Source organism: Ectopseudomonas oleovorans, assembly GCF_029845265.1.
In the GTDB taxonomy this organism is placed as follows: domain Bacteria; phylum Pseudomonadota; class Gammaproteobacteria; order Pseudomonadales; family Pseudomonadaceae; genus Aquipseudomonas; species Aquipseudomonas oleovorans.
Genome location: NZ_JAOCLK010000001.1, coordinates 165,987 through 218,926 on the forward strand (window position 1 = coordinate 165,987; position 52,940 = coordinate 218,926).

General features: G+C 63.3%; 62 protein-coding genes and 2 pseudogenes (2 of these 64 cut by a window edge). 32 read left to right on the top strand and 32 right to left on the bottom strand.

Annotated features, from left to right (window positions below; genetic code table 11):
* The 16 genes and pseudogenes from N5J71_RS00865 to N5J71_RS22390 all read right to left on the bottom strand — a co-directional run.
* A protein-coding gene (locus tag N5J71_RS00865; protein WP_279916111.1) for a phage protease crosses the window boundary here: on the bottom strand, nucleotides 1-230 show its beginning. It extends 874 nt beyond the left edge of the window; 230 of the gene's 1,104 nt are visible here — the first part of the coding sequence; its start codon is at nucleotides 228-230; its stop codon lies off the left edge, out of view.
* A gap of 119 nt (nucleotides 231-349) precedes the next feature.
* Nucleotides 350-667, bottom strand: a complete 318-nt coding sequence (locus tag N5J71_RS00870; protein ID WP_092376243.1) for a hypothetical protein — start codon at nucleotides 665-667, stop codon at nucleotides 350-352.
* Nucleotides 664-1,401 carry a BRO-N domain-containing protein gene (locus tag N5J71_RS00875; protein WP_279916112.1) on the bottom strand — a complete coding sequence of 246 codons (738 nt, stop codon included), beginning with the start codon at nucleotides 1,399-1,401 and terminating at the stop codon, nucleotides 664-666. Before N5J71_RS00875 ends, N5J71_RS00870 begins: the two co-directional genes overlap by 4 nt.
* Nucleotides 1,402-1,840: 439 nt before the next feature.
* Nucleotides 1,841-2,329, bottom strand: coding sequence for a phage virion morphogenesis protein (locus N5J71_RS00880; protein WP_279916113.1), 489 nt, complete (start codon nucleotides 2,327-2,329; stop codon nucleotides 1,841-1,843).
* Nucleotides 2,326-3,537, bottom strand: coding sequence for a phage head morphogenesis protein (locus tag N5J71_RS00885; protein WP_279916114.1), 1,212 nt, complete (start codon nucleotides 3,535-3,537; stop codon nucleotides 2,326-2,328). Before N5J71_RS00885 ends, N5J71_RS00880 begins: the two co-directional genes overlap by 4 nt.
* Complete coding sequence (locus N5J71_RS00890; protein ID WP_279916115.1) at nucleotides 3,537-5,117, bottom strand: DUF935 domain-containing protein; 1,581 nt, start codon at nucleotides 5,115-5,117, stop codon at nucleotides 3,537-3,539. The genes N5J71_RS00885 and N5J71_RS00890 overlap by 1 nt, the downstream gene beginning before the upstream one ends.
* Entirely contained in the window at nucleotides 5,111-6,787 is a 1,677-nt protein-coding gene (locus tag N5J71_RS00895; RefSeq protein ID WP_279916116.1) for a hypothetical protein, read from the bottom strand. Before N5J71_RS00895 ends, N5J71_RS00890 begins: the two co-directional genes overlap by 7 nt.
* A 154-nt stretch (nucleotides 6,788-6,941) precedes the next feature.
* Nucleotides 6,942-7,490: a phage protein Gp27 family protein gene (locus tag N5J71_RS00900; protein ID WP_279916117.1), complete on the bottom strand. Its 549-nt coding sequence runs from the start codon at nucleotides 7,488-7,490 to the stop codon at nucleotides 6,942-6,944.
* Nucleotides 7,491-7,492: 2 nt separating this feature from the next.
* A complete protein-coding gene (locus tag N5J71_RS00905; protein ID WP_279916118.1) occupies nucleotides 7,493-7,789 on the bottom strand; it encodes a VpaChn25_0724 family phage protein in 297 nt (98 codons plus the stop codon).
* The gene (locus N5J71_RS00910; RefSeq protein ID WP_279916120.1) at nucleotides 7,786-8,106 is read right to left on the bottom strand and encodes a DUF2730 family protein; all 321 of its coding nucleotides are present in this window, start codon (nucleotides 8,104-8,106) and stop codon (nucleotides 7,786-7,788) included. Before N5J71_RS00910 ends, N5J71_RS00905 begins: the two co-directional genes overlap by 4 nt.
* The gene (lysC, locus tag N5J71_RS22440; RefSeq protein WP_424960552.1) at nucleotides 8,107-8,319 is read right to left on the bottom strand and encodes an Rz1-like lysis system protein LysC; all 213 of its coding nucleotides are present in this window, start codon (nucleotides 8,317-8,319) and stop codon (nucleotides 8,107-8,109) included.
* A complete protein-coding gene (locus N5J71_RS00915) occupies nucleotides 8,225-8,647 on the bottom strand; it encodes a hypothetical protein (protein WP_279916122.1) in 423 nt (140 codons plus the stop codon). Before N5J71_RS00915 ends, lysC begins: the two co-directional genes overlap by 95 nt.
* A gap of 168 nt (nucleotides 8,648-8,815) precedes the next feature.
* A pseudogene (locus N5J71_RS00920) lies at nucleotides 8,816-9,439 on the bottom strand (transglycosylase SLT domain-containing protein); the annotation flags it as partial.
* A gap of 80 nt (nucleotides 9,440-9,519) precedes the next feature.
* Nucleotides 9,520-9,819 carry a putative holin gene (locus N5J71_RS00925; RefSeq protein ID WP_279916124.1) on the bottom strand — a complete coding sequence of 100 codons (300 nt, stop codon included), beginning with the start codon at nucleotides 9,817-9,819 and terminating at the stop codon, nucleotides 9,520-9,522.
* Nucleotides 9,820-10,397: 578 nt separating this feature from the next.
* A complete protein-coding gene (locus N5J71_RS00930; RefSeq protein ID WP_279916125.1) occupies nucleotides 10,398-10,895 on the bottom strand; it encodes a hypothetical protein in 498 nt (165 codons plus the stop codon).
* 24 nt (nucleotides 10,896-10,919) lie between these two features.
* Complete coding sequence (locus N5J71_RS22390) at nucleotides 10,920-11,393, bottom strand: helix-turn-helix domain-containing protein (protein WP_341793694.1); 474 nt, start codon at nucleotides 11,391-11,393, stop codon at nucleotides 10,920-10,922.
* A 97-nt stretch (nucleotides 11,394-11,490) separates the two neighbouring features.
* On the opposite strand from N5J71_RS22390, the gene N5J71_RS00940 reads away from it, so the two are divergent.
* The 19 genes from N5J71_RS00940 (at nucleotide 11,491) to N5J71_RS01030 (ending at nucleotide 21,603) form a co-directional block, all read left to right on the top strand.
* Nucleotides 11,491-11,700 carry a DNA-binding protein gene (locus N5J71_RS00940; protein ID WP_237856907.1) on the top strand — a complete coding sequence of 70 codons (210 nt, stop codon included), beginning with the start codon at nucleotides 11,491-11,493 and terminating at the stop codon, nucleotides 11,698-11,700.
* Between the two features lie 35 nt (nucleotides 11,701-11,735).
* Entirely contained in the window at nucleotides 11,736-12,518 is a 783-nt protein-coding gene (locus N5J71_RS00945) for a hypothetical protein (protein ID WP_279916126.1), read from the top strand.
* 118 nt (nucleotides 12,519-12,636) lie between these two features.
* Complete coding sequence (locus tag N5J71_RS00950) at nucleotides 12,637-13,125, top strand: hypothetical protein (RefSeq protein WP_279534337.1); 489 nt, start codon at nucleotides 12,637-12,639, stop codon at nucleotides 13,123-13,125.
* Nucleotides 13,118-13,378 carry a hypothetical protein gene (locus N5J71_RS00955; RefSeq protein WP_279534336.1) on the top strand — a complete coding sequence of 87 codons (261 nt, stop codon included), beginning with the start codon at nucleotides 13,118-13,120 and terminating at the stop codon, nucleotides 13,376-13,378. Before N5J71_RS00950 ends, N5J71_RS00955 begins: the two co-directional genes overlap by 8 nt.
* A complete protein-coding gene (locus N5J71_RS00960) occupies nucleotides 13,375-13,674 on the top strand; it encodes a helix-turn-helix domain-containing protein (protein ID WP_279534335.1) in 300 nt (99 codons plus the stop codon). The genes N5J71_RS00955 and N5J71_RS00960 overlap by 4 nt, the downstream gene beginning before the upstream one ends.
* Nucleotides 13,675-13,690: 16 nt before the next feature.
* Nucleotides 13,691-13,972 carry a hypothetical protein gene (locus tag N5J71_RS00965; RefSeq protein ID WP_279916127.1) on the top strand — a complete coding sequence of 94 codons (282 nt, stop codon included), beginning with the start codon at nucleotides 13,691-13,693 and terminating at the stop codon, nucleotides 13,970-13,972.
* Entirely contained in the window at nucleotides 13,972-14,886 is a 915-nt protein-coding gene (locus N5J71_RS00970) for a DUF3102 domain-containing protein (protein WP_279916128.1), read from the top strand. Before N5J71_RS00965 ends, N5J71_RS00970 begins: the two co-directional genes overlap by 1 nt.
* Nucleotides 14,887-14,889: 3 nt before the next feature.
* Nucleotides 14,890-16,662, top strand: coding sequence for a TnsB C-terminal domain-containing protein (locus N5J71_RS00975; protein ID WP_279916129.1), 1,773 nt, complete (start codon nucleotides 14,890-14,892; stop codon nucleotides 16,660-16,662).
* On the top strand, nucleotides 16,662-17,831 hold the full coding sequence (locus N5J71_RS00980) for an ExeA family protein (protein ID WP_279916130.1): 1,170 nt from the start codon (nucleotides 16,662-16,664) through the stop codon (nucleotides 17,829-17,831). Before N5J71_RS00975 ends, N5J71_RS00980 begins: the two co-directional genes overlap by 1 nt.
* 3 nt (nucleotides 17,832-17,834) lie before the next feature.
* Nucleotides 17,835-18,260, top strand: a complete 426-nt coding sequence (locus N5J71_RS00985) for a host nuclease inhibitor protein (RefSeq protein WP_279916132.1) — start codon at nucleotides 17,835-17,837, stop codon at nucleotides 18,258-18,260.
* Between the two features lie 2 nt (nucleotides 18,261-18,262).
* The gene (locus N5J71_RS00990) at nucleotides 18,263-18,613 is read left to right on the top strand and encodes a hypothetical protein (RefSeq protein WP_279916133.1); all 351 of its coding nucleotides are present in this window, start codon (nucleotides 18,263-18,265) and stop codon (nucleotides 18,611-18,613) included.
* Nucleotides 18,610-18,864, top strand: coding sequence for a hypothetical protein (locus N5J71_RS00995; protein ID WP_078458503.1), 255 nt, complete (start codon nucleotides 18,610-18,612; stop codon nucleotides 18,862-18,864). Before N5J71_RS00990 ends, N5J71_RS00995 begins: the two co-directional genes overlap by 4 nt.
* On the top strand, nucleotides 18,864-19,046 hold the full coding sequence (locus tag N5J71_RS01000; protein ID WP_024308347.1) for a hypothetical protein: 183 nt from the start codon (nucleotides 18,864-18,866) through the stop codon (nucleotides 19,044-19,046). The genes N5J71_RS00995 and N5J71_RS01000 overlap by 1 nt, the downstream gene beginning before the upstream one ends.
* On the top strand, nucleotides 19,039-19,659 hold the full coding sequence (locus N5J71_RS01005) for a DUF3164 family protein (RefSeq protein WP_279916134.1): 621 nt from the start codon (nucleotides 19,039-19,041) through the stop codon (nucleotides 19,657-19,659). The genes N5J71_RS01000 and N5J71_RS01005 overlap by 8 nt, the downstream gene beginning before the upstream one ends.
* Nucleotide 19,660: 1 nt before the next feature.
* Nucleotides 19,661-19,906 (top strand): hypothetical protein, encoded by a 246-nt coding sequence (locus N5J71_RS01010; protein WP_279916135.1) that lies wholly within the window; start codon nucleotides 19,661-19,663, stop codon nucleotides 19,904-19,906.
* Nucleotides 19,903-20,124 (top strand): hypothetical protein, encoded by a 222-nt coding sequence (locus N5J71_RS01015; RefSeq protein WP_279916136.1) that lies wholly within the window; start codon nucleotides 19,903-19,905, stop codon nucleotides 20,122-20,124. The genes N5J71_RS01010 and N5J71_RS01015 overlap by 4 nt, the downstream gene beginning before the upstream one ends.
* The gene (locus tag N5J71_RS01020; RefSeq protein WP_078458500.1) at nucleotides 20,124-20,690 is read left to right on the top strand and encodes a gp16 family protein; all 567 of its coding nucleotides are present in this window, start codon (nucleotides 20,124-20,126) and stop codon (nucleotides 20,688-20,690) included. The genes N5J71_RS01015 and N5J71_RS01020 overlap by 1 nt, the downstream gene beginning before the upstream one ends.
* Nucleotides 20,690-21,238 carry an HI_1489 N-terminal domain-containing protein gene (locus N5J71_RS01025; RefSeq protein ID WP_279916137.1) on the top strand — a complete coding sequence of 183 codons (549 nt, stop codon included), beginning with the start codon at nucleotides 20,690-20,692 and terminating at the stop codon, nucleotides 21,236-21,238. The genes N5J71_RS01020 and N5J71_RS01025 overlap by 1 nt, the downstream gene beginning before the upstream one ends.
* Nucleotides 21,235-21,603 carry a Mor transcription activator family protein gene (locus tag N5J71_RS01030; protein ID WP_237856894.1) on the top strand — a complete coding sequence of 123 codons (369 nt, stop codon included), beginning with the start codon at nucleotides 21,235-21,237 and terminating at the stop codon, nucleotides 21,601-21,603. Before N5J71_RS01025 ends, N5J71_RS01030 begins: the two co-directional genes overlap by 4 nt.
* Nucleotides 21,604-22,026: 423 nt before the next feature.
* Here N5J71_RS01030 and grxD read toward each other — a convergent pair whose 3' ends face one another.
* Nucleotides 22,027-22,353 carry a Grx4 family monothiol glutaredoxin gene (gene grxD / locus N5J71_RS01035; RefSeq protein ID WP_003246056.1) on the bottom strand — a complete coding sequence of 109 codons (327 nt, stop codon included), beginning with the start codon at nucleotides 22,351-22,353 and terminating at the stop codon, nucleotides 22,027-22,029.
* Between the two features lie 221 nt (nucleotides 22,354-22,574).
* A complete protein-coding gene (locus N5J71_RS01040) occupies nucleotides 22,575-24,683 on the bottom strand; it encodes a molybdopterin oxidoreductase family protein (RefSeq protein ID WP_279916138.1) in 2,109 nt (702 codons plus the stop codon).
* A 23-nt stretch (nucleotides 24,684-24,706) separates the two neighbouring features.
* Here N5J71_RS01040 and N5J71_RS01045 point away from each other — a divergent pair, with 23 nt between their 5' ends.
* The 3 genes from N5J71_RS01045 (at nucleotide 24,707) to N5J71_RS01055 (ending at nucleotide 27,065) form a co-directional block, all read left to right on the top strand.
* On the top strand, nucleotides 24,707-24,871 hold the full coding sequence (locus N5J71_RS01045; protein WP_279533711.1) for a hypothetical protein: 165 nt from the start codon (nucleotides 24,707-24,709) through the stop codon (nucleotides 24,869-24,871).
* Between the two features lie 170 nt (nucleotides 24,872-25,041).
* Nucleotides 25,042-25,962, top strand: a complete 921-nt coding sequence (gene argF / locus N5J71_RS01050; protein ID WP_279916139.1) for an ornithine carbamoyltransferase — start codon at nucleotides 25,042-25,044, stop codon at nucleotides 25,960-25,962.
* Nucleotides 25,959-27,065, top strand: a complete 1,107-nt coding sequence (locus tag N5J71_RS01055) for an ABC transporter ATP-binding protein (RefSeq protein ID WP_279916140.1) — start codon at nucleotides 25,959-25,961, stop codon at nucleotides 27,063-27,065. The genes argF and N5J71_RS01055 overlap by 4 nt, the downstream gene beginning before the upstream one ends.
* A 57-nt stretch (nucleotides 27,066-27,122) precedes the next feature.
* On the opposite strand, the gene N5J71_RS01060 is transcribed toward N5J71_RS01055, so the two are convergent.
* Nucleotides 27,123-27,590 (bottom strand): winged helix-turn-helix transcriptional regulator, encoded by a 468-nt coding sequence (locus N5J71_RS01060; RefSeq protein ID WP_279916161.1) that lies wholly within the window; start codon nucleotides 27,588-27,590, stop codon nucleotides 27,123-27,125.
* 502 nt (nucleotides 27,591-28,092) lie between these two features.
* Here N5J71_RS01060 and N5J71_RS01065 point away from each other — a divergent pair.
* The 4 genes from N5J71_RS01065 (at nucleotide 28,093) to N5J71_RS01080 (ending at nucleotide 31,524) form a co-directional block, all read left to right on the top strand.
* Entirely contained in the window at nucleotides 28,093-28,344 is a 252-nt protein-coding gene (locus tag N5J71_RS01065; RefSeq protein ID WP_279916141.1) for a 2Fe-2S iron-sulfur cluster-binding protein, read from the top strand.
* A gap of 20 nt (nucleotides 28,345-28,364) precedes the next feature.
* Nucleotides 28,365-29,261: an EamA family transporter gene (locus N5J71_RS01070; RefSeq protein WP_279916142.1), complete on the top strand. Its 897-nt coding sequence runs from the start codon at nucleotides 28,365-28,367 to the stop codon at nucleotides 29,259-29,261.
* A 322-nt stretch (nucleotides 29,262-29,583) separates the two neighbouring features.
* The gene (locus N5J71_RS01075; RefSeq protein ID WP_279916143.1) at nucleotides 29,584-30,147 is read left to right on the top strand and encodes a disulfide bond formation protein B; all 564 of its coding nucleotides are present in this window, start codon (nucleotides 29,584-29,586) and stop codon (nucleotides 30,145-30,147) included.
* A gap of 150 nt (nucleotides 30,148-30,297) precedes the next feature.
* Entirely contained in the window at nucleotides 30,298-31,524 is a 1,227-nt protein-coding gene (locus N5J71_RS01080) for an MFS transporter (protein WP_279916145.1), read from the top strand.
* 214 nt (nucleotides 31,525-31,738) lie between these two features.
* Here N5J71_RS01080 and glpK read toward each other — a convergent pair whose 3' ends face one another.
* Entirely contained in the window at nucleotides 31,739-33,226 is a 1,488-nt protein-coding gene (gene glpK, locus N5J71_RS01085; protein ID WP_279916146.1) for a glycerol kinase GlpK, read from the bottom strand.
* Between the two features lie 73 nt (nucleotides 33,227-33,299).
* Complete coding sequence (ybaK, locus tag N5J71_RS01090; RefSeq protein WP_003462604.1) at nucleotides 33,300-33,770, bottom strand: Cys-tRNA(Pro) deacylase; 471 nt, start codon at nucleotides 33,768-33,770, stop codon at nucleotides 33,300-33,302.
* A gap of 98 nt (nucleotides 33,771-33,868) precedes the next feature.
* Between ybaK and N5J71_RS01095 the strand changes: the two genes are divergently transcribed.
* The 3 genes from N5J71_RS01095 to bfr all read left to right on the top strand — a co-directional run bounded on the left by N5J71_RS01095 (nucleotide 33,869) and on the right by bfr (nucleotide 37,102).
* Complete coding sequence (locus N5J71_RS01095) at nucleotides 33,869-34,627, top strand: DeoR/GlpR family DNA-binding transcription regulator (RefSeq protein ID WP_003462605.1); 759 nt, start codon at nucleotides 33,869-33,871, stop codon at nucleotides 34,625-34,627.
* A gap of 205 nt (nucleotides 34,628-34,832) precedes the next feature.
* On the top strand, nucleotides 34,833-36,362 hold the full coding sequence (gene glpD, locus N5J71_RS01100) for a glycerol-3-phosphate dehydrogenase (RefSeq protein ID WP_279916148.1): 1,530 nt from the start codon (nucleotides 34,833-34,835) through the stop codon (nucleotides 36,360-36,362).
* A gap of 269 nt (nucleotides 36,363-36,631) precedes the next feature.
* Entirely contained in the window at nucleotides 36,632-37,102 is a 471-nt protein-coding gene (gene bfr, locus N5J71_RS01105) for a bacterioferritin (RefSeq protein WP_003462607.1), read from the top strand.
* 287 nt (nucleotides 37,103-37,389) lie between these two features.
* Here the strand turns inward: bfr and N5J71_RS01110 are convergent, their stop codons facing one another.
* A complete protein-coding gene (locus tag N5J71_RS01110; RefSeq protein ID WP_003462614.1) occupies nucleotides 37,390-40,464 on the bottom strand; it encodes an efflux RND transporter permease subunit in 3,075 nt (1,024 codons plus the stop codon).
* Between the two features lie 6 nt (nucleotides 40,465-40,470).
* Complete coding sequence (locus N5J71_RS01115; RefSeq protein ID WP_003462616.1) at nucleotides 40,471-41,574, bottom strand: efflux RND transporter periplasmic adaptor subunit; 1,104 nt, start codon at nucleotides 41,572-41,574, stop codon at nucleotides 40,471-40,473.
* A gap of 91 nt (nucleotides 41,575-41,665) precedes the next feature.
* On the opposite strand from N5J71_RS01115, the gene N5J71_RS01120 reads away from it, so the two are divergent.
* A complete protein-coding gene (locus N5J71_RS01120) occupies nucleotides 41,666-42,301 on the top strand; it encodes a TetR/AcrR family transcriptional regulator (RefSeq protein ID WP_003462619.1) in 636 nt (211 codons plus the stop codon).
* A gap of 4 nt (nucleotides 42,302-42,305) precedes the next feature.
* Here the strand turns inward: N5J71_RS01120 and N5J71_RS01125 are convergent, their stop codons facing one another.
* A complete protein-coding gene (locus N5J71_RS01125) occupies nucleotides 42,306-43,097 on the bottom strand; it encodes a class I SAM-dependent methyltransferase (protein ID WP_003462628.1) in 792 nt (263 codons plus the stop codon).
* Nucleotides 43,098-43,203: 106 nt separating this feature from the next.
* Here N5J71_RS01125 and N5J71_RS01130 point away from each other — a divergent pair, with 106 nt between their 5' ends.
* Nucleotides 43,204-43,971: an SPM autocatalytic domain-containing protein gene (locus N5J71_RS01130; RefSeq protein ID WP_242408909.1), complete on the top strand. Its 768-nt coding sequence runs from the start codon at nucleotides 43,204-43,206 to the stop codon at nucleotides 43,969-43,971.
* Nucleotides 43,972-44,206: 235 nt separating this feature from the next.
* Here N5J71_RS01130 and N5J71_RS01135 read toward each other — a convergent pair whose 3' ends face one another.
* From N5J71_RS01135 to ppc, 7 genes are all read right to left on the bottom strand, one after another.
* Nucleotides 44,207-44,908: an extensin-like domain-containing protein gene (locus N5J71_RS01135; protein WP_003462630.1), complete on the bottom strand. Its 702-nt coding sequence runs from the start codon at nucleotides 44,906-44,908 to the stop codon at nucleotides 44,207-44,209.
* A 12-nt stretch (nucleotides 44,909-44,920) separates the two neighbouring features.
* On the bottom strand, nucleotides 44,921-45,790 hold the full coding sequence (locus tag N5J71_RS01140; protein ID WP_003462631.1) for a DUF72 domain-containing protein: 870 nt from the start codon (nucleotides 45,788-45,790) through the stop codon (nucleotides 44,921-44,923).
* A 53-nt stretch (nucleotides 45,791-45,843) separates the two neighbouring features.
* On the bottom strand, nucleotides 45,844-46,188 hold the full coding sequence (locus tag N5J71_RS01145) for a hypothetical protein (protein WP_279916149.1): 345 nt from the start codon (nucleotides 46,186-46,188) through the stop codon (nucleotides 45,844-45,846).
* A gap of 113 nt (nucleotides 46,189-46,301) precedes the next feature.
* Nucleotides 46,302-46,985, bottom strand: coding sequence for a tRNA (adenosine(37)-N6)-threonylcarbamoyltransferase complex dimerization subunit type 1 TsaB (tsaB, locus tag N5J71_RS01150; RefSeq protein WP_279916150.1), 684 nt, complete (start codon nucleotides 46,983-46,985; stop codon nucleotides 46,302-46,304).
* A gap of 377 nt (nucleotides 46,986-47,362) precedes the next feature.
* The gene (locus N5J71_RS01155; RefSeq protein ID WP_003462634.1) at nucleotides 47,363-48,124 is read right to left on the bottom strand and encodes an HAD family acid phosphatase; all 762 of its coding nucleotides are present in this window, start codon (nucleotides 48,122-48,124) and stop codon (nucleotides 47,363-47,365) included.
* Nucleotides 48,125-48,304: 180 nt separating this feature from the next.
* Nucleotides 48,305-48,952 (bottom strand): adenylate kinase, encoded by a 648-nt coding sequence (gene adk, locus N5J71_RS01160; RefSeq protein ID WP_003462636.1) that lies wholly within the window; start codon nucleotides 48,950-48,952, stop codon nucleotides 48,305-48,307.
* A 222-nt stretch (nucleotides 48,953-49,174) separates the two neighbouring features.
* Complete coding sequence (gene ppc / locus N5J71_RS01165) at nucleotides 49,175-51,811, bottom strand: phosphoenolpyruvate carboxylase (protein WP_128578236.1); 2,637 nt, start codon at nucleotides 51,809-51,811, stop codon at nucleotides 49,175-49,177.
* 82 nt (nucleotides 51,812-51,893) lie between these two features.
* On the opposite strand from ppc, the pseudogene N5J71_RS01170 reads away from it, so the two are divergent.
* Nucleotides 51,894-52,037: pseudogene (locus tag N5J71_RS01170) on the top strand (pilin assembly protein); the annotation flags it as partial.
* A gap of 770 nt (nucleotides 52,038-52,807) precedes the next feature.
* Here the strand turns inward: N5J71_RS01170 and N5J71_RS01175 are convergent.
* Nucleotides 52,808-52,940 carry the 3' portion of a PA3694 family proteiin gene (locus tag N5J71_RS01175; RefSeq protein WP_003462641.1) on the bottom strand. The gene runs 191 nt beyond the window's last position, so the window shows 133 of its 324 coding nt (coding positions 192-324); its start codon lies off the right edge, out of view; its stop codon occupies nucleotides 52,808-52,810.

Here is a 52,940-nt window from a genome sequence, read left to right on the forward strand (position 1 = left end):
TCGTAGTCGACTACTCGCTTGTTCTTGCGAGCGTGGAAGCGCTCGATGACCTTGGTGGCCACCGCCTGGTTGATGTGCCAGGACGGCACCTTGATCTCGCGGCCATCAGCCGGCAGGAAATGGCCAGCCGGGGTCACCTGAACCCAGATGGTGTTGTCGGCAGCCGGCGCCCCCAGTACGAAACTGCAGGCGGCAAGTGCAACGGCGAGAGGGAGGCGTTTTGTCTTCATGCCGGCAGCTTGGCGTTGCAGGCCTGCCAAGTAATTTTGACGGGGCAAAAATCTCGCCAGGGCTGGCGAGGGTGCTACGGGTAGGGAAAACAGCCCGGCGCGGGGCCGGGCTGGGAGGTTCAGCGCACGCGCAGGGCGTGGTCGGCAGGGTAGTCCAGCAGGGCCAGGGTGTTGTGCAGCGCCTGGTCGGCCAGCTCCTGCACCTTGTAGGCCTGCTGCTCCAGGTCGCCGGCCAGCACGTCCACCAGTTGGCACAGGTCGCTGCGCGACACGTGGTCGAGCATAGCCGGGGTTTCGTCGCCTTCGGCATCCACCGGCAGCGGCACGGCCAGCAGTTGTTTCAGCGCGCTCAGGGCGCCCATGCGCTCGGCCAGGCGCCGCGCGGCAAAGGCATTGATGGCGGCCACTTGGTCGGGGCGCAGCTCATGCAGGCTCATTGCTCACCATCCTTGCTGCTCAGCGGCAGCAGGGCGACGGCGGCGGCCTGTTGCAGGTGCCGGCCAATGCGGTCGAGCTGGTCGGCCAGCGGCTGGTTGTGCGCCGAGTTGCAGAAGCGCTGGGCCAACCGCTGTTGCTGCTCGATCAGCCGCGCCTGCTCGTTCTGCAGGTGCTTAACCGCCACAGCGGCGAGCAGCTCGGGGCTGCACTGTGGTTCGCCAGCCGCCGGGGAAAACTGATACTTGGCATGCAGCAGCAGGTTGATGGCGGCAGCGGATAGCCCCACCTCAGCGGCAATGGCCCGCTGCCGCCAGCCGGCGACGAACAGCTCCAGCACCTGGCGTTCCATGGCACGGGTGATCAGCACCCGGCCGTTCGCGCCGCGCACCGGCGCGGCCGGCGTAGGTGCCGGCTGGGCGGCCAGCACCTGCTTGGCCCATACGCGGAACTCCTTGGCGCGGGCGGTATTGGCGAAAAAGCCGAGCAGGATGCAGCCGCTGGAGGAGAAAAGACGGGTGTTTGGATTGCCTCGGGAATTCGTCGCCAAAACGGCGACGAATGTATCCGCCTCGGTGAACTCGTCGCTATGCGTATTGAAGAGCTTGATGACGCCCTTGCGGGCGTTGTCTGGCGCGTAGCCAAGGGCCAGGCCGATCTGCTCAGCAGTCAGCCAGCGCTGGCCGTTGCGGTCGATCACGTCGAGGCGGGTGTCGCGGAAGGTAAGAGCGGTCATGGTGGGACTCCGTAAGGTTCAGTCAATGCCTGATGGATTAGTAGCCCATCAGGTGGTCGGGACTCAACTAGGGCCTTACGGACCCCTGGCGCTTCTTCCCCCGAAGGGTGTTGTATCCGCGCTCTCATCCCGACCGTAAAAATGCAAACGCCAGCCCGAGGGCTGGCGGCAGGCGGCGTGGTCAGTGCCGTGGCTGCCGTAAGGTTTAGTGCTTTTACCCTAGCCCAGCGTTGCCGCCTTGGCAACAGCTTTACCATTTTCGCTGTTTTGCCGGTTTTCCCAGGCTGTAGCCCAAAACTCACTCCAGGCCTGATGCAGAGCCGTGTTTATAAACGCCCAAACAGCCCCGGAAAGGGCCAGAGGCAGCCCGACGCGTACAACGGCAGCCCCCTGGGGGGCTTAAAACGCTTCTACGGGCCTTTGCGGCGGTTTGCGGTTTTCAGCCCTGCAAACGGGCCTGCAGGTGATCGCGGGCGATGGCGATGATCTCCGCTGCGTCATCATCGGAGATACCGAGGAACGGCCGCGCCGGAATGTCGCCCCAGGGGATGGGCGCGCCGCGACGGGTTTTGCCGAAGGCGCCCTTGAGCGCGCCGAACTGATGCACCGCACCGTATACCCGATCGGTGCCCACCAGCAGGGTGGCGCCTTCGACCTGCGGGAAGATCTGCCGCACAAGATCGCCACGCCGCTGCAGGATCTTGCCAGGGTTCGGCGACTTGGTTTCCAGGTAGCGCGGGCTGAGCGTCTTCCAGGTCTGGCCATCCGGCCCGCGTTGCGCGCTGAAGCGGTCGCGGGTGCTGTTGACCAGCGCCTCGCCGATGTCCAGCAGCATCGGCCTTGGGTCCGTCAGCTCGGCCAGGGCGCCTCGAATCGCCGACAGTACGGCAGCGTTGTCGAACTCCAGCTCTACCCGCGCGCCGCTCACAGCTCGCCCTCCAGCAGCACCAGTTGCCCGGCCTGCAGGCGACGACGCACCGCAGCGATATCCAGCGCCTGTTGCACGCTGTTGGCCACGGCATCGCCGCTCACCTGGTAGCGCACGGCCAGGGCCAGGTCATCACCATACACATACACCAGGCTGTTACTGCCGGCATCGAGCAGCACCGCATTCGGCCGGGCCAGGGCGGTGGGGACGTTACCGAAGCGCTCGGCGGCGACGGCACGCGCATCGCGCGCCTTGCCGGCCAGCATGCGCAGCATGGCCACGTCGCTGATGCCGATCACCGCCGTCACCGGCGTTACCCCGGCGCCGGCCAGGCCGGTGACCAGGTTCGGGCTGATGCTGCCCACCAGCATGCTGCGGCCGCGATCGGCGCCGTCCATCACCACGTCATCAAGCATGCGGCGCCAGTCGTTGTCGATGGCACGGCTTACTGCACCGTGCTCGAGCAGCTGCTGCGCCATGCTCGCGGCCGGCGCCGCCGGCAGGCGTTCGGTCTTGCTCATGCTGAGTTGCACCTGGCGCTCCAGGGCGCTGCGACCTGGTGCATAGCCCCAGCCGGGGTCGATGCCCTCGGGCACCTCGACCACTTCGCCCTTGTACTCGATGCGCCGCGGCTTGCTGGCCGGTGCCTCGTCCGGGCCAGCCTTGCCCAGGCGCTTGAGGTCGCGCTCGTTCAGGGCGCGCACGCGGCACTGGCAGCCCCAGCCGTTCGGCGGGTAATGGGTTTGCCACCAGGGATCGTCCGCCGGGATCACCAGGCCGTGCCAAGCCTCATGCTCGGGGCGCGGGGTGATCACCGCATCGCTGTGCTCGTACATCCAGTAGGGCCGCGTGGCCTTCACCTCCTGCAGCTGCTGGTAGCGGCCGGCGGCGTAGCTGGTGCGCAGGTTGGTCTCGTAGATCACCCGCGAGCGCCAGGCGCGGCCGCCATCGGGCTGCCAGCCGTAGTTATCGAGCACCGCGAAAAAGTCCTCGCGGAAGGCCTCCAGGGTGTCGCCGTTGTCCAGGGCGCTCTGCAGCACCTGCTGAATATCCGCCACCATGTCGGCGCGGTGAGCCCCGGCCACCACGAAGGCGTGGTCATGCGCGGCGCCGCGCACGGCGAAGTAGTCCACGCTCGGCATCTTGCGGCGCAGGAACTCGTTCTGCTCACGGAACGGCAGGCTGCCGTAGCTGGCGGGAGTGGCCATCAGCGCACCTCGTCCTCGATGTCGTTACGCCCGGCCAGGTCGGCGGCAGTGAGCGCCTCGGCCATCAGCTCGGCGTACTGGTCCAGGCTCAACTGCGGGGCCAGCTCCAGCAGCCCGGCCTGGATGGCCTGCAGCGAGCCGGCCTCGGCCACCAGCGCCTGCAGCTGTTCGGCCCACTCTGCCACGGCCGGCTGCAGGTCGGCCTGCAGGCGCGGCGACATGGCTTCGGCGGGGTCGTTGGGGGCTGCGCGGCGCTGCTGGGCAGTGGCTGCAGCGCGGCGCGGTGGCGGCTCATCAGCTGGTGGCGTGACTGGCTCGGCCTGCAGCTGCAGCACGTCCTCGTTCTCGGCCGGCTCGGGGATTGCCACCCGCTCCTGAGCCCACTGGCGCGGGATCTTGAAACCCAGCTTGACCAACTGCGGCAGCGAGTCGGCGTAGGCCTTCAGATCCTCCGGTTCCTGGGTCGGGAACACCAGGCGCGGGCAGCGCTTCCAGCTGTCAGCCAGGCCATTGAGCACGGCGATCGGGTACACCAGGTCACGGCTGATCGTAGCGGCCAACTGCTTGGCGTCGGAGTCGCGCAGGTCGAGGCGCACCTCGTTGTGCACGTTGCCCAGGGCGTTGGTGTTGGTGCCATCGCCGGTACCGCTGGTGAGCGTGCCGCCCAGGATGGCCTTGCTCTGGGTGCGTTCGCACCAGTCGATCATCAGCTTGAACGCAGCCGGGTCACCTTCGGCGGCGTTGAGGAACTCCATCTCCATGCCGATCGGAATGATGCCAGCGGCGCTGTGGCCGAGCTGGGCCAGGGCACGCAGCAGGGTCAGTTTCTCCTTCTCGGTGGCGCCGCCTGGGTACTTGCCCACGCGCATCGGGATGCCGTAGATCTCCAGGAACTCGGCCAGGTCACCCACGCTGTAGTTCTTGAACAGGTACGGCCACACCAGCACGCGGAACAGTGCGCTGCGCTCCAGGTAGCCGCTCTTGGACTTATGCACGTGGGTGATCCAGCCGAATGGCTGCAGGGGCTCACCGCCCATCGAGCCGCGTAGGCGGATCTCCTGGCGACGCTCGCCGCGGGTGAGCTGGAACCAGGTCTGCGGCCGGTGATCGATTGCACGCGGCAGCCAGTCGCCATCGACCCGGTGCCAGCCGTCGAACTCCAGACAGGCAAAGCCTTTGCCAATGGCGTCGGTCACGTCGAACAGCATCGCCTCGAAGTCATCCAGCCCGGCCAGCATCGACTGGAGTGCGGTGGCGGCTTCTTTCTCCTTGGCGGTGGGGTTGTCTGGCGGCACGATCTGCCAGTCCAGCTGGGCCACGGCGCGGCGCCGCTTGTCCATCTCGGCGAACACGTGGCCGTCCTTCTCCTCGATGTCCTCGAACAGCTCGTACTGGGCGATCACGTCGCCTTGTTCGGCCTGATCGAGGATCTGCGCCAGCTTGCTCGGCGTCAGGCCGCGCGAGGGGTGGTTGCCCACTTCGTGGTGCAGGCTGGTGATATGGGCGGTCTGCGGCTCGCGGATCTCGGCCAGGCGGATCGGCTGGCCGTCTGGGCCCAGGATGCGGGATGTGGTCACCATGATGTGCTTGGCTCCGGTAATTGGATGTCGTCGTCTTCGTTGGCCACGTTGTCGAAGCCGCGACTATGGCGAGGCAGCATGGTCGCCTCGATGATGCCGCCCTGCATGAAGCTGGCCCGCACGGCCATGGCCAGGGAGATGGCCGAGTCGCCGTGGCGCTTGGCCTTCGAGCTGGTGCTCTCCAGATCCTTGGTACGGCCCTTGTCGATCACCGGTACGCCTTTCTCGACCTTGATCGAGAGCAGGTCATCGAGCGTCGTCTGGTGCCGCGGGATCTGCAGGTTGAAGGCCTCGAACTCGCCCTTGAGCTTGGGCATCCACTCGGCGTACCAGGCCAGCGACAGCGCCACCTGGTCGACCATGGTGCTGCCGTACTTCAGCGCGGCCTGTTCGGCCAGGTACCCACCGTTGCCGGTGGCGTCGAACGCCAGGCCGGTCAGGCGCGGCAGGCGATCGCAGATGAAGAACATCACCTGCCGCTGCGCCTCGTAGGTGAGGTTGCGCAGTTCCACCTGGAACGGCACACGCTTGCGCAGCAACGGGTCGATCTGCAGGGGCGTGAACACGGTGAGGTCGCCACGGCGGGCGAAGTCCTCACCGAAGGTGTGGCGGTTGCGGTCGCTGAGGCGGGCCAGCTCGGGCTGCAAGTTCTCCTCACACCAGGCGCGCACCTCGGCCTCGCGGTGTTCCGGCGTCCACTCCTCGAAGCCTTGCGGGGCCTCGTAGCGGTAGATGCGGATCGAGCGATCGGCAACCATCGCCGCCTCGATCAGCACGCGGCTCAGGTAGGCGCCGCCGCTCTTCTTCGGCACACAGCCGTACTCTTCCTCGGCCGACTCGATGTTGGGGGCGTTCTTGTACAGGCCATCGCGCCAGGCCTTCTCGGCCTCGGGCGACCAGGTCTGGCCGGTGACGTAGCAGATGCGCTTGTACAGACCCTCGGCGATCGCACTGTCGAGAGTAATGCGATGGATGCTGTAGTCCTTGCGGCCCTCGCGGGCGTCCTGGATGTAGGTGTTGAAGGGGTTGTCGACGCCGTTATGGGTGCTGATCAAGCGCACCTTGTTGCCCCACATGGTCAGCGCCAAGGCCGCCTTCAGCAGCTCTTCCAGAGACTCATGGAACGCCGCCTCGTCGATCACCACGTCGCCCTGCAAGCCGCGCAGGTTGCTCGGCCGGCTGCTCAGCGCCTGGATCTTCCGCCCCGTTTTCGGGAAGCGGATCATGTAGGTGAGGATCTCTTCCTTCTTGCCGTCGTCCCAGAAGGTCTGCTCGTAGACGTCGGCCTCGGCCAGCTCGTTGAATGCCTTGGCGAACAGCGCGCAGGCGGCGATGTACTCAAGCGCCATCTCCTGCTTGCTGCCCACGTAGAAGGTATTGCAACCACCACGGCGGCGCGGCTTGGCTGCGTTGACGACGTTGCGGCCTGCTTCGGCCCAGGTGATCCCCGTTCGGCGAGACTTCTCGCCGATCATGATCTGGCTTTCATCCTCAAACCAGCGGCGCTGGTATGGCAGGAATACTGGTTCGTCTTCCGGCTGGGCTTCGCCGATATCCTGGGGTACGTCGACGCCGAGTAGCTCCATCTCCTCTGCGAGATCGATCTTGCGCGGCGCGCTGGTGGCAGTGAGCCCCTTACCCAGGTTGGCGGTGGTGGTTTGCATGGCCATCAGCGCTGACCTCGCTGCCGGTCTCGACCACCGACCTGCAGCCTCATTTCCGCCTCAAATTCCCGACACTTGTACGGCTCGTCGCGCTGAGCTGCTATGCGCTTTGCCATGTAGGTTAAGCCTGTGCGGCGCGCTTTCATGATCACGGTATTCATCACGCTTTCCCCAGCAGAATGCCGCGAATGCGGTTTTCGAGCTGCTCGCTCATGCCATCGCTGCCACGCTGTTCTTCCAGGCGCTGCTCCTGCTCAGCCAACAGCGCCTCGCGGGCTTCACGCTCGATCGCCTTGCGCTCCTCGCGGCTGGCCTTGCTGGCCTGCAGCACGTCCTTTGCAGCGCGGGCCAGCTTGCGCACGTCGTCGATCGTGGTCTCGTCGTCGATCTGCGCGCCCAGGGCGGCGTGCGTGGTCAGGGTCTGGATCGACTGCACCATCAGTGCGCCGGCCTTGTCGTTGGGGTTCTCGCCCAGCTCCTCGACCAGCAGGCTGGCCATGGCCTGCTGCTCGCGCAGCCGCTTGGCCATCTCGTCGAAGCTGACCTTGTAGCGGCCAATCGCCGAACGGCTGGGCTTGTCCGCGCTGGGGAAGTGCTCGTGCAGATCCTCGATCAGCTCGTCCAGGGTGAGGCGCCGCTCGCGCAGGCGCTTCTCGATGTGCGTGCGGACTGCCGGCTCTAGCCGGTCGATGCTCGACTTGCGCCCCATGCTCAGGGCCTCGGCTTGCTGACGCCCGGAACCGATGCGCGGCCGGCAGCCACGTCGCCACCGCGCTCGGTCAGGGTCACGACCAGGACGGAGCCGATATCGTCGATCGACACCAGGCCCTGTTCGCCGAGCCAGGTCAGGTCGCCCTTCACCTGGTCGCGGCTCGGGTGGTGCCCGAACTGGCCCAGCAGGTTGGCGATCACCGAGGAGTTGGAGCGGAACTGCGGCAGCTCAGAGAGGATGCGCAGCATCACCAGGCGCTGATCCTGGCGCAGGTAGTCAGAAAATGGCGTAGTCATTGCGGCCTCGCGTTCAACAGGTAGTCATTGATTCGGTCGACCGATCTGGCCAAAGGGGCCAGTTCTCGGGCCACCCCCGCAAGCTCGGCTTTGATCGCCTTCATATCGCCGGCCAGATCGGCCAGCTGCTTGCCATCAGGTAGATGATCCATGCGCTGCTCCAGCACCAGGATGCGGTTGCCGTGGTCGCGCAGGCGCCCGGCCAACTCTTCGGCCTCGGCCCGAGAACTGGCGCGGCGCGCCGCGGTAATCGAGAACACCCCGACAATCAGGGTGAAAAGGAACTGGCCAAGCCGCAGGGCGAAGTCCATATCCATCTAGCGTTTCTCCTGCAGGTAATTCACCAGGTCCACCAGCCGGCCAGCGCACTCGCCGTACTGGTCATAAAGCTCCTTGAGCGCCACCACGGCGGCGTCGGCGCTGTTGTCGTGCGGTTCAACGGGTGGCGGGCATTGACGTGCGTACTCCGCTGGCAGCGGCCTCGGCGGCTCGACGACGCGCGTCGTCGAGCTGCTGCATGACGCCAGCATCGAACACACAGCCAGCACGCTGAGTCGCAGTAGTAGCGAGCGCATGGCGGATCTCCTTGGTGGTCTGTGCGTCCGCCTGGCGGCGTGCGCTGATGGTCTTGCCCAGCTCCTGGCTGGCTGCGTTGGCGTCGGCGATCAGCCCCTTGGTGCTGTCGATCACGCCCTCCAGGGCGTCGAGCTGGGCCTGCTGGCACGCCTCGGCTGCAGCTGCCTTGCCCTCGGCGTAGCCCAGGTCATAGGCAGTGCTTGCAGCCAGCAACCAGGTCACGGCTAGGGCGATCCCCAGCCCGACCAGGGCGCTGAGTGCAATCACGATTCGGTTGATCATCGCCGCCCCTTACGCCTGAACTTGCGCGGTAGTCGCGGTGCGTGGCGCTCGCGGGGCGGCGGCGATGCGAACAGCTCGGCGGCAGCCAACCAGTTCCGGGAGCAGGCGGCAGGCGAACTGCTGGTCAACGTGGCGAGCAGAAACAGCGTCGGGATCTTCATGGCGGCTATACCTCTCGGCGCACACGCCAGGCCCCCAGCCGGCAGCCATGTACATCGGCTCCCAGCGCAGCAGGATGGCGCGCGGGTAATGGCGGTTCTCGCGGAAGTTGGCAGCCGAGCGGCCAGCGTTGTGCCGCTCGACGGAATCGAACCAGGCCAGCGGATCGGCGCCCTTTGCCGATGCCAGACGTCGGTCACGATTCACCCAGCCATTGCCGCCGTTGTAGCCGGCCAGCACGAAGGCCCAGCGGTCACACTCGCTAACGGCCTGGTTTCGCTCGTAGAGCCAGCGGTCGAACGCCACCATGGCCCGCAGTGCCCACCCTGGGTTGTACGGCTGCGCCGGGCCCAGGCTGCGTGGGTAGATCTCGGCCATCCAGTCCGCCGTAGCCGGCATGAACTGCGCCAGGCCCTCGGCGCCCACAGGCGACCGGGCATTCACCCGCCAGGCGCTCTCCTGATGCACCTGGGCGGCGAACGTCGCCACAGGCGCCCCCAGGCCCCATTCGGCATGCGCAGCGCGCACCAGGGTGCGGCGGTGCTGCTCGGCAGCGGTGGGAATGCTGGCGGCATCGGCCGTGGGCACGATGAAGAAACCGACTGCGAACACCAGCAGGATCAGCGGCCACAGGAACAGGCGCGGCTCAACCATCCAGATGATCGCCAGGTCATTGCCGGCCTCGGCCAGCCAACGCTTGAGGCGGCCCATGATCAGAGCCCCAGCGTCAGGCCGAGGATGCACGCCAGCACGATCAATGCGCGTCGCAGCCAGGCACCAACGATATGAATGCCCCCGATGCACTCATGCGGCCGGGCTTCGGTCAGGAACACCGCGCGGTCGATGTAGTAACCCAGCACGGCGCCGAGCGTCACCAGGCTGGCCTTGTACAGCACCACTTGCAGTTGCTCGGGCCGCACGAACCAGATGGCGGTCAGCAGCATCAGGGAGATAACAGCGAAAACGGTCATGCGCGGCAGTAGGCGGCGCTTGGGCTTGCAGGCTTGAGACATGATTGCGCTCCGAGGTTGGCCAATCCCTGGCCGTTGCTGTGCTCATACCGGCAGTCCGACCGGGGGAGAGATCACAGCTTCGCCTCGCGCGCGCGCGGAGTAATTTGGACGCGGCAAAAATCGAAAGGGCGCCATTGCGGCGCCCTATCACTTAATCACTTACATGCATTCTCGGTTGTCAGCGAAAAGATTGCTTTCCTCGCATTTCACCAACCACCGCCGCAGCCCTGTATTCATGTTCAGCTGCCAAACGGCGCGCTTGGTTTCCACCTGTTCGTCCGTCAAAGGCAGGCCACTTGGCGCTTGGCCAACCCAGTAGTGAACCTGACAGACAGGCTTGCCTGCGCAAGCATCGGCTACTGCTAAGCGGTAAACATCCTCGTTCTCGGCTTGCTCAGGCGACACAGACACTAGGGTCATGAGACCTGCCTTACCACTCACACTGTAGTCGGCAGCTAACAGCCAACAGGGGGCGCCCATTGCGATTGCGCTTAATCCCAGGGCCAGTATTCTCGTTTTCATCGTTCTATCCTTCACATCCACCTCCTTGCTAATCAACGCGCCCGCTGCGCCATCCATTAACGTCTGCGGCGCAGTTCGGCCTCAATCGTGTCGATATACGCCTGACTATCCCTCATAAGCCGTCCTTCGACCCGGCGAATCCGCATCATCCAGGTCGTCAGAATGGCCATGAGAACAATCAAGGGAGCTAGCACATAGGGCATGGTTTGCGGGCCCAGGCGCCACAACCACCCACTGAGCAAACCGATAGCCATCAGCACAAGCATTAGCATCAGAAGCAGGCAGGGCGCATTCAGCCAGAAGCCACGCCAGCCGCTCCACCACTGCGCCTTCCAATGAGCCAAATGGCTGAGCAATTCGGAAACCGCCAGATCCCCCCAGGTGCGCGTCCTTTCCTGCGGGTGAAACACGATCTGGGTACCGCCCAGCGAGATGTTTCCAGAGTTATTACCGCCTACCGTGATCGAGATCGAGCGTTCCTTTCCATCCTTGGGCAGCGCGTCAATCTCCTTACCCAACAGCTCGGAAAGCCTCTGCAGATCATCTTCCTTCACATCTCACTCCTTATGCGCCGTGCGCTAACGGTTTACTACCAACTTCAAAATCCGTTCGACCTTGGGCTCATCCAGGGCGGGCTCATCTGCCAACACGTTGTAGACCTCTGCCGCAACCACCACCAGGCGGCTTGCCGGCCAACGGCGCCCGGCCTGCGCGGCGTGGGCCTCAAGCAGGTCAAGGATGCGCGCGAGTCGTTCTGAATCAATCTGCGGCAAGGCAGCAGAGTTCGTGACCGGATTTGCACTTTCGGTCATATACGCAGACGTCTGCGCATTTGACTCACTGGTCACAATAAGACCGCGAACGCCTGTTACGACATACAGCACGTCCAATCCATGCCCAGCCCAAGCAGCCAGCACGGTTGCATTTGGCGCTGCCGTGCCCTTTTCCCAGTTGATCTGCGAGTGCTTGGAAGCCCCAGCCAAAGCGGCAAAGTCGGTTTGGCTGTAGCCCAGGCGCTCACGCTCGGCCTTAAGCCGTCCGCCAAGGTTCATAAATATCTACCAATGGCTTGACTAGTAGAGAATTATCTACCATCATCAGCCCAACAAAACACAAACATCATTCAGCAACCATCAAGGAGCCACCGCCATGGCTACCCAGAAGGCACTGACCCCTGACCAGGTCAAACAGCGATTCCGCCAGCGCGGCATCACCATCACCCAGTGGGCCGAAGAGCACGGCTACAAGCGCAACGCCGTGTACCGCGTACTCAACGGCTTCGACAAAGCCAACTACGGCCAGGCCCACGAAATCGCCGTGGCCCTCGGCCTCAAGTCCGGCGAGCCAGTCGCCGCTTAACCCCACCAACCACAACAGCAGCGAGGGTCACCGCCATGACCGACAAGCCGCAACTTATGACCGAGGAGATCGAAATGATCCCCCATCCTATGGACGCCTGGCGCGCCGCGCTCAACGCGCTGATCGCCTGCGCACCGGGTGACAGTGCCGCCATCGCCGTACACCTGGCCGAAGCCCGCCAGCAGGCCCTGGTGTTCGTCGACCGCACTGCTGCCACCGAAGGCACCCGCCAGCTGGTCGACCGCCTGATGCTGATTGGCGCCGGCCGCATCGTCGGTGATCGCCTGCTGGCACAAAGTGCCCCTGCAACTGTTGCCGCCCTCAACCGCCGCGTTACCGGCCGGCTGACCGTAGTGGTCAACGGCACGGACTACGACGTATCCGCCATGCCCGGCGTGATGGTGGGCGACATGATCCGCGTCGATCCCAACAACATGCCGCCGGTGCTCAAACGTGATGCCTTCGGCCTCGGTTATGAGCAGCAAAAGGTGCACCTCCTGGCTGCCGCCACCCGCGCCAACGGCAAGTGCCTGCTGACTGACCGCGAGGCTGAAATCATCAGTCAGGATCTCGTGGCAGGCGTTCGCCAACACCGCGCAGAACCTCAGTCATCGCCATCAAGCTGCGCTGCCACTGCGGCTCAGAACGGGCAGTGCACATCGCATCAAGGTCAGCGCAAAGCTCATCAATGTGCAGTTGCTGCCCCTCTGCCAAGTATCGAACCAGCACCACTAGAGCCGCCCGCGTCGCCGCAGTCTCCATCTCGTGCTGCTCACGTAGCTCAGCGATTTCTCGCCGTAGATCCTGATCGCTCATAAGCGTTCTCCGTTGGTGAATGTACCCCAACAGACTGGCCCGTTGGTAACGACATTGCCAAGGGTGAAACAGAGTTTTTGATTGGAAGCCGCAGCAGACGGCCCAAAGGAGCCCCATCCAATGATCCGCCGCAATTGGAAACACTGGGTACCGCGCTCGCCCGCTGAGGCTATGAGCGGCTGCGCCGAGCATGCAATGCAGCGCCATAACCGCGGGATCGAGCGGCTTGCCACAGACCATCTGTGCCAGAACAACGCCAGCTCGCTCTACAAGTGGATGGGCAATGGCCGCCTGCCGCTGACCATGGTGCTGCCATTGGAGAAAGCCTGCGGCCTGCCGCTGATTACCCGCTACCTAGCCGCTGCCCACGGCAAGTTGCTGGTGGATATCCCCGTGGGTAAGGCCTGCAACGCCAGCGACCTGCAGCAGCTGCAGGGCGTGTTGCACAGCGCCACCGGCGCGTTGATGGCCTTCTACGACGGCAAGCAAACCGCCGAGCAAACGCTGGACGCCATCCGCGCCGGCCTCGAATCCCTCGCCTGGCACCACGGCAACGTCGCTCAGGCGCAAACCCCTCAACTCGACTTTGGAGTGGCTGACGATGAATAAGGCCATCGATATCCGCGCGCTGCTGCGTCGCCTTGACGCACAGGCCCTGGAGCAGCTTTGCCAGGAGGTTACACGCCTGGACGAAGAGAACGCCCGCCTGCGTGCCGAGCTGGCCCGCATGGAGGAGTGCGCCGAAGGCTGGCGTGACGAGGCCATGAGCCTGCACGAGCAATTGGCGACGGCCCTCGATGGCCAGCCCGGCATCAACCAATCCGGCGCCCTGGTCGTCGTCCCGATGGAGCGCTGCGCATGACCACCAAACGCACCAACGACAGCGCCCGGCGCGTGCTGCGCGTACTCAACGCGCTGCGCGGCCACACCCTCACGGGCCTGAGCAACACCGAACTGGCCAAGGGCCTGGGCGAGAGCCCGGCCAACATCACCCGCTACATGGACACCCTGATCGAGGCCGGCTACGCCACGCGCCTGGATACCGGCCGCTTCGCCCCCAGCATCGCCTTCTTGAAGTACGCCATGGCCACCGCCGAGGAGCTGCAGCGCGGCCAGGCCCGTATCACTGAAATCCAGGCGCGCATCAGCGCCCATTAACAACAGGAGCACCACGATGAACTACAAAAAACTGGCCCAGCACCTGCTACGCGGCGGCGACCGCCACAGCAGCGTCTACGTCGAGGGGCTCTGCGCCGCACTCAAACTGCGCATAACAGGTGAGCCCACCACCATCAGCTACCCGCAGGGCTCGTTGGAGTTCGACGCCTACTACTACGGCTGCCGCCGTGGCGCCGACGAGTTCCGCAATGCCCTGGTCGAGGCCAATGGCAACCGCAACGAGGCCATCGAACGCCTGCGCGAGCTGGCCGGTGATCTGGCGCGGAGGGCTGCCTGATGGCTCGCAAACCCAACGCCACCATCGAGCTGGCTGACGATATCGCCATCGGCTCAGGCCTCAGTGCGGCCCAACACCTGGCTGCCGAGCACAACCTGCAGGTAGTACGCCAGTTCGGCGACGGCCAGCCCTATGAGCGCGAGCGCGTGATCAACGAGGTGCGCTTTTTCTTGGGCACCGCTGCCGAGGCCATGCTCGAAGCCGGCAAACGCCTGGTCGAACTCAAAGAGTTCGAGGGGCACGGTGCGTTCGTGTCTATCTGCGAAGAGCGCCTCGGTCTGAGCCCGCGCACGGCTCAGCAGATGATGCAGGCAGCCATCAAGTACCTGTCTCCCGCACTGGAGAAACATGCCGCGCAGTTGCAAGGACTGGGCAAAGCCAAGCTCATCGAGCTGCTGGCTGAAGATGACGAGGATCTCGCCGCCCTGGCCGAGGGTGGCACCGTAGCCGGGCTGGAGCTGGACGAAGTCGAGCGCATGTCCTGCCGCGAACTGCGCAAAGCCCTGCGCGACGCGCGCGAGGACAAAACCGCCCAAGGCCGGGTGATGGCCGACAAGGACGCCAAGATCAACGAGCTGTCCACCCAGCTCGCCAAAAAACCCGTGGTCGAGGTCAAGCCCCTGGACGAGCAGCTCAAGGAGCTGCGCCTGGAGGCCACCGCCAAGGCCGGCGCCGCCGAGGCGGCTATCAGCGGCGCGCTGTACCCGGCCATTCACCTGCTGATGCAGCACGAAGGCGCCGACCAGCGCGTGTTTGCCGCCGGCCTGCTGGCTCAGGTGGAGCAAGCGCTGCTGGAGATCCGCGCGGAGTACGGCATCGACGCCGCCCCGGTGGCCAGCACGGCACCGCGCTGGATGCAGGACGGCGCCGAGGATGAAGTGGCCGCTGCCCTGGCTGCCGAGCAGGGAGCCTGACCCATGAGCGCCGTGATGACCCAACGCCTGGTGGATCTGGCCCGCGATATCGAGCGCGCCCCGCACGGCAGCAAAACCCAACTGTGCAAGGCCGCAGCGGCCGACCTGGGCATCACCCTCGCCACCGTTTACCGCAAATTGCAGGAGGTCACCGTGACCCCATCACGCAAACGCCGCGCCGATGCCGGTACATCGGCTCTGGAGCGGCACGAAGCGGAGCTGATCAGCGCCGTGATGATCCAGTCCATCCGCGACAATGACAAACAGCTCAGCACCCTGGAGCGTGCCGTGGAGCGGCTACGCAGTAACGGCCACATCGTTGCAGGCCGGGTGGATACCGACAGCGGGGTGATCACGCCGCTGTCGCTCGATGCCATCGCCCGCGCCCTGCGCGCCTACGGCCTGCACCCGGATCAGATCCTGCGCCCGGCGCCTGCCGTGGAGCTGGCCAGCCTGCACCCGAACCACGTTTGGCAGATCGACGCCTCGATCTCCACCCAGTTCTACCTGGCCGACGACGGCGCCCGCACCATGCCCAAGGCCGAGTTCTACGACGGCAAGCCAGAGAACCTCAAGCGCATCGAGAAGCAGCGCCTGTGGCGCTACGTGATCACCGACCACACCAGCGGCACCCTCTACGTGCATTACGTGCTGGGCGCCGAGAGCGCGGAGAACCTCTGCCATGTGCTGATCAGCGCCATGGTCAAGCGCGGCGAGCATGACCCGTTCCACGGCGTGCCGTTCATGATCATGACCGACCCCGGCGCGGCGATGACCTCCTCGATGTTCCGCAACCTGTGCCGGGCGCTGTCCATCGAGCTGATCATCAACAAGGTCGGCAACGCCCGCGCCAAGGGCCAGGTGGAGCAGGCCCACAACATCGTCGAACGTGAGTTCGAGTCTGGCCTGCGCCTCATGGACAAACCCAGCACCCTGGAGGCCATCAACGGCCTGGCCGGGCGCTGGATGCGGCACTACAACGCCACCGCCATCCACACCCGCCACAAGCGCAGCCGCTATGGCCTGTGGATGACCATTGCCGCCGAGCACCTGCGCATTGCCCCGCCTGCCGAGGTGTGCCGTGAGCTGGCCATCGCTGCGCCCGAGAAGCGCAAGGTCACCGCCAAGCTGCGCGTGCCGTTCCGGGGCGCGGAGTACTGCATCGCCAGCGTGCCGGGCCTGATGGTCGGCGACACCGTGCTGATCACCCGCAACCCGTTCCGCGACGAGAGCAGCGCGCAGCTGGTGGTCACCGGCGCCGATGGCCGCGAGCACTTCCACGTCATCGAGCGCGTCGAGAAGGACGACTACGGCTTCGCAGCCAACGCCGCCACCCGCCGCGAGATCGGCGCCGGCTACAACGCCATGGCTGAGAGCCAGGCCGAGCAGGCCAAGAAGGTGCTGGACCAGATCGCCACCGGCACCGACAGCGTCGAGGCTGCCGAGCAGGCCAAAAAGGCCAAGGTCACGCCGTTCGGCGGCACCATTGACCCGTTCAAGGAACAAGCCAACACCAGCCTGCCGACCTACCTGCCCAAGCGCGGCACCGAGCTGGAAACCCGCGTCACCGTGGCCACGGTCGAGATCAAGCCGCTCACCGTTATCGAAGCCGCCAAGGCCCTGCGCGCCCGCATGGGCAGCGCCTGGAACGCCGAGCACCTGGCCACGCTCAAGGCCGACTACCCCAACGGCGTACCCGAAGCCGAGCTGGACGCCATCCATACGCGCCTGACCGCGCCTACACGCCCAGGCCTGCGCCTGGTTGGGGGTGAGTGATGAAACGCCTCAAGAACGTGCTGGCCAGCGTAGGCAAGGGTCAGGCCGACCTGGCCAGGGCGGTGAAGCTCAGCCCGGCTGCCATCGCCCAACTGATCAACCACGGTCAGTGGCCCAAGAGCATCCCGGTGAACCAGCTGGCCTGGGCCATCACCGAGTACCTGATGCAGCAAGGCGCGGAGTTCGACGCTGTGCGCGCCGCGTTTGAAGAGATGGAGCCTGCGCGCGCCAACGCGCAGGCCCCTGCAACCCCGGAAAACCACGAAGAAACCCAGGAGTGCCCCGACATGCTAATGGCTAAACAAGTGCTACGACCAGACACCAAGCGCGCTTTCGGCTTGCACCGCGACCCGTTCGACGAGCTGAAGGGCGCCGAAGAGATGTATCTCAGCCCCGATATCCGCTACATCCGCGAGAGCATGTACCAGACCGCCCGGCATGACGGCTTCCTCGCCGTGGTGGGCGAATCCGGTGCCGGCAAAAGCACCCTGCGCCGCGACCTGGCGCACCGCCTGCGCAATGAGCCCGTCATCGTCATCGAACCCTACGTGCTGGGCATGGAGGACAACGACACCAAGGGCAAATCCCTGAAGGCCACCCACATTGCCGAGTCTGTGATGGCCGCTGTGGCACCGCTGGAGAAAGCCAAATCCAGCCCCGAGGCCCGCTTCGCGCAGATGCATGCCACCCTCAAGGCCAGCCACGGCGCCGGCTTCCGCCATGTGCTGATCATCGAGGAGGCGCACTCGCTGCCCATCCCCACGCTCAAGCACCTCAAGCGCATGCGTGACCAGCTCGAACATGGCTTCGACAAGCTCCTGTCCATCATCCTCATCGGCCAACCTGAACTGCTGATCAAACTGAGCCCGCGCAACGGCGACGTGCGCGAGGTGGCCCAGCGCATCGAGATCGCCCAGTTGCAGCCCATCACCGTCGGCGACCTGGAAGCGCACCTGGCGTTCCGCTGCAAGCACGCCGGCAAGCAGCTCGACGAGCTGATCGACGCCAGCGGCGTGCAGGCCATCATCGAGCGCCTGGGCAGCTCGGGTAAGGACGGTGCCAGCCAGCTCTACCCGCTGGCCATCGGCAACCTGTTCAACGCCGCGCTCAACCTCGCCGCCGAGATCGGCGAAAGCCGTATCACGGCTGACGTTGTGAAGGGGGTGTGAGCCATGGCCATCACCATCGAACAAATCATGGATCAGGCCCAGGTGTACGCCTCGGCCTGGAGCCTGGTCGGCGGGAAGTTCGACCAGGGCAACCTGCTGGAGCAGGCCAACCTGGAGAAGCAGGTACTGCTGGAAATGGTCATTGCCTTCGAAGACCAAGCCCACACCGCTGGGGCCCAGGAAGCGCAGCTAGACCTGGCTAAGCCGCTGATCCAGTGGCATCAGAACAAAGTTACGGACATCAAAAGCATGCTGCAGGCCAAGGAAGGCACTGAGCTTCGCCTGGGTGACGACGACGCCAATCCCATCGAGCTTAAAGGGCAGTTCCTGAAAGGCTTTCGGACTGCACTGCTTATCGTCGAAAGCCAGATCGAGCGATTCCCCCTTCAGCTGGTGCAGAACGCCCCGGCCAGCGACGAGGAGGAATGACCATGCGCGCTCCCAACGTCATCCCGCTCAGCGCCAAGATCGCCGCCGAGATCTCCATCCAGCACGCGCTGCCTATGTGCACCGTGCTGACCCCGGAACTGGCCGACAAGCTCCGCGCCCTCAACGACATGACCCGCCGCCTGCGCGCGGCGGGTGTGCGCGTGAAGTCCGCATCGCCGCTCGACGCCAAGATCTTCATCAACGCCGAAGACTCCGACCAGCTCGCCGCATCGTTCAAGCACGAATGGCGCGGCGTGAGCTGGAGCACCAAAGGCGTCCACACCATCAACAGCGTCCGCCTCGGCGGCTGCTACGTCTGCTGGCTGACGCCGGCAAAGGCGCTGCCGTCATGAGCCAGGCCGAGCAACTGCAGCAGGAGCTGACCGAGATGCGGGAGTCCATGCAGCGCATGGACGATCGCTACAACCAGCTCTCGCTCGCGCTGCACCACCTCACCCAGGCCAGCAATCTGCTCTGCGCTCAGATCGCTGTGATGTGCGAGGCCCACATGGCCGGCGATAACGCGCTGGTCATGCGCCAGGTCGAGCAGTTCACCCAGGCCTACCGCGCCAACCTCAAGCCCGCTGACGGGAGGGTGCATTGATGAACCTCGAAGCACGCCTGCGCGAAGCCCTGGAGCTGCTCAAACGCAGCGCCGGCTACGCCTCGGCATACCCGAGCATCGGCGGCCACAGGCTGAGTACCGAGATCAGCGAGTTCCGCGGCCAAGTACTGGCCGAACTCGACCACGCCACCCAACAAGCCGAGGAAGAGACCCATGGCTGAGCAAATCGACATCCCCGCCGGCTTCGTCAAGAACGCCGCCGGCCACCTGGTGCCGGAGCACCAGGTGCGCGAACACGACAAGTTGCGCGACCAGGTCGCCGGCGATCTGGCCAAGCAGGCCGTGGCCATCAGCGAGGCGCTGGGCGCGTTCAAGGCTAAGGCCCTGGGCGATATCGCTGACCTGATCGCCATCTCGGCCGAGAAGTACCAGGTCAAGCTCGGCGGCAAGAAGGGCAACGTCTCGATCGTCACCTACGACGGCCGCTACAAGATCGAGCGCGCCATGGCCGAGCGCATCACCTTCACCGAGGAGATCCTCGCGGCCAAGGAGCTGATCGACCAGTGCATCCGCAAATGGAGCGAAGGCGCCGACCAGCACCTGCGCATCCTGGTCGACCGCGCGTTCCGCGCCAACCGCCAGGGCCAGATCAAGACCGGCGACGTGCTCAGCCTGCTGCGCGTAGAGATCGACGACCCCGACTGGCAGCGCGCGATGGAGGCCCTGAAGGACTCCATCCAGGTCAACGGCACCGCCGTATACATCCGCGTCTACCAGCGCGTCGGCAACACCGACCGTTACGACCCGATCAACCTGAACATCGCGGCGGTGTGAGATGGCACTTTCTATCGAAGAACGCACGCGCCTGATTGATCGACTGGATCGCAGCTTCCAGGCCATGCCCCGCTGGGCAAGAACCGCGACCAAGCATGCGATGGGGGCTCCCTCACACCATCCCGAAACCGGCAAGCAGTTCGAGAGCTTCCGCGAGGTCATCGAGGCTGCAGCCGACGAGACACTGCTGATCCTCAAGGAGGACTTCGAGGACAACGACGATCTGGTACCGGAGGTTCTGCAATGAAGACCCTCGAATGCACCGTGAAGTACTACATGGGCGCCTACCAGACCAACACCGTGCGCAGCCAGCGCGCCAGCTGCAGCCACTCCGAGGACGAGGCCGTGCGCCACCTGGGCGTGAAGCTGTTCGGCGAGCAGCTCGACCACGTCGAGCGCATCGATCTCAAACCCAGCGATCAGCCGGGCATGAGCCGCTGGCTGATCGTTGGTCGGGAGGCGTGATGTCTATCTCGAAAGGCGTACTCAGCAAGATCCACATCGCCAAGGGCCAACTGGGCATGGATGACGACAGCTATCGCGCGCTTCTGCGCCGCGTTGCTGGCGTCGAGTCCTCGAAAGACCTCAACTCGCGCCAGGCCGGGCGGTTGATGGTCGAGCTGGAGCGCCTGGGCTTTAAACCGAAGCCCAGCAGCAAGGCCAAGGGCAAGCCGCACAACGCCCAGCAGCTCGGGCCGCGCATCGACAAGATCGAGGCCCAGCTCGCTGACATGGGGCTGCCGTGGGCCTATGCCGACGCCATGGCGTTGCAGATGTTCAAGGTTCAGCGGGTGGCCTGGCTGAAAAAGGCCGAGCAGCTCGACGCCCTGATCGCTGCACTGCACGTCGAGCAGGAGAAGCGCCAGCTGCTCAATCAGGTGGAAGCCCTCTGCAAGCGCCTCGGGGTGGACACTCCAGAACGCCTGGAGGGTTTGGAAGAACTGCCCGAGGGGTGGCGCAGGCAGCGTCCAATCCTCAAGGCCCTGGTGGATGCCCTGAATGCGGCGGTCAACGCGCAGGAGGGCGACTGATGCAGCTGCAATGCCCATGCTGCGGCGAGCAGTTTCCGATCGAGGCCGGCTTCGCAGACGCGGACGGCAAGAAGCTGGCGGCCATGCTCGCCGGCCTCGATCCGAAGCTGGGCCGGGCAGTGCTCAACTACCTGCGCCTGTTCAGCCCGGCGAAACGCGGCCTGCGCATGACCCGCGCCATCAAGCTGCTGGAGGAGCTGCTCGACCTGGTCAACGCCGGCACGGTGCAAAAGGACGCCCGCACCAACGACACCAAGCCGGCGCCGCCCAGGATCTGGACGGCCGGCATCGAGCAGATGCTGATCGCCCGTGATCGCCTGACGTTGCCGCTGGAGAACCACAACTATCTACGCACCGTGGTCTATGGCATCGCCAGCGACCCAGCCCAGGCCCAAGCCGCCGCGCCGGCCAAGCCGGCCCGCGCGGCCGCCACCAGCCAACAGATCCTGCAGGACGCCCTCGGCCGCATCGAAGCCGATCGCCGCCTGGGCCTAATAGATGAAGAGGAAGCCGATCGCCGCATAGCAGCGGCAAGGGGGAGCGCATGAGCAACAAGCCCACAGCGATGGCGGAGAAGCGCCACGAACTACTCAGCGATATCGCCGACCACGTTGCAGCTGTGGTTTCTGAGCACGGTGTCGACGCGAAGATCGCCGAGCAGGCCGGCGCGGCGGTGGTTGAGCATCTTTCGAACACCTGGGCCGGTTCGTGCGTGACATTTCCGAAGGATTTCCGCTGGCGGATCACCCAGCGGGATCTGGAGATCCTGGGCAAGTTCAACGGCCGCAACCACCACGCGCTGGCCGTTGAGTACGACATGACAGAGAATGCGATCTACAAGCTGCTCAAGCGGACGCAGGACAGGAAGTTCGACCGCGACCAGCACAAAATCGACTTCGGCGACGGCCTGTAACCCAGGTCGCCGCCGTTTCACCTACGGCAACACCGTTACAAAACCCATCCCGCTATTTTCCCCTTCGTTCCTTTATATCCCGCCTTTATCGCGCTTTCCCTGTGTTATTTTTCTCAAGCCTGCACAGCAAGTATCGGGCTTTGGCAATCGTTGCTACCTCACCCCGCTACGCCGCCTCTATCCGCTTCCTGTTCGTCAGGCCAGCATTTTGCCTCGGGCTTCCTTCAGATTCGCAGTCGCCCGCGACACCCTTGCCTCTGGCTAACACTTCCCCTTGCCGGGTGTGTAGAGGACTTTCACCTCCAAGTCGTCCAGTCCACCACCACAGTGAACCGAACAGCGCCAGTCACGGCGCTACGCGCCATGCCTGGCGCACAACGAAAGAACCCGCCTAGGCGGGTTCTTTGTTGCGAGAAGCAGCGATCAGGCGCCGGCTTTGCTCACGGCATCCTTGATCAGGGTCTGCAGTTCACCCTTCTCGTACATCTCGGTGAGGATGTCGCTACCGCCGACCAGCTCACCAGCCACCCACAGCTGCGGGAAAGTCGGCCAGTTGGCGTACTTCGGCAGGTTGGCGCGGATTTCCGGGTTCTGCAGGATGTCGACGTAGGCGAACTTCTCGCCGCAGCCCATCACAACCTGCGCAGCGCGGGCAGAGAAGCCACACTGCGGGGCGTTGGGCGAGCCTTTCATGTACAGCAGAACGGTGTTGTTGGCGATCTGCTCTTTGATGGTTTCGATGATATCCATGGGGGCACCTCAGCATAGACTTCGCGACCCGACGGTCGCCACGGTGGCGCGATTGTAGCGAAAAGCCGAGCATAATGCTCGGCCTTGCCGACGCGGTCATGCGATGCCCTGTGGGAGCCCCGCCTCGGGGCGAAGCTCTTGGGTATTTCCCCAACATGGCGTGACGGCCACCCTTCGCCGCGAGGCGCGGCTCCTACAACCCGGCCTGGAGAGACGCCCGTCTACGCGGCCACCACTTCGACTGGCACACCATTAAGCACCGCATTGCCGGACAGCGCATCGAGCTGGCGCTCGTCGGTCAGGTCATTGGCGCTGGCCCCCGGTTGCGCACGGGCAATGTCCATCTGCACGCCAGGGCGGGCATGGCCCCAGCCATGGGGAAGGCTGACCACACCGGCCATCACCTCATCGCTGGCGGCGACCTCCACTTCGATGCTGCCCACACGCGAACGCACCTGCACACGCTGACCATCGCTCAGACCACGCCTGGCCAGGTCCGCCGGGTTCATCAACAACTGATGACGCGGCTTGCCCTTCACCAGACGGTGATAGTTGTGCATCCAGGAGTTGTTGCTGCGCACATGGCGACGGCCGATCAGCAGCAGTTCATGGGCAGCCGGTTGTTGCTGCTTGGCGAAACGTGCCAGATCGGCCAGCAGCAGCTCAGGCGCGGCCTGCACCGCCTTGCTCGGCGTTTTCAGGCGCGCAGCAAGATTCGGTTGCAGTGGTCCCAGGTCGAGCCCATGCGGATGCTCGCGCAAAGCCGCCAGGCTGAGTTTGCGCTCGCTACTATCACCATGGGGGCCGAAACGCAGGCCCATGTCGATCATCTGCTCAGGCGCCAGGGTCGGTTTCAGCTCGAGGCCATTGCGCGCCGCGAAGGCCTTGGCCAGACCGACGAAGATTTCCCAGTCGTGCAAGGCGCCGTCCGGCTTGGCCAGGATCGCCTCGTTGAAACGGGTGACATTGCGCACCGCGAAGACATTGAAGGTGGTGTCGTAGTGATCGTGCTCCAGCGGTGCGGTTGGCGGCAGGATCAGGTCGGCGTAACGGGTGGTCTCGTTGATGTAGAAATCCACCGAGAGCATGAACTCCAGGCCGTCCAGCGCCTGCTCCAGCTGCCGCCCATTAGGCGTGGACAGTACCGGATTGCCGGCCACCGTGACCAGCGCGCGGATCTGCCCTTCGCCGGGCGTCAGCATCTCTTCGGCCAGCGCCGAGACCGGCAGCTCGCCGCCGTATTCCGGCAGGCCGGAAACCCGGCTCTGCCAGCGGTTGAAATGCCCACCGGAAGTACTCGCCACCAGATCCACCGCTGGCGTGGTGCAGAGCACGCCGCCGCTGCGATCCAGATTGCCGGTGACCAGGTTGATCACCTGCACCAACCACTGGCAGAGGGTGCCGAAAGCCTGGGTAGAGACGCCCATACGGCCGTAACAGACCGCCTTGTCAGCTGCGGCGAAATCCCGCGCTAGTTGGCGGATGGTTTCGGCCGGCACACCGCAGCGTGCGCTCATGGCCTCGGCATGGAACCCGCCAATCGCTTCACGTACCTGCTGCAATCCTTCCACCGGCAGATGGCTGTCGCGCGTCAGGCCTTCCTCGAACAGGGTGTTGAGCAGCGCCAGCAGCAGCGCGGCATCGCTACCGGGGCGTACGAACAGGTGCTGGTCGGCGATGGCCGCGGTTTCGCTGCGACGCGGGTCGATCACCACCAGCTTGCCACCGCGGGCCTGGATGGCCTTCAGGCGCTTCTCCACATCCGGCACAGTCATGATGCTGCCGTTGGAGGCCAAGGGGTTGCCGCCCAGAATCAGCATGAAGTCGGTGTGATCGATATCGGGAATCGGAATCAGCAGACCGTGGCCATACATCAGATGGCTGGTCAGGTGGTGCGGCAGTTGATCGACCGAGGTGGCGGAAAAGCGATTGCGGGTTTTCAGCTGACCGAGGAAATAGTTGCTGTGGGTCATCAGCCCATAGTTATGCACGCTGGGGTTGCCCTGATACACGGCCACGGCATTTTGCCCATGGGCGGTCTGAATCGTGCTCAGGCGCTCAGCCACCAGCTCGAACGCCTCCTCCCAGCCGATGGCCTGCCACTGCTCGCCAATGCGGCGCATGGGCTGACGGATACGGTCGGGGTCGTTCTGGATGTCCTGCAGCGCCACGGCCTTGGGGCAGATATGGCCACGGCTGAAGCTATCCCGAGCATCGCCCTTGATCGAGCGAATCTGCATGCTGCCATCAGGCTGCACTTCAGTTTCGATGGCGAGCCCACAGATGGCTTCGCACAGATGGCATGCACGGTAATGGAGGGACTTGGTCATGGCCTGGCCTCTTGTTCTGATCCATGTCGACCATCGTGGTCGCAGGTCAGGAACTATGGGCCGAGGGAAACAACGACGCCAGCAGCGTTCGTCTCATGAATCGGCAGGCATCAGGCCTGCCGATTCAGGCGATTACCGAGCAATTCAAGCGCCTCGTCTGGTGGCATCCTTTTGCTCGCCACAATTGATGTGCCGATGGCCGAAAGTGGCCGTTTGCGCCCTTTCGTCATTTCCTTATAAGATCGCGCCTTCCCCTGTTTCGTCGCACCCTGCGGCCTCCTGCCGCAAGCTCTGCTGTTTTTGTCGGTTTTATCCCCGAACACAAGCTTGCGAACTGTAGTGATAAAGGTAGTTAACGATGAGCGACAGACACTTTCTCTCGATGATGGATTACACACCGGACGAACTGGTGGGACTGATCCGCCGAGGCATCGAGCTGAAGAATCTGCGCAACCGTGGCGTACTTTTCGAGCCGCTGAAGAATCGCGTGCTGGGCATGATCTTCGAGAAAGCCTCGACTCGCACCCGCCTGTCCTTCGAAGCCGGCATGATCCAGCTCGGTGGCCAGGCCATCTTCCTCTCGCCGCGCGACACCCAACTGGGCCGTGGCGAGCCGATCGGCGATGCCGCCATCGTCATGTCGAGCATGCTCGACGCGGTGATGATCCGCACCTTCGCCCACGGCAACCTCACCGAGTTCGCCGCCAAGTCCAAGGTACCGGTGATCAACGGCCTGTCCGATGACCTGCACCCCTGCCAGTTGCTGGCCGACATGCAGACCTTCCTCGAACACCGCGGCAGCATCACCGGCAAGACGGTGGCCTGGATCGGCGACGGCAACAACATGTGCAACTCCTATATCGAAGCGGCGATGCAGTTCGACTTCCAGCTGAAGGTCGCCTGCCCTGCTGGCTACGAGCCGGACGCGCGCTTCCTGGCCCAGGCCGGCGAGCGCGTGCAGGTCGTGCGTGACCCGCGCGAGGCAGTGGCCGGCGCCCATCTGGTCAGCACCGACGTGTGGGCCTCCATGGGCCAGGAAGACGAAGCCGAGCAGCGCATGGCGTTGTTCCGCCCCTACCAGGTCACCCGCGAGCTGCTCGACGCCGCCACCGAAGACGTGCTCTTCATGCACTGTCTGCCGGCGCACCGTGGCGAAGAAATCAGCGTCGACCTGCTCGACGACCCGCGCTCGGTTGCCTGGGATCAAGCCGAGAACCGCCTGCACGCACAGAAGGCGCTGCTGGAAATGCTGGTCGAACCGGCGTACCACCACGCATGAGCCAGCCTCTGCTGCAGCTACGCGGGCTGAACTGCGGCTACCACGCCCACAAGGTGGTGCAGGATCTCGACCTGCACCTCAACCCTGGCGACATCGGCTGCCTGCTCGGTCCATCGGGCTGCGGCAAGACCACCACATTGCGCGCCATCGCCGGTTTCGAGCCGGTCCTGGAAGGCGAGATCGAACTGGCAGGTGAAGTGATTTCCCGCGCCGGTTTTACCCTGGCGCCGGAGAAACGCCATATCGGCATGGTGTTCCAGGACTACGCCCTGTTCCCCCACCTGAGCGTGGCCGAGAACGTTGCCTTCGGTATCCGCAAGCAGCCCAACGCCGAGCGCGCCACTCAAGAGCTGCTGGAGTTGGTCAAGCTCGGCAACCTGGCCAAACGTTACCCGCACGAGCTGTCCGGTGGTCAGCAGCAACGGGTCGCCCTGGCGCGCGCGCTGGCGCCGGAACCGAAATTGCTGCTACTCGACGAACCCTTCTCCAACCTCGATGGCGAACTGCGCAGGCGCCTGAGCCATGAGGTGCGCGACATTCTCAAGTCACGCGGCACCAGCGCCATTCTGGTCACTCACGATCAGGAAGAGGCCTTCGCCGTCAGTGATCACGTCGGCGTGTTCAAGGATGGTCGCCTGGAGCAGTGGGATACGCCGTTCAATCTCTATCACGAGCCGCTGACGCCTTTCGTCGCCAGCTTCATCGGTCAGGGTTACTTCATTCGCGGCCAGTTGCTCGGCCCGGAAACGGTGCAGACCGAGCTCGGAATGATCCGCGGCAACCGTGCCTACACCTGGGCTCAGGGCAGCGCGGTGGACGTCTTGCTGCGCCCGGACGACATCGTCCCGGATGAAAGCAGCGAACTGAAGGCGCGCATCGTCGGCAAGACTTTCCTCGGCGCTGCGACGCTCTACCGCCTGCAACTGCCGACCGGTAGCCAGTTGGAATCGATCTTCCCCAGCCATGCCGATCACCAGCCAGGTGACGAGGTGGGCATCCGCGTCGCCGCCGATCACCTGGTGGCCTTCCCGGCTCTCGGCAGCGTCGCCGCGCAATTGCAACTCAGCGACTCCGGTGGCGTGCGCCGGGTCAGCAGCAACTGATCAGAGCATCAGCTGGCCACTGGCGATATGGACGAAGGTTTGAAACGTCAGCCCGTTCTATTGTGCAGAAGCATTGCGGGGCAGCAGTTTCTTGACGTAGGTATGCCCCGGAGTCAACGGCTTACCATCCCGCCCTTCCAGCACCAGCCGCGGCACAGGCTTCCCGGTCGCACGCTCAACTAACGTCGAGTGCGCCTCGCCCCGCGCAAATAGATGCCCCTCTCCCCACTGGCGCAGCGCCACAATAACCGGAAAAAGCGATTCTCCCCTGGGAGTCAGGACGTAATCCTGGTAGACCGAACCATCGGACGCCGGCACCGCCTGCATGATCCCGCCCTCTTCGAGCGAGCGCAGCCGGTCGGCAAGGATATTCCGAGCGATACCCAGGTTGCTTTGGAACGCGCCAAACCGACGAACATCGTCGAATGCGTCACGAATGATCAGCAGCGTCCAACGATCACCGATGACATCGAGTGCCCTTGCCACAGGACATGGCGAATCACTCACACCTTTGCGCCTCACCATCACCACCTCCGCGCCCTTCATCTGAGCGGGCTCAGCTCAAAACCTGGCCGGAACGCAGCCTCGCCCCATGTGGTTTCATTTTAAAACACAAAATAGAACATCTCCAGGCAATACGCCGAAGGGAAATCCCGCAATAACCCGCAGTTTCACGATCATTTTTCTGTATTAGGTAGATATTTCCCCCCAGCAAGCCGAAAGGGGAAAACCGGTCTTGCACCGCCTCCCCCCTGCTTTCCAACGCCATGCCGTCAGCGCTGGAAAACGCCCCATAGCACCGTCAACCCCTTATCCATACCGGCCTACAGCCATACCCCACCCCACATGACACGTAAAAAATATTCAATATTTATATTAAAAAATTAGTTTTTATTTACAAAAGAACTATAAATCACACGCAAAGGCAGTAGCTTTTTAAAACTACTATACATTATTTTCCAGCAACGGCTGATCAAGGCCACCGGCCAACATCGCACCAAGGAATCGACATTTCAGGAGGAAAGTCATGTGCAAGGTCACTGCCATGCCGAAGGGAGCAGAAGGCGTGCTTCCTGCCGGAACCCCGTTGACTGAACTTGAGTACGAGATGAACAGCGACTGCATCCCTTTCGGCTGCAAGGCCGGCGCCTGTGGTTCCTGCATCATCGAGGTGTTGGATGGCCTGGCGAACCTCAGCGCCAGAGAGGCAGACGAGGCAGACGAGGCAGACGAGGCAGCATTGCTCGGGATCGCAGCAAAACTGCAACAACCTATTTAACTGATTCGGAAGGAACCAATATGAAAGCCAGCCATCTCCTTCTTGCCGTGCTGATCACGGCCATCTGGGGCTTCAACTTTTCCGTCATCAAACTAGGGCTGCAATCAGTAGATCCCTTTATCCTGGCGGGAATACGCTTCACGTTATGCGCCCTCCCCATGGTGTTCTTCATACGTTTTCCACAAGTTGCGATCGGCTACGTGATCACCTACGGCCTGCTGTTTGGCATTGGCTTGTGGGGTATCGTCAACCTAGGTATCCAGGCTGGGTTATCGGCTGGGATCGCCTCGCTGGTACTACAGTTCAGTGCTTTCTTTACCATACTGCTCGGCGCCCTGGTGTTCCACGAATCGATATCCAAATACCAGTACGCTGGGGTCGCCATTGCGCTGCTTGGGCTCGGGCTCATCATCAACATCACCGACGGCACCGTGACACTCGTCGGCGTAGCCCTGGTCATCTTCGGCGCGCTTTGCTGGAGCCTCGCCAATATCGTGATCAAGAAAGCGGGCACCAAGGAGGTATTCGCCTTCCTGGTATGGTCCAGCCTGTTTTCCCCGATCCCGCTGTTCCTCATTGCCTACCTGCAACATGGCCCGGAGATTTATGTGCGGACATTGGCACAGATCGACAACGCCGCCATCTTCTCGATTCTGTTCCAGGCTTACCCCACCACCCTCATTGGCTACTGGATCTGGAATTCACTGCTGAAAACCTACCCGGTATCGACGGTGGCACCGCTGTCGCTGCTAGTGCCCGTTTTCGGTCTGCTGGGTTCAGCGCTCATTTTTAGTGAGCAGATCGGGCTTTCCAAAGGCGTGGCCGCAGGCCTGATCATCCTGGGTCTGGTGGTAGGGCTTTACGGAAAGCAACTCGTTGCAGTTGTTCAGGGTGGTGCCCAGCGCAGCCAGGCCTGACCTGACCTGAAGCCGCTCTTTATTTCCAGCATATAAGAAGTCGACCAGCTCAAACCTACCGAAGTTGCCGAACGCCTGAGAAGCCAGGGCATCATCGCCAGCCCATCGCCCTACGGCAACCCCTGCATGCGCTTCTCGGCCGGCATCGTCAACAGCGAGGCGGATATCGAGCGCGCCCTTGCTGCAATCAAGGCCATGGGGTAGCGGTCGAGGCTCGTTGTTGCACCGTGCTCACGGTGCAACCAAATCCATGTAGTTGCAATTCGAAACCACTTTAAATACTTTAGCGCGGTTTTATTTTGCAACCATACAGGAGATCACTATGCTCCCCAGCACCTGTCCCGTTATACCTCAGGCCAGAAGCCTTACCGCACTTTCCCGCATCAACAGCAACCTGCTTCTATGCGGTATTGCCGCTGCCTGCACAGCGGCTGTTGTCATCGCCCTAATCTCCCAGCATGTCTACGGTATGCAGCCCTGTGCCTGGTGCGTGCTGCAACGTATGGCGTTTCTTGCTGTCGCTCTGTCCTGTGGCCTGGCATTGCTGATACGCAATCTGGCCGCCCAATTTTTCATTCATGCGGTTGCCATCGGCTACTCAGTATCAGGCATTGCCGCCGCTCTCTGGCAGCACTTCAATTCCGCATCATCCACATCCTGTACGCTTTCCCTTGCTGACAGAACCCTAGCCACGCTGGGCTTCGACGTCTGGGTTCCGGGCCTCTTCGCCCCACGGGCAAGCTGTGCAGACTCGGCCGTCAACTTGCTGGGTATACCTTACGAATTCTGGAGCCTGATGCTGTTTGTCCTGGTGACGGGAGCACTGCTGTTCAGTGCCGGCTTGGGCATCTCTAAACACAGGCACCGACACCGTCCACTGCACTGACACCCACCCAATAACCCCACTGCAGCGCGCTACAGCCCTGCGTTTACGGCTGAGTCCCACAGTCACTACCCATCCATAGTAGCTGCAATTTTCAACCACTTTGAACGCTTCCATGTAGTTGCATTTTGCAACCAAACTAGGAGAGCCGAGATGTCAACAGTTACAGATACCCTCACGACTAGCAGGGCTCCAACAACAATGCCGCGCGCCATGGTGATGCTTTTTGCCTGTGCGAGCGGGCTCAGCGTAGCCAATGTCTACTATGCCCAACCCTTGCTCGATGCTCTGGCGGCGGAATTCTCCATCAGCCAGGCAGCCGTCGGCGGCGTTATCACCGCAACCCAGGTTGGCTGCGGCCTTGCCTTACTGCTGCTTGTACCGCTGGGAGACAGGATGGACAGGCGGCGCCTGATGTTGCTGCAACTGGGCGCCCTGGTACTGGCCCTGATAGGTGTGGCAATAGCAGCCACCCCAGTAACCCTGCTGGCCGGTATGCTGGCAGTCGGGTTGCTTGGCACGGCCATGACACAGGGACTGATAGCCTATGCCGCCACCGCAGCTGCACCGGAAGAGCGCGGGCGCATAGTCGGCACAACGCAAGGCGGGGTGGTCATCGGATTGCTGCTGGCCCGCGTGCTGGCAGGGTTTATAGCCGACCTGGGCGGATGGAGGATGGTGTATTTCACCTCGGCAACCGTAATGGCCGCGCTGGCTTATATGCTCTGGCGTACCTTGCCCGAACAGCGCCCGACAGGCAGGCTGCTAAGCTATCCACAACTGCTGCTGTCAATGGTCTCGCTGCTGTCCACAGAGCGGGTGTTGCAGATTCGCGGGATGCTTGCCCTGCTGATGTTCGCCGTGTTCAACATATTCTGGAGTGCCTTGGTGCTGCCACTGAGCGAGCCGCCATACAGCTTCTCGCATACTATCATCGGCGCTTTCGGCCTGGTCGGTGTGGTAGGTGCGCTGGCTGCAACACGCGCGGGCTACTGGGCTGACCGTGGTCTCGGCCAGTGGACAACGGGACTGGCCCTGTTGTTGCTGCTGGCATCATGGCTACCTCTATGGTTCACCATGGTATCGCTGTGGGCGCTGGTACTCGGGATTATCATCATCGATCTGGCCGGCCAGGCTATCCATGTGACCAACCAAAGCATGATTTTCAGTACCCGCCCGGAAGCGCACAGCCGGTTGGTAGGCTGCTACATGCTGTTCTATGCGGTAGGCAGTGGATTGGGCGCTATCGCCACGACAGCGATCTATGCAGCGGCGGGCTGGGCTGGAGTCTGCGTTCTCGGTTCATTCATCAGCCTGCTGGCGCTGATCTTCTGGCTGGTGACAATGCGCTTTATGCCAAAACCGCCTCCAGCTCGCTAGGAGAACCATACGACAGCCCCATGGCGGGATTGCCCGCGAACGGCTGGTCGGTAAAGGCGTCAACTTGATGGAATTCGAGAGGCATGCTGCATTCCTGGCCAGATGAGAGCCGCCAGCATGCCTGCGCAGGGTAAGCCGCAACAGATACAGTTCCTGTTTTCCAGATGCTCTGAGAGCATCGCGGCTAAAGCCGCTCCTACGATCCTGGGGTGCTTCAGGGCTCGCTGCGCACACGCTTCACGGCATCCAGCCAGCCAGCATAGAGGCGTTCACGGTGCGCCTCGTTCATCCGCGGCTCGAAGCGCTGCTGACGATGCCAGTGGCTGGCGATGGCATTGAGGTCCTGGTAAAGACCTAGCTTCAGACCCGCCAGGTAGGCGACGCCGAGCGCGGTGGTTTCGGTGACCTCCGGGCGCTCGACGCTGACCCCAAGAATGTCGGCGAGAAACTGCATGACCCAGTTGTTCTCCACCATGCCACCGTCGACACGCAGCGCACTAGGCGCCGCGGCACCGTCCTGGCGCATGGCCTCGAGCAAGTCGCGAGTCTGGTAGCACACCGACTGCAGGCCGGCGGTGACGATCTCCTTGATCCCGGTGTCACGGGTAAGGCCGAAGATGGCGCCACGCGCCTTGGGGTCCCAATACGGCGCGCCCAGGCCGGTGAATGCCGGCACCAGATAGACGCCGCAGGCCTCACCGGTAGCCTCGGCCAGCGCCTCGCTGTCGCGCGCATGGCTGATCAGCTTGATGCCGTCGCGCAGCCACTGCACCGCCGCACCGGCCACGAAGATGCTGCCCTCGACCGCATAGGTCACCTTGCCATCGAGGCGATAGCCGACCGTGGTCAGCAGACGGTTCTTCGAACTCACCGGCTGATCGCCAGTGTTCTGGATCATGAAACAGCCAGTACCGTAGGTGCTCTTGACCATGCCCGGCTCGAAGCAGGCCTGGCCGATCAGGGCCGCCTGCTGGTCACCGGCCATGCCCAGCACCGGAATGCTGGCGCCGAGCAGCACGCTGTCGGTGTGACCGAACTCGGCGGCACAATCGAGCACCTCGGGCAGCAGGCTGGCCGGGATCTCGAACAGCTTGAGCAGCTCTTCGTCCCACTGTTGGGTATGGATGTTGAACATCAGCGTGCGCGAGGCGTTGCTGGCGTCGGTGCGGTGCACCTTGCCATCGGTCAGACGCCACAACAGGAAGCTGTCGACGGTACCGAAGCGCAGCTCACCGCGCTCGGCCCGCTCACGAGCGCCCGGCACGTTATGCAGAATCCAGCGCAGCTTGGTGGCGGAGAAATACGGATCGATCAGCAGGCCGGTCTTGGCCGAGACCTCCGCCTCGTGGCCTTGCTCCTTGAGTCCGGCGCAATAGTCGGCGGTACGCCGATCCTGCCAGACGATAGCCGGATGGATAGGCGTACCACTGACGGCATCCCACACCAAGGTGGTTTCGCGCTGGTTGGTGATGCCGATGGCGGCAATCGCTTGCGGCTGCAAGCTGCTGCTGGCGATGGCATCGCGGCAAACCTGGAGCGTGGAGGACCATATCTCCTCACCGTCGTGCTCGACCCAGCCATCCTGCGGGAAGTACTGCTTGAACTCCTGCTGGGCACGTGCAACCGGCAAGCCCTGGGCACTGAAGATGATGGCGCGGGAGCTGGTGGTGCCCTGGTCGATGGCTAGCAGGTATTGGGTCATGCAAGGTTCCTTGTTGTTATCACTGCAGTTGACGGCAGACTGGCTTATTTTGCTGGCGAGCATACTGCTCGCTTCAGGCTTTGCCGATAGCGGCGAACCGCCCCTGGGTATGCTGCGCCAGGGTCTCGGCCGAGAGTTCCAGCTCCAGCCCGCGCCGGCCGCCGCTGACGTGAATGGTTGGATGCCGACGTGCCGATTCGTCAATAAAGGTGCGCAAGCGTTTCTTCTGCCCCAGCGGGCTTATGCCGCCGACCAGATAACCCGTGGCGCGCTGCGCGGCATTCGGGTCGGCCATATCGGCCTTCTTCACGCCAGCCGCTGCGGCCAGCGCCTTGAGATCGAGACTGCCGACCACCGGCACCACCGCCACCAGGAGTTCGCCTTTCTCGGTCGCCGCGAGCAGGGTCTTGAACACGCATTCGGGCGCCAGACCGAGCTTTTCCGCCGCTTCCAGCCCATAAGACGGCGCCTTGGGGTCATGCTGATAGCTATGCACACGGTGTTCGGCCTTGGCCTTCTTCAACAGATCGATTGCTGGAGTCATGTTCGAATGTGAAAACGCTGTGAAAGATACCCTACATTAACAGGCCGAAATCCTCCGTATCTACAGCCTATAATGGGTGACCCTCACAGGAAGCGCTCATGAATCTCGCTCCCCGCCAGCACGACATCCTCAACCTCGCCCGCGAGCGCGGCTACGTCAGCATCGACGAGCTGGCTCAAGCCTTCGCCGTTACCCCACAGACCATTCGCCGCGATATCAACCAGTTGGCCGAGCACGGTCTGTTGCGCCGCACCCATGGTGGCGCGGCGTGCGAATCGTCGAGCATTCAGAACACCGCCTATGGCATGCGCGCCGGGCAGATGCGCGAAGAAAAACAGCGTATCGCCGAAGCCGTGGCGGCGCAGATTCCCGATCACGCCTCACTGTTCATCAATATCGGCACCACCACCGAGGCCATCGCCCGCGAGCTACAGAACCACAAGGGCCTGAAGATCATCACCAACAACCTGCACGTCGCCGCGCAACTCAGCGCCAAGGCCGACTTCGAGGTTCTGGTGGCCGGCGGTACGGTGCGCAGCGACGGCGGTATCGTCGGCCAGGCGGCGGTGGATTTCATCCAGCAGTTCAAGGTCGACTACGCCATCGTCGGCATCAGCGGCATCGACGACGACGGCAGCCTGCTCGACTTCGACTATCAGGAAGTACGCGTTTCCCAGGCGATCATCGACAACGCGCGGCAGGTTTTCCTCGCCGCCGACTCCAGCAAGTTCGGCCGCAACGCCGTGGTACGCCTGGGCTCCATCGCCCTGGTCGACCGCGTCTTTACCGATAGCGCACCTTCAGCCGCCATCACCCGCCTGCTGCACAGCCACAAGGTCCAGCTCGATCTGGTCTGATTGGTCTCTCGACGGCTATCGCGTAGGGCGGGTGCAACCCGCCGATACGTTGCTGGCGGGTTGCACCCGCCCTACTGCAAACCCACCTCTTAACTACCGCTCGGCGCGCAATCGCGTGCCGGGGTAGCGAAGCTGCGCATCTTCGTCTAGCATATTTTCGAAAGTGAACATAACCACATTCGAATCCAACAGCCGAGCGTACTACATGCCCCACGACCAGTTCGCCAGCCCCGTTGCGGAAGTCTATGACCTCGCCGTCGTTGGCGGCGGTATCAATGGTGTGGGCATCGCCGCCGATGCAGCCGGCCGCGGCCTGTCCGTGTTCCTTTGTGAAAAGGACGACCTGGCCAGCCATACTTCATCTGCCAGCAGCAAACTGATCCATGGCGGCCTGCGCTACCTGGAGCTCCACGAGTTCCGCCTGGTACGTGAGGCCCTGGCCGAGCGCGAAGTGTTGCTAGCCAAGGCGCCGCATATCGTCAAACCGATGCGCTTCGTTCTGCCGCACCGCCCACACCTGCGTCCGGCCTGGATGATCCGCGCCGGCCTGTTCCTCTACGACCACCTGGGCAAGCGCAAGCGCCTGCCGGCTTCGCGCGGCGTGCGCTTCGGCGCCGGTAGCCCGTTGAAAGCGGAGATCAGCCGCGGTTTCGAATATTCCGACTGCTGGGTGGACGATGCTCGCCTGGTGGTGCTCAACGCCATGGCCGCGCGGGAAAAAGGCGCGCACATCCACACGCGCACTCGCTGCGTCAGTGCGCGGCGCAGCAAGGGCCTGTGGCATATCCACCTGGAGCGCAGCGACGGCAGCCTGCTGTCCATTCGCGCCCGCGCTCTGGTCAACGCTGCCGGCCCCTGGGTCGCGCGCTTCATCCGTGAAGACCTCAAGCAGCAATCGCCGTACGGCATTCGCCTGATCCAGGGCAGCCATATCGTCGTGCCGCGCCTGTATGACGGTGAGCAGGCCTACATCCTGCAGAACGAAGACCGTCGCATTGTCTTCGCCATTCCTTATCTGGAGCGCTTCACCCTGATCGGCACTACTGATCGCGAATATCAGGGCGACCCCGCCCAGGTGACGATCACCGCCGAGGAAACCGACTATCTGCTCAAGGTGGTCAATGATCACTTCAAGCAACAGCTCAGTCGCGACGATGTCCTGCACAGCTTCGCGGGCGTGCGCCCACTGTGCGATGACGAATCCGATGAGCCGTCGGCCATTACCCGCGACTACACCCTTTCGCTCTCCGGCGCGCCGGGCGAGGCGCCGCTACTTTCAGTCTTCGGCGGTAAGCTGACCACCTATCGCAAGCTGGCCGAATCCGCCATGCAGGAACTGGCCGCGCATTTCACCAACCTGGGGCCGAGCTGGACAGCCACCGCCCCGCTCCCCGGTGGCGAGGATCTGCAAGGCCAGAGCGCCCTGGTCGAAGCGCTCTGCGAACGCTATGGCTGGCTACCCACCAGCCTGGCCAGACGCTGGGCTACCAGCTATGGCAGCCGTACCTGGCGCCTGCTCGACGGCGTACACAACCTTACCGACCTCGGCGAACATCTCGGTGCCGGGCTTTACACCCGCGAAGTGGAATACCTGCGCCGTGAAGAATGGGCGCGCAGCAGTGCCGACATTCTCTGGCGGCGCAGCAAACTGGGCCTGTTCATGACCCCGGCGCAGCAGGCCCGCCTCCAGGACTACCTGAACAGCCGCGACCCGCATTCGGCTTACGCTGCCTGAATTCTGCGTGCCCCATGCCCCGCTCTGCGGGGCTTTTTTATGGGCACGGAAAAATAAAATATCGGGGTTACTTCCCCGTTTCAGTCAGCGTAGAACTTTCAGCAACTTTTTTATTGCATTGATTCAATAACTTGGCGTCATGATGCGGAATAAAAACATTCTTATTCAGTTTTATTTTTACTTATGTTTCAACCACTTAAGTTTGACATAAGGGAGAACCAGGCCGAAAATCCGAGGTCATCACGGTCATTGAAGCAGCAGGAGCGGTCATGAAAGGCGACAAGAAGGTCATTCAACACCTGAACAAGATTCTTGGTAACGAACTGGTCGCCATCAACCAGTACTTCCTGCATGCGCGCATGTACGAAGATTGGGGCCTGAAGAAACTCGGCGAGCACGAGTACCACGAGTCCATCGACGAGATGAAGCATGCCGACAAGCTGATCAAGCGCATTCTCTTCCTCGAAGGTATTCCCAACCTGCAGGACCTGGGCAAGATCCTGATCGGTGAAAACACCAAGGAAATGCTCGAGTGCGACCTGAAGATCGAACACAAGGCCCACGGTGACCTGAAGGCCGCCATCGCCTATTGCGAGAGCATCGGTGACTACGCCAGCCGCGAACTGCTCGAAGAAATCCTCTGCTCCGAAGAGGATCATATCGACTGGCTGGAAACCCAGCTCAGCCTGATCGAAGCCGTTGGCCTGCAGAACTACCTGCAATCGCAGATGGACGAATAAGTCCGATCCGCTCGACGAAAAACGGGAGCCACTGGCTTAATGCTGATCAGATAAGTTCGTCACCACCCCCTCCTACTTGCAGTAGAGGGGGCGCTTTTCGTAGGAGCCAGCTTGCTGGCGATGCTTTTTATGGCGGATCGCCGGCAAGCCGGCTCCTACAAAGATCGAGTGCAACGGCTTAACTGACTGACATTAGCCACTGGCTCCCGTTTTTTATTGCTATGAAGAATCTCGTGGAAGGGACTCAAGCCGCGATAGCAAGTCGCCGCTGAAGCGCCTCCGACAACTTACTGCGCCTCGTTTTCCTTGACCCGGAACCACGCCGCATACAGCGCCGGCAGGAACAATAGGGTCAATGCCGTGGCCACCACCAGCCCGCCCATGATGGCCACCGCCATCGGCCCGAAGAACACGCTGCGCGATAGCGGGATCATCGCCAGCACCGCCGCCAGGGCTGTCAGAACGATCGGCCGGAAGCGGCGCACCGTCGCCTCGATGATGGCGTGCCAGCGGTCCAGGCCGTGGCTGATGTCCTGCTCGATCTGATCGACCAGGATCACCGAGTTACGCATGATCATCCCGGCCAGGGCGATGGTGCCGAGCATGGCAACGAAGCCGAACGGCTGGCGGAAGATCAGCAGGAACAGGGTGACGCCGATCAGGCCAAGTGGCGCGGTGAGAAACACCATCGCCGAGCGCGAGAAGCTTTTCAGCTGCAGCATCAGCAGCGTCAGCACCACCACGATGAACAGCGGGATACCGGCGTTCACCGATTTCTGTCCGCGTTGCGAGTCCTCCACCGTGCCGCCGACCTCCAGCAGATAACCCGCTGGCAGTTCCGCGCGGATCGGGTCCAGCGTCGGCAGGATCTGCTGGGTCAGACTGGCCGGCTGCTGCTTGCCATAGACGTCGGCACGCACGGTGACGTTGGGCAGACGGTTGCGGTGCCAGATGATGCCTTCCTCGAAGCCGTACTCCAGGGTCGCCACCTGCGACAGCGCCACACTGCGACCGCTATCGGTCGGCACCGCCAGACTCGGCAACAGACTCAGCGCCTTGCGCTCCTGCGGTGTACCACGCTGGAGAATCTCGATCAGCTCGTTGCCTTCGCGGTACTGGCTGACGCTGGTGCCGGACAGCGAGCCTTGCAGGAAGCGCGACAGCTCGGCGGTGTTGACCCCCAGGGCACGGGCACGATCCTGATCGATATTGAGGATCACCACCTTGCTCGGCTCCTCCCAGTCCAGGTGCACGTTCACCACATGCGGGTTCTCGCGCACCTTGTCCGCCACCTGACGGGCCAGGGCACGCACCTCGTCGATATGCTCGCCGCTGACGCGGAACTGGATCGGGTAGCCCACGGGCGGCCCGTTCTCCAGGCGGCTGACGCGGCTACGCAGGGTCGGGAACTCGTCGTTCATCACCTTGATCAGCCAACCACGCAGGCGCTCGCGCTCTTCGATGCTGTTGGCCAGTACCACGAACTGGGCAAAGCTTGCCGCCGGCAATTGTTGATCCAGCGGCAGATAGAAACGCGGTGAGCCGGTGCCAACATAGGCCACGTAGTTGTCGATGCCGGGCTGCTCCTTGAGCAGCTTCTCCAGACGATGCACTTCGGCCTCGGTGGCGCTCAGCGAGGCGCCCTCCTCCAGCTTGATGTCGACCATCAGCTCCAGGCGCCCGGAGGCCGGGAAGAACTGTTGCGGCACGAAGCGAAACAGCAGCACAGAGGCGACGAACAACGCAATGGTCAGCAGGATCACGATGCCGCGACGACGCACGCACCATTGCACCGTGGCGCGAACACGGCGGTAGAACGGCGTCGAATAAGGGTCATGACCGCCTGCGCTGCCACCGTGTTTCGCCGCATGCAGTTTGGCCAGATCGGGCAGCAGCTTGTCGCCCAGATAGGGCACGAACATCACCGCCGCGATCCATGAGGCGATCAGCGAAATGGCCACCACCTGGAAGATCGACCGGGTGTACTCACCCGTACCGGACTGCGCGGTGGCGATGGGCAGGAACCCGGCCGCGGTAATCAGCGTGCCGGTGAGCATCGGAAAGGCGGTGCTGGTCCAGGCGAAGCTGGCCGCCTTGAAGCGGTCGTAGCCCTGCTCCATCTTGATCGCCATCATCTCCACCGCAATGATCGCGTCGTCCACCAGCAGGCCGAGGCCGAGCACCAGCGCACCGAGAGAAATCTTGTGCAGGCCTATCCCCAAGTAATACATGGCGGCGAAGGTCATCGCCAACACCAGCGGGATCACCAGCGCCACCACCAGGCCGGTGCGCAGACCGAGGGAGAAAAAGCTGACCGCGAGCACGATCACCAACGCCTCCACCAGCACCTTGACGAACTCGCCCACGCCGGTCTTCACCGCTGCCGGCTGATCCGACACCTTGCGCAGCTCCATGCCCAGCGGCAGCGTCTGTTGCAGACGGGCGAACTCGTCTTCCAATGCCTTGCCCAGCACCAGGATATCGCCGCCGTCCTTCATCGATACGGCAATGCCCAGGGCGTCCTCGCCCATGAAGCGCATGCGCGGCGCGGGTGGGTCGTTGAAACCGCGCTTGACCTCGGCCACGTCGGCGATGCGGAAGGTACGATCGGCGACGCGAATGGGAAAATCGCGAATTTCCTCCACCGATTCGAAGCGCCCGGTCACGCGTAGTTGAATACGCTCGCTGGCGGTTTCGAAGAAACCGGCAGCCGCCACCGCATTCTGCGCCTCCAGCGCCTGCTGCACGGCGGACAATGGCAGACCGAGGGTCGCCAGCTTGGTATTGGACAGTTCGATCCAGATCTTCTCGTCCTGCAGCCCCACCAGCTCGACCTTGCCCACATCCTTGACCCGCTGCAGCTGCAACTGCAGGCGGTCGGCGTAGTCCTTGAGCACGGCATAGTCGAAACCGTTGCCAGTCAGCGCATAAATATTGCCGAAGGTGGTGCCGAACTCGTCGTTGAAGAACGGCCCCTGGATGCCGGGCGGCAGCGTGTGGCGAATGTCGCTGATCTTCTTGCGCACCTGATACCACAGCTCGGGAATCTCCGAGCTGCGCATGGAGTCGCGTGCCATGAAGGTCACTTGCGACTCGCCCGGACGGGAGAAACTGGTGATGCGCTCGTACTCACCGGTCTCCATCAGCTTCTTCTCGATGCGCTCGGTGACCTGGCGCGATACCTCTTCGGCGCTGGCGCCCGGCCAGTTGGTGCGGATCACCATAGCCTTGAAGGTGAACGGCGGGTCTTCGCTCTGCCCCAGCTTGGTGTAGGACAGCGCCCCCACCACGGCGAACAGCAGCATGATGTAGAGAACGATCTGGCGGTTACGTAGCGCCCAGGCAGACAGGTTGAAGCTCATGCGGGCTTACTCCTTGGCGGCCAGTTCGACGTTGCGATTGTCCCGATCGACCGGGCGTACCTGCTGGCCTTCGCGAAGAATCTGCACCCCGGCGGCGACTACCCAATCGGAAGCGGCCAGCCCCTCCAGCACCGGCACCCGGTCATCACCATAAGCGCCGACGCGCACCGGGCGGCGTTGCACGATGTGCTCCTTGGGGTCCACGACCCAGACGAACGCCTGGTCCTGCTCGGCGCTGAGTGCCGACAGCGGCACCGCCAGCGGTACCTCGCCATTGCTGGCGATGAATACCCGCGCGCTCTGCCCCAACTCAGCCGGCACCTTGCCTTCGGTGAACGCGACACGGGCGGCGAAAGTGCGCGACTGTGAATCGGCCGCCGGTGCCATCTCGCGGATGCGTCCGGGGAAACGCTGATCGGGCTGCGACCAGAGTTCCACCTCGACCACCTGACCAATCTCGAAACGACCAAAGCTCTGCTCCGGCAGGCTGATCGACACCTCACGCTCACCGTCGGCAGCCAGAGTGAACACCGTCTGACCAGCCGCCACCACCTGCCCCACCTCGACCGCACGACGGGCGATCACGCCGTCCTGCGAGGCCCGCAGCACGGCATAGTCGGTCTGATTGCGGGCCACGTCGTACTCGGCCTTGACATGTTTCAGACGCGCTTCGCCAGCACGGTACTGGTTCTCGACGTTGTCGAACTGCGAGCGGCTGACCAGATTGCGCCCAAGCAGCGCCTTGTAGCGCTCACGCTCGGCGCGCACGGTCTGCAGGTTGGCCTCAGCGGCCGCCATTTGCGCGCGGATGGCTTCCAGCTGCAGGCGCACGTCCTGCGGGTCCAGCTCGGCCAGTGGCTGATCCTTCTTCACCCGGTCGCCGACATCCACCATGCGCTTGCTCACCTTGCCGGCGATACGGAAGGCCAGCTCCGGCTCGTAACGTGCACGCACCTCGCCCGGATAGCTGTCGACCAGCGCAGTAGCCGGCTGCGGCTGCACCACCATGGCAGGACGGATCGGTTGTTCCGCCTGTTCACCGTTACCGCAGGCAGACAGCAGGAAGACGAGACCCAGAGAAGCAACAAGCGGGAGAACATGGCCAGACATGTGTAAGACCTTTCAGAGAAGGTTTGGAATATTTGTACTGGCGGGTATAGTAAAAATAGCAAACTCACCAGTCCAGTATTAAAATCCGCCAATGACTGACAAGTTGTTACAACCTTCCGGCCCCGGCCGACCAAAGGATCCCGCCAAACGTCGTGCCATCCTCGAGGCGGCCAAGAGCCTGTTCCTGCGTAATGGTTACGACGGCAGCAGCATGGACGCCATCGCCGCCGAGGCTGGGGTTTCCAAGCTCACGGTGTACAGCCATTTCACCGACAAGGAGACCCTGTTTTCTGCGGCGATCAAGGCCAAGTGCGAGGAGCAGCTTCCCGAACTGCTGTTCGAACTGCCGGATAACGTGCCGCTGGAAAGCCAGCTCCTGGAAATCGCGCGTGGCTTCCTGGCGCTGGTCAACAGTCGCGAATCGGTAGAAATGCACCGGATGATGGTGAACCTGGCCAGCCAGGGCTCGAAGCTGTCGCAGATGTTCTACGAAGCCGGCCCGAAACGGGTGCAGGATGAGATGGAAGTGCTACTGCGCAAGGCCGCCAAGCGCGGTCTGCTGAGCCTGGATAATCCGCATCTGGCCGCCGATCACTTCTTCAGCCTGCTCAAGGGCGGCGCGCACTTTCGCCTGCTGATCGGTTGTGGCGAGCCGCTGGAAGGTGAAGCCGCCGAGCATCACGTGCAGGACGCCGTGCAACTGTTCCTGCGCGCCTACAGACCCTGACTGCTTACACCTGAGCGCCGGGCTCCAGCTTCTTCTTCGGGTAGATGTCGTAACGGCTGGATTTGCCCTCGAGCACATAGCCCGGCTTGCCACCTTCGATGGCCGGGGCCTTGCGCGGGCGCTTGACCACCACGCGGTGAGTGGCCAGCGCCAGCGCCGCTTCGAGCAACGCCGGCGCATCCAGATCATCACCGACAAACGGGCGGAACAGGCGCATTTCCTTCTTCACCAGCGCACTCTTGTCGCGATGCGGGAACATCGGATCGAGGTAGATCACCTGTGGCGCCTCCCCTTGCCAACTGCGCATCAGCTCGATGGCGTTACCGGTAAGCAGGCGCATGCGCGCCACGATGGGCGCCACATCGAGGTTCAGTGCCGCACGCTGCAGGCCGTCCTCCAGCAACGCCGCCACCAGCGGCTGGCGCTCGATCAGGGTCATCTCGCAGCCCAGGCTGGCCAGCACGAACGAGTCACGCCCCAGCCCCGCAGTCGCGTCGAGAATCCGTGGCCGAATGCCCGACTGCACGCCCACCGCCTTGGCGATCATCTGCCCACTGCCGCCGCCGAACTGGCGCCGATGCGCCGCCGCCCCCTCGACGAAATCCACCCGTACCGGGCCAGGGGCCTTGTCGCCCAGCTCGACCAGTTGCAGCCCGTCATCACCCAGTTGCAGGGCGAACTCGGTCTCGCCGTCCTGCCTCAAGCCCAGGCGCGATGCCCATTGAGCGGCCGCTGCGGCGTACTGGGGGTGAAGGGCTTGGATACGGATGCTGGCGTTGTGCCGCTCGTCGGTCATTGGCTCGTTCTGCTCAAAAATCACTCAAAGCACCGGCCACACGGCCGATATCGAAGAAGCGGCATTCTGCCAGACCCGGCCGCCGACAGCCGCATCGAGAGTGAACATGTTCGACGCCCTCTCCGCCCCACGCCCAAACAACAGCCCCGTCAGCGCTCGTCCTCTCGATGACGAACTCGACCGCGCGACGCACGAATCCATCAACTATCAGATTCTGCGCCGCACCCTTGGGATAGACGAAGAGCAGAAACCAGGTGAGATCGCTCGTGAACTGCGGGAAACCGCCGAGCCACCTGCCGTGTCCAGCAGCGCCGCTGTGGTCAGCCAGGCGGTAATCGATCAACGCGGCCTGGAGCTGAATGTCAGCCTGGGCCAGGCGCCCCAGCAGGTCGATCCGCTGGTACTGGATATGGCCGGCAATGGCTTTTCCACCAGCGGCCTGAGCCGCCCCGTGCGCTTCGATCTGGATGCCGACGGACGCATGGACTCGATCAGCGTACCCACCGGTGACGACGCGCTACTGGCGCTGGATCGTAACGGCAACGGGCATATCGACGATGGCCGCGAGCTGTTCGGCGATCAGCATGGCGCTGCCAATGGCTTCGCCGAACTGGCCCGCTTCGACGACAACGGCGACGGCCGTATTGATGCGGCCGATGCGGTATTCGACCAACTGCGCCTGTTGCGTTTCGATGCCCAGGGCCGCCAGCAGTTGCAGAAGCTCGGCGAAGCCGGCGTCAGCGCCATCGACCTGCGCGCCCGCGACGTGAGCATCGCCCTGGGCGCTTACGACCGGATCGCCCAGTTGGGCCGATTCGAGTTCACCGATGGACGCAGCGGACAGGCGGCCGATCTGCTGTTGGCCAAGCGCTAGCAGGCCGTTGAAAAACGTAGCCGAGGCAGCCAGTGCAAGGCAAATACAGGCGAAAAAGCGGAGTTTACGAGTTGTAAATGAGCATTTTGAGCCTGTTTTTAACGCAGCAATGGCAACGCAGGTAGTTTTTCAACAGCCTGCTAGGGATGGCGAAGCGTTTTCGTTGCCGTAAGGCGGGTGCAACCCGTCATTGGCGCTATGGCGGGTTGCACCCGCCCTACGGATCGCAAGCGCCTCAGCGACACATCCGCCACATGCCCATGTCCACGTGAAAGTGATCGCGGTGGGCGGCGTTGTATTCCGGGCCCAGGGTGACGTTGAAGCTGTCACAGGCCGCTTCCTGCACCAGACGCAGAAAGCGCGCCTTGTCGCCCTGCCCCGGCCAGTCGCGCAGCACGCTTATGTGCTGGCCGTCGCGCAGACGGAAGCCGACCATATCCAGCGCGTTGGCATAGGAATGCTGGCTGGGCCGCTGGCTACCGGCAATGCTGCGACAGGTGAAGCTGCCGACATGCTCGACGCGGCTCACCGGCTGGCCGAACACCGCTTGCGCAGCCGGCTGCAAGCCATGTCGCTCGAACAGGGCGAAACTCACCGCCAGCGGGCAGGTGGCCATGAAGCTGCTGCTCAGGCCAACGTTGGCGCCCTGGATGCGCACGGCGTTTTCCACCGGGCAACCCGGGTGCGGCGCGCTGTCGGCCAGACGGGTAAAACGCAGCCCGGACGTCGCCAGGGCCAAGTCGCACAACTCGCGATCGTCACCCAGACGCCAGAGCTTGAAGGGGGTCAGCAGGTTCGGCGTCTCTCGCACATCCAGCGGCGCCCAGGGGTTGTAACGCGGCGCCACCTCCAGCCAGCCACGCCACAGCGCCACCAGTAGCGCTGCGCCCAGCAGCAGGAAGAGAAACAGCAAACGGCCGATTATCCGTATCAGCATATCCATGCTCCATCAGAGTAAGCCAAGCTGCTCCAGTTCCGGTTCGATCTGCAACACTGGCAGTTCGGGCAAACCAGGCAGGCGCTGCATCAGTTGCTCATGAAAACGACGTGCCAGCTCCGGTGCCAGGCGGTTGTCCGAGGTATGGGCAAAAACGTAAGGACGCAGCCCCTGCTCGATCCAGCCGGCGACCTTGTCCAGCCAGGGCAGCATGAAGGGGTCGTTGGCCAGCAACTCGGGATGACCGATGAAGCGCAACTGCGGGCCCTGACTGAACGCGGTAGGCCGAGTCGGCAGGCGCGGCTTCTTGGCTTGCGCATGCAGCACGGCGGGCTCCTGCGAGTCGCAGCTGAACAGCGCGCGCGAATCCAGGCAGATGCGCTCGATACCACGCTCGTGCAGCTGGCGATTGAGCATACGCTCGGCATCGCCCTTGGCGAAGAACTCCGGGTGGCGCACCTCTATCGCCAGTGGCCAGTCTCCCCACTGTTCGATGAACGCCGCCAGTTCCGCCAACCGTGATGGTGCGAAGCTGGCCGGCAGCTGCAGCCAGTAAGGCGCTACCCGTTCACCGAGCGGCGCCAGCAACTGGCGAAACTGCGTGACCTCATCCAGTTGCTGGCAAAGATCCTCGCTATGACTGATGTCTCGCGGCAACTTGGCGCAGAAACGAAAATGCGCCGACATGACCTGCGCCCAGCGCGCCACCGTTTGCTCGCTGGGCCTGGCATAGAATGTGGTGTTGCCTTCCACCGCGTTGAACACCTCAGTGTAGCGGCTGAGAAACTCGGTTGGCCGGGTATCCTGCGGATACAGCGTGGCGCGCCAGGCAGCTTCGCTCCAGGATGGACAACCAAGGTAATAGGGAAGCGCAGCGCTCATCGATCTATGCGACGGTCCAAGCTGAGGGGCGTGACCCACGCCGTGAAACGGGGTTACGCGTAGAGATCGAGGCCGAGCACTTCCTGCGCATCGTACTCGCTGGCGTAAGCGGCGGTGGTGCTGTAGCTGGCCAACGCCTGAGCGGCACGGTTGCTCAACGTAGGCTGTTGATAACTGAGGCCCTGCGAGCGGGTCGGCAGGCTATCGGTGTTACTGCTGCTGGCCTGCACGCGGCGAATCTGCGGCGCCTGCTCCAGCCCCTGGCTGCTGGCTGGGGCAGCCGGCTGTTCACGCTGAGCCTCGACCTCCCGCTGCGCCTCTCGATAGGGCGTGACCGCAGTCCCCGAACGGGGGCCACGATCTGGCGAGTAGGAAGGTAGGTAACCGTCGATCCGCATCTAGGACTGCTCGGTGGGCTCGGCTGAACAAGGGACAGTGCTGGCAATGTAGCGGCGGGCTGCGTCCTTGGCAAATGCCGAAGGAATCCTGACGCCAAGCATCCGACCAGTTGTCATGCCGGCGGTGCTTTCGGCGTGGCGACCTGGTCACGCAGGTACACCGGCTGCGCCTGATCGGCCGGCAACGCCTCGCCACGGGCCCAGGCAAAACGGGCCAGAGTCAGCAGGTCTTCGGCGTGCGGCAGCATGCTGCCATCCATGCCCACAGGTGTGAGGGCGATACGCGCGGCGAAGGTGCCCCAGCCCGTGCCGGCGCCGAACCACTCACCATCGCAGCCACGCGGCGCTTCAGCTTGCTCCGGCGGCAACACCGCTTCCTGGCCAAGCAGGCGCATCTCGCCGGCTTCTGCGCGGTAGCAACCCCAGTAAACCTCGTCCATGCGCGCGTCGATGGCGGCGGCAACCTGAGTCGCGCCCTGCTCACGCAGCGCGCGCTGGGCCAGCACGGCCAGATTGGAAACCGGCAGCACCGGTCGATCCAGTGCAAAGGCCAGGCCCTGTACCACGCCGATAGCGATACGCACCCCGGTGAACGCACCCGGACCACGGCCGAAGGCAATGGCATCGAGTGCCGAAGCGGCGATACCCGCCTCACCCAGCAGTTGCTGAATCATCGGCAACAGACGCTGCGCGTGCATACGCGGGGCGACTTCGTAGTGGCTGAGCACGCGACCATCATGCAGCAGCGCGACGGAGCAGGCTTCGGTGGCGGTATCGAGGGCCAGGAGAGTGGTCATTGCATTCGGACAGCTGAATAAAAAAGAGCCGGCATTAGACCGGCTCGACGACATTTTTTCCAGCACTATGTCGGCGCCCGACTTGCGCCGAGCGACCGATGGGCACCCTTAGAGCCTGCTCAAAGTCTCGCGAGCTAGAGCAATGCAAGGCACAACGACCAGCGGGAGTAACAGCCGAAGGCTGGCCCGAAGGGTGAGCGCCAGCGAATCAAACAGGCGAGGAACGGTCGGAGTCGCAGGCGACTGTACTTTTGTACATGAGCATTACTCACTTCGTTCGCCCTTCGGGCCGCGCTAAAGCGCGTTAGCCGCAAGCGGCTTTCCGAGCCTGTTTTAAACGCGGCAGGGCCGACGCGCAGCAGACTTTGAACAGGCTCTTACCAGGGCTCGACTACCGGCTCGGCCTCCCAGCCTTTGAGCGGCGCCTTGGACCAGGTGCCATATCCGGCATTGGGGAACACGATCCACTCCACACCCCACTTGTCCGACTCTTCGGCAACGGTCTTGCGCTGTGCGTCGAGCGGCGTTTTGCGGAAACGCGCATCGAAGTCATGCAGCGTATCGCCCAGCAGCATGATGATCTGGTGATCGGCACTGACGATGGCGCGACGCTCGACCTTGGGCGGCCCGAGCAGCAGCACGCTCTCTTCCGATACCTGCGGCAGGCCTAGTTTGCTCAGGGTGGCCAGGGTGTATTTCTTCTGCTCGTCGGCACGATCGGAGACGTAGCGGATGGTCACGCCGAGCTTGTCGGCATGCTCGAGAAACTTCTTCGCGCCAGGGATCAGCTCCGGCGTACCGTCACGTTCCCAGGGCAGCCAGGTGTCCCAGGCATCGTACTGATGACAGTTGGCCAGATCGCGGGCCAGCAGCGCGCTGTTGTCGATCACGGTTTCATCGAGGTCGGTGACGATGGCCAGCTTCGAGGGATCCTTCGCCGCCGCCACAGCCTTGTCGAGCTTCTCCGTGGCGATGTTGTAGGCCTGCAACTGCAGCGCCTGGATTTCCGCGGACTGCTGCTGAAAGCGCAGGCCCATGGTGAACTCGGCGACGGAACAATCCGTCGCGGTGTCGGCAAATGCCAGCGGAGTGGCCAGCAGCGATACCGCAAGGCCCAGCCAGATGCGTCTCTCGGTCATTGAATGCCCTCTTCCCTATAGGTTATCGACACGCCCCGGCGCAGACCGGAGGCTACATCGTCGATACTAGCCGGCACACATTGCGCGGCCATGCTTGAGAACGACCTGAACGTGTCAGGCTCCATAAACGAACAAGGCCCCTTGCGGGGCCTTGTTGCGATAACGCTGGGCGAGCTGGACTCAGCCAAGGGCTGCCAGGGTCTTCGCGGTGATTTCTTCGACGCTGCCGACACCCGGGATATGGCTGTATTTCGGCGTACCGGTCTCGGCGGAGAGCTTCTTGTAGAAGTCCACCAACGGCTTGGTCTGCGAGTGGTAGACGGACAGGCGATGACGCACGGTTTCTTCCTTGTCGTCTTCGCGCTGAACCAGCTCTTCACCGCTGATGTCGTCCTTGCCGGCAACCTTCGGCGGGTTGTACTCGATGTGGTAGACGCGGCCGGAAGCCGGGTGGACACGGCGGCCGGACAGACGCTTGACGATTTCCTCGTCCTCAACGGCGATTTCAACCACGTGATCCAGCGCTACGCCGGCCTCGCGCAGCGCTTCGGCTTGCGGAATGGTGCGCGGGAAACCGTCGAACAAAAAGCCATTGGCACAATCGGCCTGAGCGATACGCTCCTTGACCAGATTGATGATCAGGTCGTCGGAGACCAGACCGCCTGCGTCCATAACGCTCTTGGCCTTCAGGCCGAGCTCGGTGCCAGCCTTGACCGCAGCACGCAACATGTCGCCAGTGGAGATTTGCGGAATGCCGAATTTCTCGGTGATGTAGCGAGCCTGGGTACCTTTGCCGGCACCGGGCGCCCCCAGCAGAATCACGCGCATCGATGTGCTCCTCAAGAGTTATGTAGTAATCGGTCGGACTCGCCTCGTGGGGCCAATCTCTTGAATGTAGTGCGGCTGCCGTAGCGGCCAAAAGGCTGCTCAAGATACACAGCGCACCCCAGGCGCACAAGCCGCCAAAAGTCGGATAAAACCCTCCTCCTGGCGGCCTGAATCAGGCACATGACGCTGGCCAGGCATATGACGGCCAGCACCTGCCGTCCTTCAACCGGTGTTGCGCAAACCTGCAGCGATACCTGCCACGCTGACCAGCAACGCCTGCTCCAGAGGGCTCTCGGGCGCCTGTTGACGTTGCCGGCAGCGCGCCAGCAGCTCGACCTGCAGCAGGTGCAGCGGGTCGAGGTAGGTGTTGCGTACGCTGATCGATTCCAGGGTTTCCGGATTGTGCGCGAGCAGGCGCGACTGCCCGGTCAATTCCAGCACGGCAGCGCACGCCTGCGACAATAGGTCGCGTAACTGCGCCCCCAGCGGCTGCAGTGCCGGCTCGACCAGGCGCTGGTCATACAGGGCAGCGATATTGGCGTCCGCCTTGGTCAGGACCATTTCCAGCATGTCGATGCGGGTGCGAAAGAACGGCCATTGTTCGCGCATGCTTTTCAGCAGGTCAGCATCACCGTCTTGCAGGGCTTGTCCCAGGGCCTGCTCCCAGCCGAGCCAGGCTGGCAGCATCAGGCGTGTTTGCGTCCACGCGAAGATCCACGGAATGGCCCGCAGGCTCTCCACACCGCCTTCGCGCCGCTTGGCCGGGCGACTGCCCAGCGGCAAGCGGCCGAGCTCCTGCTCCGGCGTGGCCTGGCGGAAGTATTCGACGAACTGCGGATGCTCGCGCACCACGCCGCGATAGGCCTTCACGCCGACATCGGCAAGGCGGTCCATCATCGCCCGCCAGCTTGGCTCCGGTACCGGTGGCGGCAGCAGCGTGGCTTCCAGCACCGCGGCCAGATAGAGGTTGAGGTTCTGCACGGCGATATCCGGCAGGCCGAACTTGAAGCGGATCATTTCCCCCTGCTCGGTGGTGCGGAACCGCCCCGCCACCGAGCCAGGGGGTTGCGACAGGATGGCCGCGTGAGCGGGGCCACCGCCACGGCCGACGGTGCCACCGCGACCGTGGAACAACAGCAGTTCGACCTGGTGCTCGCGACACAGGCGCACCAGTTCCTCCTGGGCGCGGTACTGCGCCCAGGCTGCCGCGGTTGTACCGGCGTCCTTGGCCGAATCGGAATAACCGATCATCACTTCCTGAGGGCCATGCAGCCGCGCGCGATAGCCGGGCAACCCCAGTAGCCGGTCGATAACCGGCCCGGCGTGGTCCAAATCGGCCAGGGTTTCGAAAAGTGGCACCACCCGCATCGGCCGGCGCAACCCGGCCTCTTTCAGCAGCAGTTGCACGGCCAGCACGTCGGAGGCAGCACCGGCCATGGAGATCACGTAGGAGCCCAGCGATGCGGCGGGAGCGGCAGCCACCTCGCGGCAGGTGGCGAGTACCTCGGCAGTATCGGCCGAAGGACGATAGTCGTTCGGCAGCAGTGGCCGGCGGTTATCCAGCTCGCGCTGGAGAAAACTGAGGCGCGCCTCCTCATCCCATTCGACGTAGCGACCGAGGCCGAGATAATCGGTGATTTCCGACATCGCCGCAGCGTGCCGGGAGGAATCCTGACGAACATCGAGGCGTACCAGAAATAGACCGAAGGTGGCTGCCCGGCGCAGGCAATCGAGCAACGGACCATCGGCAATCACACCCATGCCGCAGGCATGCAGCGACTGGTAGCAGAGCTGCAGCGGCGCCAGCAGCTCATGGTTGTCGCACAGCACTGCAGTACTCGGCGCCACATCGGCAGTGAGGGCCTGCTGCGCCCAGCTACGCGTTTCGCGCAGGCGCTCGCGCAGCTGCTTGAGCAAGGCACGGTACGGTTCGGCACTGTCGCCCACCTGCGCGCGCAGTTCGTCACTGGCCTGCTGCATGGACAGTTCCGCGGCCAGATTGTCCACGTCGCGCAGGTAGAGATCAGCGGCCATCCAGCGCGCCAGCAGCAACACCTCACGGGTCACGCGCGCGGTGACATTGGGGTTGCCGTCACGGTCACCGCCCATCCACGAGGCGAAGCGAATCGGCGCAGCCTCCAGCGGCAGACGCAGGCCGGTAGCGGCCTGCAGGCTCTGATCGGCACGGCGCAGGAACTGCGGCACGGCCTGCCATAGCGAATGCTCGATGACAGCGAAACCCCACTTGGCTTCGTCCACCGGGCTGGGCCGGCTACGACGAATTTCCTCGGTGTGCCAAGCCTCGGCGATCAGCCGCTGCAAACGTTCGACGATGCGCTCACGTTCACTCGGCGACAGGTCGCTGTGATCCAGCGCCGTCAGTTGCGCGGCGATGGCATCGTATTTCTGGATCAGCGTACGCCGCGCCACTTCGGTGGGGTGCGCGGTCAGCACCAGTTCGATGTCCAGACGCCCCAGTTGCCGCGCCAGATCATCGCTGCCCTGCCCGGCAGCGAGCAGGCGCTCGAGCAGCTCGTCGAGCACGCGCAACTCGAATGGCTCGGGCTCACCGGCACGGCGACGGCGCACACGGTGCTGCTGCTCGGCGATGTTGGCCAGGTTGAGAAACTGATTGAAGGCCCGCGCCACCGGCAGCAGTTCGTCGTCACCCAGGTCCCCCAGGGTGCTGGTCAACTGCTCGGCACCCGCGGCAGAGCCACGACGACCGGCCTTGGCCGACTTGCGTATGCGTTCGATCTTGTCGAGAAACTCGTCGCCCAACTGGGTGCTGATGGTGTGCCCGAGCAGCTCGCCGAGCAGGTGCACCTCTTCACGCAGGCGCGCATCGATTTCCGCCATGTCGCACTCCTTCTCCTGTCTGGTGTCAACAGAGTGCCCAGCGCGCCAACTTCTTACAAGGGTGCGACGCGTACCCAGGCAGCCCTACGTGCGCGGCAGCAAGGTCGTGGCGCTGGACGAGCAAGGCGACCCGCTGTAAGAGGACATAGGGCCCACACCGCGCTTTCTGGCGCTGTCGCGCAAATACCTGCGTGAACTGAGTGACCTGGGCAAAGAGACAAGCCATCGTGACACGCCAATATCGCCAAGCCCCTTGGTAGACGAGCATCACGATGGGCCAATTGCCACGGATAACGTCGTTCATAGGAGTGTTTCAAATGAAGTTAGCCGCCATGAAGCCCCATACCGAGAAAGCCCCGCGCAGCCGCCTGCACGGGATCAAACTGGCTGCCCTGGCACTGGGTGCATCCATGCGGCTCGCTCCCCCTACGCAACACCTTCACTCGGCCTCCTGAAGGGGCCAGGTCGCGAGCTTACGTAATCTTTGCGGAATTGGAATTGGCGGCGTCTGGCCTTTGCCTTTGCTCTTCAACTGCGATGGTACAGGCGACGTCCAATTCCCCTCAGGAGGCCGAGTGGAATCGCCACGTAAGGGGTTGAGCGACATGGATGTCGCGAGAGCTGCGATGGGCCATGGATGGCCCTTCGTCAGTGGACCGCATCCGGTCGTGCCCCCGGAGTGGTGATGGAGCGAGGGAACCCCGGCGCAGCAGGGCGGGGGCGTCTAGCTCGGATGTCGGAGTGCCCTTCTCTTTGGTTACTTTCTCTTGGGCAAGCAGCTACGAAGCGCAGCGAAGTAACAGCCGCAGGCTGGCCCGAAGGGTGAGCGCAGCGAATCAAGTGACTCGCCCCCGTAAGGGGCGAAACCCATCAGGCCAGGCGGCGTGAGAATGGAGAGTACCAAGTCATCGAAAGCCCACACCTAATTGCCAGTCCGGTGTGTCAACCCGCACTTTCCCCAAACTATGCGAAGGACCTTCTTTTTAGCGCCGGACCTTACTGCTCCAGGGCCGGGGTTTCCTGGCCGATGCAGCGCACCGCCTGCTTCTTGTTGTCCACCAGCACGCCGGTCAGCCCCTTCTGCTGCATGTCGAACAATACCAGCACGCCATCGATGCACTGCGCCACT

What these genes read in the sequence shown, in the direction of transcription:
- ybaK (WP_003462604.1), bottom strand. Translation starts at nt 33,770, where the DNA reads ATGACTCCAGCAATCGATCTGTTGAAGAAGGCCAAGGCCGAACACCGT.
- N5J71_RS01155 (WP_003462634.1), bottom strand. Translation starts at nt 48,124, where the DNA reads ATGACCGAGAGACGCATCTGGCTGGGCCTTGCGGTATCGCTGCTGGCC.
- N5J71_RS00985 (WP_279916132.1), top strand. Translation starts at nt 17,835, where the DNA reads ATGGCCATCACCATCGAACAAATCATGGATCAGGCCCAGGTGTACGCC.
- N5J71_RS00945 (WP_279916126.1), top strand. Translation starts at nt 11,736, where the DNA reads ATGACCGACAAGCCGCAACTTATGACCGAGGAGATCGAAATGATCCCC.
- N5J71_RS01040 (WP_279916138.1), bottom strand. Translation starts at nt 24,683, where the DNA reads ATGACCAAGTCCCTCCATTACCGTGCATGCCATCTGTGCGAAGCCATC.
- N5J71_RS00885 (WP_279916114.1), bottom strand. Translation starts at nt 3,537, where the DNA reads ATGGCCACTCCCGCCAGCTACGGCAGCCTGCCGTTCCGTGAGCAGAAC.
- N5J71_RS01140 (WP_003462631.1), bottom strand. Translation starts at nt 45,790, where the DNA reads ATGAGCGCTGCGCTTCCCTATTACCTTGGTTGTCCATCCTGGAGCGAA.
- N5J71_RS00975 (WP_279916129.1), top strand. Translation starts at nt 14,890, where the DNA reads ATGAGCGCCGTGATGACCCAACGCCTGGTGGATCTGGCCCGCGATATC.
- N5J71_RS01060 (WP_279916161.1), bottom strand. Translation starts at nt 27,590, where the DNA reads ATGGTGAGGCGCAAAGGTGTGAGTGATTCGCCATGTCCTGTGGCAAGG.
- N5J71_RS00950 (WP_279534337.1), top strand. Translation starts at nt 12,637, where the DNA reads ATGATCCGCCGCAATTGGAAACACTGGGTACCGCGCTCGCCCGCTGAG.
- N5J71_RS01000 (WP_024308347.1), top strand. Translation starts at nt 18,864, where the DNA reads ATGAACCTCGAAGCACGCCTGCGCGAAGCCCTGGAGCTGCTCAAACGC.
- N5J71_RS01055 (WP_279916140.1), top strand. Translation starts at nt 25,959, where the DNA reads ATGAGCCAGCCTCTGCTGCAGCTACGCGGGCTGAACTGCGGCTACCAC.
- glpK (WP_279916146.1), bottom strand. Translation starts at nt 33,226, where the DNA reads ATGACCCAATACCTGCTAGCCATCGACCAGGGCACCACCAGCTCCCGC.
- N5J71_RS00940 (WP_237856907.1), top strand. Translation starts at nt 11,491, where the DNA reads ATGGCTACCCAGAAGGCACTGACCCCTGACCAGGTCAAACAGCGATTC.
- N5J71_RS01075 (WP_279916143.1), top strand. Translation starts at nt 29,584, where the DNA reads ATGCTCCCCAGCACCTGTCCCGTTATACCTCAGGCCAGAAGCCTTACC.
- N5J71_RS01115 (WP_003462616.1), bottom strand. Translation starts at nt 41,574, where the DNA reads ATGTCTGGCCATGTTCTCCCGCTTGTTGCTTCTCTGGGTCTCGTCTTC.
- N5J71_RS01080 (WP_279916145.1), top strand. Translation starts at nt 30,298, where the DNA reads ATGTCAACAGTTACAGATACCCTCACGACTAGCAGGGCTCCAACAACA.
- N5J71_RS22390 (WP_341793694.1), bottom strand. Translation starts at nt 11,393, where the DNA reads ATGAACCTTGGCGGACGGCTTAAGGCCGAGCGTGAGCGCCTGGGCTAC.
- N5J71_RS00875 (WP_279916112.1), bottom strand. Translation starts at nt 1,401, where the DNA reads ATGACCGCTCTTACCTTCCGCGACACCCGCCTCGACGTGATCGACCGC.
- ppc (WP_128578236.1), bottom strand. Translation starts at nt 51,811, where the DNA reads ATGGCGGAAATCGATGCGCGCCTGCGTGAAGAGGTGCACCTGCTCGGC.
- N5J71_RS01070 (WP_279916142.1), top strand. Translation starts at nt 28,365, where the DNA reads ATGAAAGCCAGCCATCTCCTTCTTGCCGTGCTGATCACGGCCATCTGG.
- N5J71_RS01095 (WP_003462605.1), top strand. Translation starts at nt 33,869, where the DNA reads ATGAATCTCGCTCCCCGCCAGCACGACATCCTCAACCTCGCCCGCGAG.
- N5J71_RS00955 (WP_279534336.1), top strand. Translation starts at nt 13,118, where the DNA reads ATGAATAAGGCCATCGATATCCGCGCGCTGCTGCGTCGCCTTGACGCA.
- glpD (WP_279916148.1), top strand. Translation starts at nt 34,833, where the DNA reads ATGCCCCACGACCAGTTCGCCAGCCCCGTTGCGGAAGTCTATGACCTC.
- N5J71_RS01120 (WP_003462619.1), top strand. Translation starts at nt 41,666, where the DNA reads ATGACTGACAAGTTGTTACAACCTTCCGGCCCCGGCCGACCAAAGGAT.
- N5J71_RS00870 (WP_092376243.1), bottom strand. Translation starts at nt 667, where the DNA reads ATGAGCCTGCATGAGCTGCGCCCCGACCAAGTGGCCGCCATCAATGCC.
- N5J71_RS00895 (WP_279916116.1), bottom strand. Translation starts at nt 6,787, where the DNA reads ATGGCCATGCAAACCACCACCGCCAACCTGGGTAAGGGGCTCACTGCC.
- N5J71_RS01025 (WP_279916137.1), top strand. Translation starts at nt 20,690, where the DNA reads ATGCAGCTGCAATGCCCATGCTGCGGCGAGCAGTTTCCGATCGAGGCC.
- N5J71_RS01020 (WP_078458500.1), top strand. Translation starts at nt 20,124, where the DNA reads ATGTCTATCTCGAAAGGCGTACTCAGCAAGATCCACATCGCCAAGGGC.
- adk (WP_003462636.1), bottom strand. Translation starts at nt 48,952, where the DNA reads ATGCGCGTGATTCTGCTGGGGGCGCCCGGTGCCGGCAAAGGTACCCAG.
- N5J71_RS01015 (WP_279916136.1), top strand. Translation starts at nt 19,903, where the DNA reads ATGAAGACCCTCGAATGCACCGTGAAGTACTACATGGGCGCCTACCAG.
- grxD (WP_003246056.1), bottom strand. Translation starts at nt 22,353, where the DNA reads ATGGATATCATCGAAACCATCAAAGAGCAGATCGCCAACAACACCGTT.
- lysC (WP_424960552.1), bottom strand. Translation starts at nt 8,319, where the DNA reads ATGCTGGCGTCATGCAGCAGCTCGACGACGCGCGTCGTCGAGCCGCCG.
- N5J71_RS00960 (WP_279534335.1), top strand. Translation starts at nt 13,375, where the DNA reads ATGACCACCAAACGCACCAACGACAGCGCCCGGCGCGTGCTGCGCGTA.
- N5J71_RS01145 (WP_279916149.1), bottom strand. Translation starts at nt 46,188, where the DNA reads ATGCGGATCGACGGTTACCTACCTTCCTACTCGCCAGATCGTGGCCCC.
- N5J71_RS00900 (WP_279916117.1), bottom strand. Translation starts at nt 7,490, where the DNA reads ATGGGGCGCAAGTCGAGCATCGACCGGCTAGAGCCGGCAGTCCGCACG.
- N5J71_RS01125 (WP_003462628.1), bottom strand. Translation starts at nt 43,097, where the DNA reads ATGACCGACGAGCGGCACAACGCCAGCATCCGTATCCAAGCCCTTCAC.
- N5J71_RS00970 (WP_279916128.1), top strand. Translation starts at nt 13,972, where the DNA reads ATGGCTCGCAAACCCAACGCCACCATCGAGCTGGCTGACGATATCGCC.
- tsaB (WP_279916150.1), bottom strand. Translation starts at nt 46,985, where the DNA reads ATGACCACTCTCCTGGCCCTCGATACCGCCACCGAAGCCTGCTCCGTC.
- N5J71_RS01010 (WP_279916135.1), top strand. Translation starts at nt 19,661, where the DNA reads ATGGCACTTTCTATCGAAGAACGCACGCGCCTGATTGATCGACTGGAT.
- N5J71_RS00915 (WP_279916122.1), bottom strand. Translation starts at nt 8,647, where the DNA reads ATGATCAACCGAATCGTGATTGCACTCAGCGCCCTGGTCGGGCTGGGG.
- N5J71_RS01130 (WP_242408909.1), top strand. Translation starts at nt 43,204, where the DNA reads ATGTTCGACGCCCTCTCCGCCCCACGCCCAAACAACAGCCCCGTCAGC.
- N5J71_RS00980 (WP_279916130.1), top strand. Translation starts at nt 16,662, where the DNA reads ATGAAACGCCTCAAGAACGTGCTGGCCAGCGTAGGCAAGGGTCAGGCC.
- N5J71_RS00905 (WP_279916118.1), bottom strand. Translation starts at nt 7,789, where the DNA reads ATGACTACGCCATTTTCTGACTACCTGCGCCAGGATCAGCGCCTGGTG.
- N5J71_RS01135 (WP_003462630.1), bottom strand. Translation starts at nt 44,908, where the DNA reads ATGCTGATACGGATAATCGGCCGTTTGCTGTTTCTCTTCCTGCTGCTG.
- N5J71_RS01045 (WP_279533711.1), top strand. Translation starts at nt 24,707, where the DNA reads ATGTCGACCATCGTGGTCGCAGGTCAGGAACTATGGGCCGAGGGAAAC.
- argF (WP_279916139.1), top strand. Translation starts at nt 25,042, where the DNA reads ATGAGCGACAGACACTTTCTCTCGATGATGGATTACACACCGGACGAA.
- N5J71_RS01005 (WP_279916134.1), top strand. Translation starts at nt 19,039, where the DNA reads ATGGCTGAGCAAATCGACATCCCCGCCGGCTTCGTCAAGAACGCCGCC.
- N5J71_RS00965 (WP_279916127.1), top strand. Translation starts at nt 13,691, where the DNA reads ATGAACTACAAAAAACTGGCCCAGCACCTGCTACGCGGCGGCGACCGC.
- N5J71_RS00925 (WP_279916124.1), bottom strand. Translation starts at nt 9,819, where the DNA reads ATGTCTCAAGCCTGCAAGCCCAAGCGCCGCCTACTGCCGCGCATGACC.
- N5J71_RS00890 (WP_279916115.1), bottom strand. Translation starts at nt 5,117, where the DNA reads ATGGTGACCACATCCCGCATCCTGGGCCCAGACGGCCAGCCGATCCGC.
- N5J71_RS01030 (WP_237856894.1), top strand. Translation starts at nt 21,235, where the DNA reads ATGAGCAACAAGCCCACAGCGATGGCGGAGAAGCGCCACGAACTACTC.
- bfr (WP_003462607.1), top strand. Translation starts at nt 36,632, where the DNA reads ATGAAAGGCGACAAGAAGGTCATTCAACACCTGAACAAGATTCTTGGT.
- N5J71_RS01065 (WP_279916141.1), top strand. Translation starts at nt 28,093, where the DNA reads ATGTGCAAGGTCACTGCCATGCCGAAGGGAGCAGAAGGCGTGCTTCCT.
- N5J71_RS01110 (WP_003462614.1), bottom strand. Translation starts at nt 40,464, where the DNA reads ATGAGCTTCAACCTGTCTGCCTGGGCGCTACGTAACCGCCAGATCGTT.
- N5J71_RS00990 (WP_279916133.1), top strand. Translation starts at nt 18,263, where the DNA reads ATGCGCGCTCCCAACGTCATCCCGCTCAGCGCCAAGATCGCCGCCGAG.
- N5J71_RS00910 (WP_279916120.1), bottom strand. Translation starts at nt 8,106, where the DNA reads ATGGATATGGACTTCGCCCTGCGGCTTGGCCAGTTCCTTTTCACCCTG.
- N5J71_RS00995 (WP_078458503.1), top strand. Translation starts at nt 18,610, where the DNA reads ATGAGCCAGGCCGAGCAACTGCAGCAGGAGCTGACCGAGATGCGGGAG.